Source organism: Providencia heimbachae ATCC 35613 (assembly GCF_001655055.1).
GTDB classification, from domain to species: domain Bacteria; phylum Pseudomonadota; class Gammaproteobacteria; order Enterobacterales; family Enterobacteriaceae; genus Providencia; species Providencia heimbachae.
Genome location: NZ_LXEW01000011.1, coordinates 1 through 57671, shown reverse-complemented (window position 1 = coordinate 57671; position 57671 = coordinate 1). Strand labels below are relative to the sequence as shown.

Annotated in this window: 54 protein-coding genes, 3 tRNA genes and 1 other annotated feature (1 of these 58 running past the window's edge); of the genes, 37 read left to right on the top strand and 20 right to left on the bottom strand. The window is 40.0% G+C overall.

Annotated elements, in window-relative coordinates; all coding sequences use genetic code 11:
• From M998_RS02775 to ihfA, 10 genes are all read left to right on the top strand, one after another.
• Positions 1-239, top strand: the 3' portion of a protein-coding gene (locus M998_RS02775) for a methyltransferase family protein (protein WP_068443063.1). The gene continues 211 nt to the left of window position 1, outside the view; only the last 239 of its 450 coding nucleotides appear in the window; its start codon lies beyond the left edge, outside the window; its stop codon occupies positions 237-239.
• Between the two features lie 556 nt (positions 240-795).
• A complete protein-coding gene (thrS, locus tag M998_RS02770) occupies positions 796-2724 on the top strand; it encodes a threonine--tRNA ligase (RefSeq protein WP_068443066.1) in 1929 nt (642 codons plus the stop codon).
• A gap of 4 nt (positions 2725-2728) precedes the next feature.
• Complete coding sequence (infC, locus tag M998_RS02765; RefSeq protein ID WP_068446465.1) at positions 2729-3271, top strand: translation initiation factor IF-3; 543 nt, start codon at positions 2729-2731, stop codon at positions 3269-3271.
• 360 nt (positions 3272-3631) lie between these two features.
• Positions 3632-4171 carry a translation initiation factor IF-3 gene (gene infC, locus M998_RS02760; protein ID WP_073890158.1) on the top strand — a complete coding sequence of 180 codons (540 nt, stop codon included), beginning with the start codon at positions 3632-3634 and terminating at the stop codon, positions 4169-4171.
• A 94-nt stretch (positions 4172-4265) separates the two neighbouring features.
• Positions 4266-4463, top strand: coding sequence for a 50S ribosomal protein L35 (rpmI, locus tag M998_RS02755; RefSeq protein WP_005968897.1), 198 nt, complete (start codon positions 4266-4268; stop codon positions 4461-4463).
• 43 nt (positions 4464-4506) lie between these two features.
• A complete protein-coding gene (gene rplT / locus M998_RS02750) occupies positions 4507-4863 on the top strand; it encodes a 50S ribosomal protein L20 (protein ID WP_067398290.1) in 357 nt (118 codons plus the stop codon).
• Between the two features lie 88 nt (positions 4864-4951).
• Positions 4952-5076 (top strand) — a sequence feature (Phe leader region).
• On the top strand, positions 4958-5002 hold the full coding sequence (gene pheM, locus M998_RS20150) for a pheST operon leader peptide PheM (RefSeq protein ID WP_137022425.1): 45 nt from the start codon (positions 4958-4960) through the stop codon (positions 5000-5002). Its footprint overlaps the feature before it by 45 nt.
• 124 nt (positions 5077-5200) lie before the next feature.
• Entirely contained in the window at positions 5201-6184 is a 984-nt protein-coding gene (pheS, locus tag M998_RS02745) for a phenylalanine--tRNA ligase subunit alpha (RefSeq protein ID WP_068443074.1), read from the top strand.
• Positions 6185-6198: 14 nt separating this feature from the next.
• Positions 6199-8586 carry a phenylalanine--tRNA ligase subunit beta gene (gene pheT / locus M998_RS02740; RefSeq protein ID WP_068443077.1) on the top strand — a complete coding sequence of 796 codons (2388 nt, stop codon included), beginning with the start codon at positions 6199-6201 and terminating at the stop codon, positions 8584-8586.
• 4 nt (positions 8587-8590) lie between these two features.
• Positions 8591-8887 carry an integration host factor subunit alpha gene (ihfA, locus tag M998_RS02735; RefSeq protein ID WP_004263721.1) on the top strand — a complete coding sequence of 99 codons (297 nt, stop codon included), beginning with the start codon at positions 8591-8593 and terminating at the stop codon, positions 8885-8887.
• A 62-nt stretch (positions 8888-8949) separates the two neighbouring features.
• Here the strand turns inward: ihfA and M998_RS02730 are convergent, their stop codons facing one another.
• Positions 8950-10218, bottom strand: coding sequence for a RhoGAP domain-containing protein (locus M998_RS02730; protein WP_068907406.1), 1269 nt, complete (start codon positions 10216-10218; stop codon positions 8950-8952).
• 119 nt (positions 10219-10337) lie between these two features.
• Here M998_RS02730 and btuC point away from each other — a divergent pair, with 119 nt between their 5' ends.
• The 11 genes from btuC (at position 10338) to lplA (ending at position 21476) form a co-directional block, all read left to right on the top strand.
• Positions 10338-11339, top strand: coding sequence for a vitamin B12 ABC transporter permease BtuC (gene btuC, locus M998_RS02725; protein ID WP_068907404.1), 1002 nt, complete (start codon positions 10338-10340; stop codon positions 11337-11339).
• Between the two features lie 5 nt (positions 11340-11344).
• A complete protein-coding gene (btuD, locus tag M998_RS02720) occupies positions 11345-12112 on the top strand; it encodes a vitamin B12 ABC transporter ATP-binding protein BtuD (protein WP_068907403.1) in 768 nt (255 codons plus the stop codon).
• A gap of 129 nt (positions 12113-12241) precedes the next feature.
• On the top strand, positions 12242-13387 hold the full coding sequence (arnB, locus tag M998_RS02715; protein ID WP_068907401.1) for a UDP-4-amino-4-deoxy-L-arabinose aminotransferase: 1146 nt from the start codon (positions 12242-12244) through the stop codon (positions 13385-13387).
• Positions 13387-14379, top strand: a complete 993-nt coding sequence (gene arnC / locus M998_RS02710) for an undecaprenyl-phosphate 4-deoxy-4-formamido-L-arabinose transferase (protein ID WP_068443092.1) — start codon at positions 13387-13389, stop codon at positions 14377-14379. Before arnB ends, arnC begins: the two co-directional genes overlap by 1 nt.
• Positions 14379-16364, top strand: a complete 1986-nt coding sequence (arnA, locus tag M998_RS02705; protein WP_068907399.1) for a bifunctional UDP-4-amino-4-deoxy-L-arabinose formyltransferase/UDP-glucuronic acid oxidase ArnA — start codon at positions 14379-14381, stop codon at positions 16362-16364. The genes arnC and arnA overlap by 1 nt, the downstream gene beginning before the upstream one ends.
• Complete coding sequence (gene arnD / locus M998_RS02700; protein WP_068443100.1) at positions 16364-17257, top strand: 4-deoxy-4-formamido-L-arabinose-phosphoundecaprenol deformylase; 894 nt, start codon at positions 16364-16366, stop codon at positions 17255-17257. Before arnA ends, arnD begins: the two co-directional genes overlap by 1 nt.
• Positions 17258-17264: 7 nt before the next feature.
• Positions 17265-18923 carry a lipid IV(A) 4-amino-4-deoxy-L-arabinosyltransferase gene (gene arnT, locus M998_RS02695; RefSeq protein ID WP_068907398.1) on the top strand — a complete coding sequence of 553 codons (1659 nt, stop codon included), beginning with the start codon at positions 17265-17267 and terminating at the stop codon, positions 18921-18923.
• Positions 18920-19267 (top strand): 4-amino-4-deoxy-L-arabinose-phosphoundecaprenol flippase subunit ArnE, encoded by a 348-nt coding sequence (arnE, locus tag M998_RS02690; protein WP_068443106.1) that lies wholly within the window; start codon positions 18920-18922, stop codon positions 19265-19267. The genes arnT and arnE overlap by 4 nt, the downstream gene beginning before the upstream one ends.
• Positions 19264-19665 carry a 4-amino-4-deoxy-L-arabinose-phosphoundecaprenol flippase subunit ArnF gene (gene arnF / locus M998_RS02685; protein ID WP_068907396.1) on the top strand — a complete coding sequence of 134 codons (402 nt, stop codon included), beginning with the start codon at positions 19264-19266 and terminating at the stop codon, positions 19663-19665. The genes arnE and arnF overlap by 4 nt, the downstream gene beginning before the upstream one ends.
• 231 nt (positions 19666-19896) lie before the next feature.
• Positions 19897-20385 (top strand): C40 family peptidase, encoded by a 489-nt coding sequence (locus M998_RS02680; protein ID WP_068443112.1) that lies wholly within the window; start codon positions 19897-19899, stop codon positions 20383-20385.
• Between the two features lie 74 nt (positions 20386-20459).
• Positions 20460-21476, top strand: a complete 1017-nt coding sequence (gene lplA / locus M998_RS02675; RefSeq protein WP_068907394.1) for a lipoate--protein ligase — start codon at positions 20460-20462, stop codon at positions 21474-21476.
• A 167-nt stretch (positions 21477-21643) separates the two neighbouring features.
• On the opposite strand, the gene M998_RS02670 is transcribed toward lplA, so the two are convergent.
• From M998_RS02670 to ppsR, 5 genes are all read right to left on the bottom strand, one after another.
• Entirely contained in the window at positions 21644-22012 is a 369-nt protein-coding gene (locus M998_RS02670) for a helix-turn-helix domain-containing protein (RefSeq protein ID WP_068443117.1), read from the bottom strand.
• Positions 22013-22589: 577 nt separating this feature from the next.
• Entirely contained in the window at positions 22590-24740 is a 2151-nt protein-coding gene (locus tag M998_RS02665; protein ID WP_068907393.1) for a TonB-dependent receptor domain-containing protein, read from the bottom strand.
• 97 nt (positions 24741-24837) lie between these two features.
• The gene (hemP, locus tag M998_RS02660; RefSeq protein WP_068907391.1) at positions 24838-25050 is read right to left on the bottom strand and encodes a hemin uptake protein HemP; all 213 of its coding nucleotides are present in this window, start codon (positions 25048-25050) and stop codon (positions 24838-24840) included.
• Positions 25051-25264: 214 nt separating this feature from the next.
• Entirely contained in the window at positions 25265-26314 is a 1050-nt protein-coding gene (locus tag M998_RS02655) for a 3-deoxy-7-phosphoheptulonate synthase (RefSeq protein ID WP_068907389.1), read from the bottom strand.
• A 122-nt stretch (positions 26315-26436) separates the two neighbouring features.
• Complete coding sequence (gene ppsR, locus M998_RS02650) at positions 26437-27297, bottom strand: posphoenolpyruvate synthetase regulatory kinase/phosphorylase PpsR (protein ID WP_068443130.1); 861 nt, start codon at positions 27295-27297, stop codon at positions 26437-26439.
• A 299-nt stretch (positions 27298-27596) separates the two neighbouring features.
• Here ppsR and ppsA point away from each other — a divergent pair, with 299 nt between their 5' ends.
• Positions 27597-29975, top strand: a complete 2379-nt coding sequence (ppsA, locus tag M998_RS02645; RefSeq protein ID WP_068907387.1) for a phosphoenolpyruvate synthase — start codon at positions 27597-27599, stop codon at positions 29973-29975.
• Between the two features lie 759 nt (positions 29976-30734).
• Here ppsA and ydiK read toward each other — a convergent pair.
• Positions 30735-31850, bottom strand: a complete 1116-nt coding sequence (gene ydiK / locus M998_RS02640; protein WP_068443134.1) for an AI-2E family transporter YdiK — start codon at positions 31848-31850, stop codon at positions 30735-30737.
• A 210-nt stretch (positions 31851-32060) separates the two neighbouring features.
• Between ydiK and ydiJ the strand changes: the two genes are divergently transcribed.
• The 9 genes from ydiJ (at position 32061) to M998_RS02595 (ending at position 42938) form a co-directional block, all read left to right on the top strand.
• Positions 32061-35114 (top strand): D-2-hydroxyglutarate dehydrogenase YdiJ, encoded by a 3054-nt coding sequence (ydiJ, locus tag M998_RS02635; RefSeq protein WP_068907385.1) that lies wholly within the window; start codon positions 32061-32063, stop codon positions 35112-35114.
• Positions 35114-35530, top strand: a complete 417-nt coding sequence (locus tag M998_RS02630) for a hotdog fold thioesterase (RefSeq protein WP_068443140.1) — start codon at positions 35114-35116, stop codon at positions 35528-35530. The genes ydiJ and M998_RS02630 overlap by 1 nt, the downstream gene beginning before the upstream one ends.
• 412 nt (positions 35531-35942) lie before the next feature.
• Positions 35943-36311, top strand: coding sequence for a Fe-S cluster assembly scaffold SufA (sufA, locus tag M998_RS02625; RefSeq protein WP_068443143.1), 369 nt, complete (start codon positions 35943-35945; stop codon positions 36309-36311).
• Positions 36312-36327: 16 nt separating this feature from the next.
• The gene (sufB, locus tag M998_RS02620) at positions 36328-37827 is read left to right on the top strand and encodes a Fe-S cluster assembly protein SufB (RefSeq protein WP_068443145.1); all 1500 of its coding nucleotides are present in this window, start codon (positions 36328-36330) and stop codon (positions 37825-37827) included.
• Positions 37828-37872: 45 nt separating this feature from the next.
• Complete coding sequence (sufC, locus tag M998_RS02615; RefSeq protein ID WP_068907383.1) at positions 37873-38619, top strand: Fe-S cluster assembly ATPase SufC; 747 nt, start codon at positions 37873-37875, stop codon at positions 38617-38619.
• Positions 38594-39901 (top strand): Fe-S cluster assembly protein SufD, encoded by a 1308-nt coding sequence (gene sufD, locus M998_RS02610; RefSeq protein WP_068907381.1) that lies wholly within the window; start codon positions 38594-38596, stop codon positions 39899-39901. Before sufC ends, sufD begins: the two co-directional genes overlap by 26 nt.
• Positions 39902-39907: 6 nt before the next feature.
• Entirely contained in the window at positions 39908-41146 is a 1239-nt protein-coding gene (gene sufS, locus M998_RS02605; RefSeq protein WP_068907379.1) for a cysteine desulfurase SufS, read from the top strand.
• Positions 41147-41180: 34 nt separating this feature from the next.
• On the top strand, positions 41181-41597 hold the full coding sequence (gene sufE / locus M998_RS02600) for a cysteine desulfuration protein SufE (RefSeq protein ID WP_068443158.1): 417 nt from the start codon (positions 41181-41183) through the stop codon (positions 41595-41597).
• A 279-nt stretch (positions 41598-41876) separates the two neighbouring features.
• A complete protein-coding gene (locus tag M998_RS02595) occupies positions 41877-42938 on the top strand; it encodes a L,D-transpeptidase family protein (RefSeq protein ID WP_068907377.1) in 1062 nt (353 codons plus the stop codon).
• A 158-nt stretch (positions 42939-43096) separates the two neighbouring features.
• On the opposite strand, the gene M998_RS02590 is transcribed toward M998_RS02595, so the two are convergent.
• The 6 genes from M998_RS02590 to M998_RS02565 all read right to left on the bottom strand — a co-directional run bounded on the left by M998_RS02590 (position 43097) and on the right by M998_RS02565 (position 47442).
• Positions 43097-43333 (bottom strand): major outer membrane lipoprotein, encoded by a 237-nt coding sequence (locus tag M998_RS02590; protein ID WP_004263789.1) that lies wholly within the window; start codon positions 43331-43333, stop codon positions 43097-43099.
• 415 nt (positions 43334-43748) lie between these two features.
• The gene (gene pykF, locus M998_RS02585; protein WP_068443163.1) at positions 43749-45161 is read right to left on the bottom strand and encodes a pyruvate kinase PykF; all 1413 of its coding nucleotides are present in this window, start codon (positions 45159-45161) and stop codon (positions 43749-43751) included.
• A 403-nt stretch (positions 45162-45564) separates the two neighbouring features.
• Positions 45565-45641: transfer RNA gene (locus M998_RS02580), tRNA-Val, on the bottom strand.
• A 57-nt stretch (positions 45642-45698) separates the two neighbouring features.
• Positions 45699-45775 (bottom strand) — tRNA-Val (locus M998_RS02575).
• Positions 45776-45832: 57 nt separating this feature from the next.
• Positions 45833-45909: transfer RNA gene (locus M998_RS02570), tRNA-Val, on the bottom strand.
• A 159-nt stretch (positions 45910-46068) separates the two neighbouring features.
• On the bottom strand, positions 46069-47442 hold the full coding sequence (locus M998_RS02565; RefSeq protein WP_068443166.1) for an MATE family efflux transporter: 1374 nt from the start codon (positions 47440-47442) through the stop codon (positions 46069-46071).
• Positions 47443-47725: 283 nt separating this feature from the next.
• Here M998_RS02565 and M998_RS02560 point away from each other — a divergent pair, with 283 nt between their 5' ends.
• Entirely contained in the window at positions 47726-48394 is a 669-nt protein-coding gene (locus M998_RS02560; protein WP_068443169.1) for a riboflavin synthase, read from the top strand.
• Positions 48395-48652: 258 nt separating this feature from the next.
• On the opposite strand, the gene M998_RS02555 is transcribed toward M998_RS02560, so the two are convergent.
• From M998_RS02555 to punC, 3 genes are all read right to left on the bottom strand, one after another.
• The gene (locus M998_RS02555; protein ID WP_068443172.1) at positions 48653-48928 is read right to left on the bottom strand and encodes a putative quinol monooxygenase; all 276 of its coding nucleotides are present in this window, start codon (positions 48926-48928) and stop codon (positions 48653-48655) included.
• Positions 48929-48952: 24 nt separating this feature from the next.
• Positions 48953-49708, bottom strand: coding sequence for a helix-turn-helix domain-containing protein (locus M998_RS02550; RefSeq protein WP_068907375.1), 756 nt, complete (start codon positions 49706-49708; stop codon positions 48953-48955).
• 404 nt (positions 49709-50112) lie between these two features.
• Positions 50113-51339: a purine nucleoside transporter PunC gene (gene punC / locus M998_RS02545; protein WP_068907373.1), complete on the bottom strand. Its 1227-nt coding sequence runs from the start codon at positions 51337-51339 to the stop codon at positions 50113-50115.
• Between the two features lie 123 nt (positions 51340-51462).
• Between punC and punR the strand changes: the two genes are divergently transcribed.
• Positions 51463-52368, top strand: a complete 906-nt coding sequence (gene punR, locus M998_RS02540; protein ID WP_068443180.1) for a DNA-binding transcriptional activator PunR — start codon at positions 51463-51465, stop codon at positions 52366-52368.
• 1 nt (position 52369) lies between these two features.
• Here the strand turns inward: punR and purR are convergent, their stop codons facing one another.
• Positions 52370-53395 carry an HTH-type transcriptional repressor PurR gene (purR, locus tag M998_RS02535; RefSeq protein WP_068443183.1) on the bottom strand — a complete coding sequence of 342 codons (1026 nt, stop codon included), beginning with the start codon at positions 53393-53395 and terminating at the stop codon, positions 52370-52372.
• 269 nt (positions 53396-53664) lie between these two features.
• Here purR and cydH point away from each other — a divergent pair, with 269 nt between their 5' ends.
• Positions 53665-53748, top strand: coding sequence for a cytochrome bd-I oxidase subunit CydH (gene cydH, locus M998_RS20145; protein WP_111750954.1), 84 nt, complete (start codon positions 53665-53667; stop codon positions 53746-53748).
• A 91-nt stretch (positions 53749-53839) separates the two neighbouring features.
• On the opposite strand, the gene sodB is transcribed toward cydH, so the two are convergent.
• The gene (gene sodB / locus M998_RS02530) at positions 53840-54418 is read right to left on the bottom strand and encodes a superoxide dismutase [Fe] (RefSeq protein WP_068907371.1); all 579 of its coding nucleotides are present in this window, start codon (positions 54416-54418) and stop codon (positions 53840-53842) included.
• 275 nt (positions 54419-54693) lie between these two features.
• Here sodB and M998_RS20005 point away from each other — a divergent pair, with 275 nt between their 5' ends.
• Complete coding sequence (locus M998_RS20005; protein ID WP_068443188.1) at positions 54694-54957, top strand: hypothetical protein; 264 nt, start codon at positions 54694-54696, stop codon at positions 54955-54957.
• A gap of 533 nt (positions 54958-55490) precedes the next feature.
• Positions 55491-55838 (top strand): Grx4 family monothiol glutaredoxin, encoded by a 348-nt coding sequence (locus M998_RS02520; RefSeq protein WP_068443191.1) that lies wholly within the window; start codon positions 55491-55493, stop codon positions 55836-55838.
• 88 nt (positions 55839-55926) lie between these two features.
• On the opposite strand, the gene rnt is transcribed toward M998_RS02520, so the two are convergent.
• A complete protein-coding gene (rnt, locus tag M998_RS02515) occupies positions 55927-56571 on the bottom strand; it encodes a ribonuclease T (protein WP_068443195.1) in 645 nt (214 codons plus the stop codon).
• Positions 56572-56697: 126 nt separating this feature from the next.
• Positions 56698-57105, bottom strand: coding sequence for a lactoylglutathione lyase (gene gloA / locus M998_RS02510; RefSeq protein WP_068443198.1), 408 nt, complete (start codon positions 57103-57105; stop codon positions 56698-56700).
• Between the two features lie 168 nt (positions 57106-57273).
• Between gloA and M998_RS02505 the strand changes: the two genes are divergently transcribed.
• Complete coding sequence (locus M998_RS02505) at positions 57274-57513, top strand: DUF1289 domain-containing protein (RefSeq protein WP_068443200.1); 240 nt, start codon at positions 57274-57276, stop codon at positions 57511-57513.
• The last annotated feature ends 158 nt before the right edge of the window (positions 57514-57671 follow it).

The window sequence follows — 57671 nt, the reverse complement described above, 5'->3', positions numbered from 1 at the left end:
CTTCCCATCTAATCACTCACGGGCCATATCGCTTTTCTCGTAATCCCATGTATCTTGCCTTTACCTCGATGAGTTTAAGCTTTGCTTTGTTTGCTCACTCCCCCTATTTTTTAGTATCGGGTCTTGTTTTTTGGTTAATTACTGACCTTTATACTATTCCTCAAGAAGAAAGTTTTTTAGCAGCGCATTTTAAAGATGAGTGGGATGCTTATAGCAAAAATACGAGGCGCTGGTTATAAGCAGAGGTCGGATTAAGTGCAGATTAAGTCGATTACATAGTAGCGAAACTACTGTGAACTCAAGAACAGGACATAATAATAATTAATGCTGATATACCGTTATGTGCTTATTATTGGTACTAGGATTAAATATGAAGTCTCTTATTTTAATCGCTTCTCTCATCGGGAGCTGTTTATTTAGCCTATTTAATCTAATTGCGGTTTTGTATATTTAAGGTACGTTTTTAACCTGATAGAAACACGACAATATTTATTGTTCTTTAAGCCACAAACCTCGTTACGATCATTTTGTAAGATTATGCTTATAATCACCTAAGTTATGGAGAATGGGGGACTAATAACCTATTCTCGCTATCGCCTTAAAACATGACTGTGTTATTATTACTAACGAGTTATCTCCGATGTACATAGTAGTTTAGCTTTTTGTGTATATACCGGTGTACATAACTTGCAAGGTGATGCAAGTAATCGGTTATAACGTATTGATTTATAAACTTTGGATTAATCAAGCAAGTGATCTGGCGTGTGGGTCACCACTGCTGATAAGGATTTTTTAATGCCTGTTATTACTCTTCCTGATGGAAGTCAACGTCAATTTGACCATGCCGTTTCAGTTATGGATGTTGCTCGCGATATTGGTGCGGGTTTGGCGAAAGCGTGTATCGCTGGTCGTGTTAATGGTGAGCGAGTTGATGCTTGCGAAATGATTGAACATGATGCGAATTTGGCCATTATAACCAGTAAAGATGATGATGGACTCGAAATTATCCGTCACTCTTGCGCTCACTTGCTAGGTCATGCTATTAAACAGCTATGGCCAAACACCAAAATGGCAATTGGTCCGACTATCGATAATGGTTTTTATTATGATATTGACCTTGACTATGCATTAACGCAGGAAGACTTGGATAAGCTTGAAAAGCGGATGCTTGAGCTTGCCAAAACAGATTATGAGGTGATCAAAAAACGTGTTTCATGGGCTGAAGCTCGAGAAACATTTGTAGCGCGTGGTGAAGACTATAAAGTTGAAATCTTGGATCAAAATATTAGCCAAGATGACCACCCAGCACTGTATCATCACGAAGAATATATTGATATGTGTCGCGGTCCACACGTACCTAATATGCGTTTTTGTCACAACTTTAAACTACAGAAAGTGGCAGGGGCATACTGGCGTGGTGATAGCGATAATAAAATGCTGCAACGTATTTACGGAACGGCATGGGCAGATAAAAAACAGTTAGCTGCTTATTTATTGCGTTTGGAAGAAGCTGCAAAACGTGATCACCGTAAAATCGGTAAGCAATTAGATTTATATCATATGCAAGAAGAAGCGCCAGGTATGGCATTCTGGCATAATGATGGCTGGACTATTTTCCGTGAACTGGAAACATTCGTACGTACAAAACTGAAAGAGTATCAATATCAGGAAGTTAAAGGGCCATTTATGATGGACCGTGTACTGTGGGAAAAAACAGGTCACTGGGAAAACTACAAAGATGCAATGTTCACAACCTCATCGGAAAATCGTGAATATTGTGTTAAACCAATGAACTGCCCAGGTCACGTTCAGATCTTTAATCAAGGTTTGAAATCATACCGTGATCTACCATTACGTATGGCGGAGTTTGGTAGCTGTCACCGCAACGAACCATCAGGTGCTTTGCATGGTTTAATGCGTGTGCGTGGCTTTACACAGGATGATGCGCATATCTTCTGTACTGAAGAGCAGATCCTAAGTGAAGTAAACAGCTGTATCCAGATGATTTATGATGTTTATGCAACGTTTGGTTTTGAGAAAATCGTTGTGAAATTATCGACTCGTCCTGAAAAACGTATCGGTACTGATGATATGTGGGACAGAGCAGAAGCTGATTTAGCGAATGCATTGAAAGGCAAAGGTATTGAATTTGAATATCAGCCTGGTGAAGGTGCATTCTATGGTCCAAAAATAGAATTTACATTGTATGACTGCCTTGACCGTGCATGGCAATGCGGTACTGTACAGTTAGACTTCTTCTTGCCGGGGCGTTTAACCGCTTCATATGTTGGTGAAAATAACGAGCGTATTACCCCTGTTATGATCCACCGTGCAGTGCTTGGTTCTCTTGAGCGCTTTATTGGGATCCTAACCGAAGAATATGCAGGCTTTTTCCCAACATGGTTAGCACCACAGCAAGTTGTTGTAATGAACATCACTGACAATCAAGCAGATTATGTTCAAGAATTAGTTAGCAAGCTACAAAGTGTTGGCATTCGTGCAAAAGCGGACTTACGTAACGAGAAAATCGGCTTTAAGATCCGTGAGCACACACTGCGTCGTGTTCCTTACATGTTGGTTTGTGGTGATAAAGAAGTTGAATCAGGTAAAGTGTCTGTCCGTACCCGTCGTGGTAAAGATTTAGGCAGTCTTGATGTTAACGAATTCACAACTAAACTGTTGGAAGAAATTCGCGGTCGTCAACTCAATCAGATGGAGGAATAAGGTTATTAAAGGCGGAAAAAAACTCCCAACGGCGCGTCCTAATCGTATTAACGATGAGATCCGTGCCACTGAAATCCGTGTCACTGGTTTAGACGGTGAAGCGCTTGGTATTATGAGTGTACGTGAAGCACTGACAAAGGCTGAAGAAGCTGGTGTTGATCTCGTTGAGATCAGCCCTAATGCTGAACCACCTGTTTGTCGTATCATGGATTACGGTAAGCATCTTTATGAGAAAAGTAAATCTCAAAAAGAGCAGAAAAAGAAACAAAAAGTTGTTCAAGTGAAGGAAATTAAATTCCGTCCAGGAACAGATGAAGGCGACTACCAGGTTAAGCTGCGTAGTTTAATTCGCTTTTTGGAAGATGGTGATAAAGCGAAAGTTACACTGCGTTTTCGTGGTCGTGAAATGGCTCACCAACAGATTGGTATGGAAGTGCTTAACCGAATCAAAGTTGATCTGGAAGAGCTAGTTACTGTTGAATCATTTCCTTCAAGAATTGAAGGGCGCCAAATGGTCATGGTACTGGCACCAAAGAAAAATAAATAAGTTCTAGTCAGTAATAGATAATGTTAGCGCTCAATTCAGGTTGAGCGCTACTTTTCCTATGAGAGCAAAGCATAATTTACCCAATATATTTGGTTTAGTGATGACAGCCAATAACCGAATAGTGTCGATATCAAGCGGTTCTCTACGAAAAAAATTTAATATCTGCTTGAGTAATCTGGCAATAAGCATTAAAATCCGCGGTCGAATCGCTATGTTAAGATTTAAATCGAGACCAATAGCAAACAAAATGAATATTGCGTTTTGACGAGTAGCCGTTTTTACATATTAAACTAAGTTACTGTCAGTTCGTTGTTTTTAGAGAATGTAGCAAATCTCTTTATCCAGTTGGAGGAATGAAGTATTAAAGGCGGAAAAAGAATCCCAACAACACGTCCGAATCGTATTAATGATGAAATTCGTGTTACTGAAGTCCGTTTAACCGGTTTAGACGGCGAACAGCTAGGCATTATGAGCATTCGCGAAGCGATTGAAAAAGCTGAAGAAGCAGGTGTAGATCTGGTAGAAATCAGTCCAAATGCCGAACCGCCAGTTTGTCGTATCATGGATTACGGCAAATTCCTTTATGAGAAGAGCAAGTCTCAGAAAGAACAGAAAAAGAAACAAAAAGTTGTTCAGGTGAAGGAAATTAAATTCCGCCCTGGTACAGATGAAGGTGATTATCAGGTCAAACTACGCAACCTGATACGCTTCATAGAAGATGGTGATAAAGTGAAAGTAACACTGCGTTTTCGTGGTCGTGAAATGGCTCACCAACAGATCGGTATGGAAGTGCTTAACCGCATCAAAGCTGATCTGGAAGAGTTAGTTACCGTTGAATCATTTCCTTCAAGAATTGAAGGGCGTCAAATGGTCATGGTACTAGCACCGAAGAAGAAATAATTAGGCCACCAAGTAGTAACTTTTGTAGTAATGCGGAAGGTATTCGCCTAGTTAGTTCGTAGTTAATCACAATGCGAAGTTGGAAATTAAAGAAATGCCAAAGATTAAAACGGTACGTGGCGCAGCAAAGCGCTTTAAAAAAACTGCAGGCGGTGGCTTTAAGCGCAAGCATGCAAACCTTCGTCATATTTTGACCAAGAAATCAACTAAGCGTAAACGCCATTTACGTCCGAAAGGAATGGTATCTAAGGGCGATCTGGGTCTGGTAATTGCTTGCCTGCCATACGCATAAGTAAACATTGGTTAATTAATATAAAAGACGATAGGAGATAGCTATGGCTCGCGTAAAACGTGGTGTAGTGGCACGTGCACGTCACAAAAAAATTCTGAAACAGGCGAAAGGTTACTATGGTGCACGTTCTCGTGTTTACCGCGTAGCGTTTCAGGCGGTAATCAAAGCAGGTCAATATGCTTACCGTGACCGCCGTCAACGTAAACGTCAGTTCCGTCAACTGTGGATCGCGCGTATCAACGCTGCGGCTCGTCAGAATGGCCTGTCTTACAGCCGTTTCATTAATGGCTTGAAAAAAGCTTCAATTGAAATCGACCGTAAGATTTTAGCAGACATCGCAGTTTTCGATAAAGTCGCATTCGCTGCTTTAGTTGAAAAAGCGAAGGGCGCTTTAGCTTAATAGTTTGCATGACAAGAGGAGGGCAACTTCCTCTTTTCATTTATATTTTTTTGTGTTAATACTTTAATAAAATGATTTATAGAGAATTTATCGTATGTATAACGTTGTTTTTCGTTTCTTCTTTTACTTTAGCACCTGAATCTCGGGGGCTCTTGTGCGTAAGAAAAGAAACGAAAAGTTACGCTAAAGCCTCCATCTGGAGGCTTTTTTGTTTTTGGTTTTAAAGAAAATGCAGTAAAATCAGTTAAGTGCTTATCTATCGGATGGATGGTGAGTAAAACTTAATATATTGAATGAATAACTAGCAAAAAGACCGAGTGGTCATAAAGGGGAAACAATGCCACATCTCGCTGAATTGGTTGCACAGGCAAAAGCAGCCATTGAACAGGCCCAAGATGTTGCTACGTTGGAGTCAGTGCGTGTTGAATTTTTAGGCAAGAGTGGCCACTTCACACTACAGATGAAAACGTTGCGTGATCTGCCTGCTGATGAACGACCAGCAGCAGGGGCTGTCATAAATGATGCCAAAGTACAGGTTCAAGATGCATTGAACGCCCGTAAAGACATAATGCAAGCTGAAATACTGAATGCGCGTTTAGCTTCAGAAAAAGTGGATGTCTCGTTACCAGGGCGTCGCATGGAAAATGGTGGTTTACACCCAGTCACCCGTACAATTCAGCGAATTGAAGAGTTTTTTGGCGAGTTAGGTTTTTCTGTTGAAGTAGGGCCTGAAATTGAAGATGACTATCATAACTTTGATGCGTTGAATATTCCTGCTCATCACCCAGCCCGTGCTGATCACGATACTTTCTGGTTTGATGCAAAGCGTTTATTGCGTACTCAAACATCAGGCGTACAAATTCGTACGATGAATGGCCAGCAACCACCTATTCGCATTATTGCACCCGGTCGAGTTTATCGTAATGATTATGACCAAACACATACTCCGATGTTCCATCAAACGGAAGGCTTGATCGTTGATAAAGATATCAGCTTTACCAATTTGAAAGGTACATTGCATGATTTCTTGAACAACTTCTTTGAAGAAGAAGTACAGGTACGCTTCCGTCCATCTTATTTTCCATTCACAGAACCTTCTGCAGAAGTTGATGTAATGGGCAAAAATGGTAAATGGTTAGAAGTATTAGGTTGTGGAATGGTACACCCAAATGTATTACGTAATGTAGGTATTGATCCTGAGGTTTATTCAGGATTCGCATTTGGTATGGGAATGGAGCGTTTAACAATGCTGCGCTATGGTGTTTCAGACCTACGTTCATTCTTCGAAAATGATCTTCGTTTCCTCAAACAGTTTAAATAAGGCGGGTCTATCTCATGAAATTCAGTGAACTATGGTTACGCGAATGGGTGAACCCGGCGATAAGTAGTGAAGCGCTATCTGATCAAATCACGATGGCAGGATTAGAAGTTGATGGTATTGAAGGTGTAGCGGGTCAATTTAATGGCGTAGTTGTTGGTGAAGTTGTTGAATGTGAACAACATCCTAATGCAGACAAGCTGAGAGTCACAAAAGTTAACGTAGGTGGTGATCGCTTACTTGATATTGTTTGTGGAGCACCTAATTGTCGTCAAGGTTTGAAAGTTGCAGTCGCAACTGTAGGTGCGGTATTGCCCGGCGATTTTAAAATTAAAGCAGCTAAACTGCGTGGAGAACCATCAGAAGGTATGCTGTGCTCTTATTCTGAGCTCGGAGTTTCTGATGATCACAGTGGTATTATTGAATTACCGCTCGATGCCACAATAGGTACAGATATTCGTGAATATCTCAAGCTTGATGATAATGCGATTGAAATCAGCATTACACCAAACCGTGCAGATTGCTTGAGTATTTTGGGTGTGGCCCGAGATGTGGCGGTGATTAATAAGCTTGATCTTAATGAGCCAGTTATTAACCCAACTCCTGCAACAACGAAAGAGACGTTCCCTATTCGGGTTGAAGCACCAAAAGCATGCCCACGTTTTTTAGGCCGCGTGATTAAAAATATTGACGTTTCAGCACCAACACCAATGTGGATGAAAGAAAAACTTCGTCGTGGTGGTGTTCGTTCGATTGATGCGGTTGTGGATATCACAAACTATGTTCTACTCGAACTGGGGCAGCCGCAACATGCCTATGATTTAGACCGTTTGAACGGTGCAATCGTGGTGCGTATGGCTAAAGATCAAGAAAAATTAGTGCTGTTAGACGGTACGGAAGCAACTCTGAAATCTGATACGCTTGTCATTGCTGATGAAAAACAAACATTGGGCATCGCGGGTATTTTCGGTGGTGACCATTCAGGCGTTAACGAGGAAACAAAGAATATTCTTTTAGAATGTGCTTATTTCGACCCGTTATCGATTACCGGTCGTGCACGTAATTATGGTTTGCATACCGATGCATCACACCGTTTTGAGCGTGGTGTGGATCCCCAATTGCAGTTTAAAGCGATTGAGCGTGCAACAGCACTGATTGTTGAGATCTGTGGTGGTGATGTTGGTGAAATTATTGATGCAACAAGTGTTGAGTATTTACCTAAACCTGCAAATATTAAGCTGACGCGCCATAAATTAGATCGTTTAATTGGTCATTTTATTGCTGATGATTTGGTGACAGATATACTGACCCGCTTAGGCTGTGAAGTAAAAACAACAGCAGGTTGCTGGGATGTTGTGGCACCAAGCTGGCGTTTTGATATGCAAATCGAAGAAGATTTGATTGAAGAAGTTGCGCGTATATATGGATACAACAGCATTCCTGATGTACCACTGCGTGCTGATCTCATTATGACGAAGCATAAAGAAGCTAATTTACCGTTAAAACGTATCAAGGCAACATTAGTTGATAGAGGGTATCAAGAAGCAATTACCTATAGCTTTGTTGACCCTAAAGTACAATCTTTATTGCATCCAGGTGAGGAAGCTTTGCTGCTACCTAATCCTATTTCTGCCGATATGTCAGCCATGCGTTTGTCTTTATTAACAGGCTTGTTAAGCTCGGTTGTCTATAATCAAAATCGTCAGCAAAATAGAATTCGTTTGTTTGAGACAGGTCTGCGCTTTATTCCTGATAATCAAGCAGAATATGGAATTCGTCAAGAACCTATGTTAGCAGGTGTGATAACAGGTAATAGATTTGAAGAACATTGGTCATTAGATAAACAAGTTGTTGACTTCTTTGATTTAAAAGGTGATCTTGAAGCTGTTTTCGAATTGACTGGGAAACTAAATCAAATTACATTTAAATCTGAGGCACACCCATCTCTCCATCCTGGGCAAAGTGCTGGGATTTATCTGGAAAATGAACACATTGGTTTTATTGGTGTTGTTCACCCAGAATTAGAACGTAAACTCGATTTAAATGGTCGTGCGGTGGTGTTTGAGGTTCGTAGTGATGCGATAATACAACGTGTAATCCCTGAAGCTAAGGCGATTTCACGCTATCCATCGAACCGCCGTGACATTGCTGTTGTTGTGCCAGAAAATGTTGCTGCTGCAGAAGTTTTAGCAGAGTGTAAAAAAGTTGGCATAAATCATATAGTTGGCATAAACTTGTTTGATGTGTATTGTGGTGAGGGAATAGCAGACGGTTATAAGAGCCTTGCTATCAGTCTGGTCTTCCAAGATACCCAGCGTACGATGGAAGAAGAAGAGATTACCGCGACCGTTGATCTGTGTGTTGCTGCGTTAAAACAGCGATTCCAAGCCTCCTTGAGGGACTAAACCTATGGCGCTTACTAAAGCTGAAATGTCAGAAAATTTGTTTGAAAAATTGGGTGTTAGCAAACGTGATGCTAAAGACCTTGTAGAGACTTTCTTTGAAGAGGTTCGCCTTTCCTTAGAAAACGGTGAGCAAGTAAAATTATCTGGATTCGGTAACTTTGATTTACGTGATAAAAATCAACGTCCCGGACGTAACCCAAAAACTGGGGAAGATATTCCAATTACTGCTCGCCGTGTTGTTACTTTCCGCCCAGGCCAAAAATTAAAAAGCCGTGTCGAAAAAGCAACACCGAAAGAGTAATCGTATCTATTGATCTTGATAGGTATCGAAAAAGACCGCTTAGGCGGTCTTTTGTTGTTATATTAATAGGTTGCATAAGCGGGATTGTTTAGCTGGCTTCTTTCTTGATAAATTAACGCTAAAATATAACTTTCAGCTAGTTGATTTATTTCTTTTGCTTTTTGGGCTTCTTGAAATGCGACTTTCAAGTCATGATTGGCCTGAATATCAAGTTTGTTTTGACTCTTCATATTGACTATCTGCGGTGCAAACATAGTCGCTAGATTTTTGACAGACATTCGGTGAGAATCTTCATCAATCGCAATTACGGCACAGAGGCGAGTAATTAGTTTTAATGCTAATGGTGGAGCCGCTAATTGAATTAGCGCATTGGTTATTCTATTATCGCAATTTTTTAAAATAGCAGGTTCTTTGCCTTTTAATTGCTCATAGCTTTGAATTTGCTGAATAATATTTTCTTTGTTTTTTACTGCATTATCGCATGCTTGCAAATCATCAGATACATCGGGTGATTGGAAATCTATATTGCTTGTTTTTTTTAGCAACTCACTCGCTAGCCTTTTATATACATTACTTATTCTTGATACCGGGAATTTATGGGTCTGTTGAAAAATTTGAGTGGCAGTGCCAGGGGTATTAAGCATTTCGATTATCTTGTTTAGTTCACTTTTTGAACCTTCGACACGAAATATACCACCGCTGCTTAAATAAGCGTCGTGCCTTAAAATAGAAACGCCTAACTTACTAATTTGATGATATTTATCTTTATCAGCATCAGAGAGGGATTTATCATTATTGATAAGTAACATGTTACCTTTCTCAAGTTTTATCGTTGCGATTTTTCTCGTGATTTCTCTGGCAATTTTGTCGTTGACAATTTTTTTATCGATTTTTTCTTTAGCGATTTCGGCAATTTTTTTCTTTGCTTTAGTTTCTTTGCGGGTTTGTATTTTTTGTTTTAATAACAGATGCTTATTATTTAAAACTGATAATTTATCTAAATTGTTATTGGGGTCTGAGTCAATGAGAGCAATTGGGGTGGGGGATAAATTATTATTGAAAGCGGATTCGATACAAGGTGCTGGTTCATTAACTGGTTGATTATTATGAATGGTGTTATGATTTTCGCGATGAGTAATCTCTGGTCTATTTTTTGAAGAGGTACTTTGCTGTTTAAAAAGAAAAGCAAAAAAATTTGCTAGTGTATGTGTGATTTTTTTTATTGATGCCATAAAATCACTATTAGCCTTATTTTCAGTTAATTTCGTGTCATTGATTTTATGTGTTGTGGCGTGGCGCTTTTGCTGAGTGTTAATTAGAGTATTTTCCATTTATTAACCTTTAATGACGAGCGTTAAAATTGAGAAAATAGTTTAAGTTTATCATTATAATTTTACTTGTATAAAAAGCGTTGACTTATTAACCAACTATTAAATATGACAAATACATCATGGCTCTCTCTCTACAAAAGCTACGAAATCAACAAAAAAAATTAGATATTCGTTTGATTACCCTATTAGCGATTAGCGTATTTATTGTGGCTATATTGTCACTTAGCGCAGGGGAAACTTGGTATTGGCCTAATCAATGGATGGAGGACACGGCTGAACTCTTTGTTTGGCAAATCCGGCTTCCTAGAGTCTTGGCTGTTATAACGATTGGCGCAGCCCTCGCAGTCACGGGAGCCATTATGCAGGCTTTATTTGAAAATCCATTGGCAGAACCTGGTTTATTGGGCGTAAGTAATGGCGCAGGTGTTGCTGTGGTTTTCACTGTATTGCTGTCATCAGGTGTCATGCATTATTGGGTCTTAAGCTTAAGTGCGATTATCGGTGCGTTAATTTTCACCTCAGTTTTACTCTATTTTGCTCATCAAAAACATCTCAATAATTCGAGTTTGCTATTAGTGGGTGTTGCATTAGGTGTTATTAGCGGTGCCTGCATGACATGGATGGTTTATATGAGCAGTAACTTAGATTTACGCCAGTTATTGTATTGGATGATGGGCAGTTTTAGTGGTATAGATTGGCGTCAAATGGGGTTAATTGTAGTTAGTTTGCCTTTTTTAATATGGGCTATTAGCCAAGGACGAACATTAAATTATCTTTCACTGGGTACTTTGCAAGCGTATCAACTTGGTTTTTCAACACAAAAATGGCGTGTAATATTAATCGTTATTTGTGGGGTGCTGATAGGTTTGAGTGTTGCTATTGCAGGTGCAATTAGTTTTATTGGTCTGGTGATCCCCCATATTTTACGTTTAAGCGGTTTGACGGATAATCGCCGATTATTGATTGGTTGCGCATTTGCAGGCGCACTAGGGTTATTAATTGCAGATCTACTCTCGCGGTTATTAATTGTAAATGCAGAAGTACCGATAGGCGTTATAACGGCTACTTTAGGTGCACCTATATTTATTGTATTACTCATTCGTAATCAGCAGTGGCGTTAACATTTATGAATATAAAAAAAATCATTGATATAAAAAATTTGTTCGTCGATGATCGGCTTATTAACATAACTGAACAGGTATTTGCAGGTGAGCAAATACACTTATTAGGCGCTAATGGAGCAGGAAAAAGTACACTTTTAGCCGCACTGAGTGGTTTTTTAAATATTAAAGGGCTAATACAGGTTAATGGCTATAATATTAAAGATTATACTTCTCATGATCTTGGCCAACAGCGCGCATATTTGACCCAAAAAATAGATAGCACGCCGATTTTAAAAGTGTTCCAGTATTTAGAATTATTTATGCTATCAAAAAGTCATCTTACTGACTTATTTAATTCATTATGTGCAGATTTTCAACTCGAGCAATTACTTCATAAGTCGGTTAATCAACTTTCTGGTGGGGAATGGCAGCGAGTACGGATCGTTGCGATATTTTTACAAGTCTGGAATAGCCCTTTATTATGCGGAAAATTTATCCTATTTGATGAGCCAACAAATAATTTAGATATTATTCAGCAAGCCACGTTAGATAAATGGATTAAATATTTTTGTCATTGCTCAGGAACAGTTATAATGAGTGGGCATAATCTTAGTCATTCTTATAAAAACGCCAGTCGTATATGGATGATTAAAAAAGGCCAATTAATTGCATCAGGAAAACCTGAAGAAGTAATGACCGAAAATAATCTATCTGAAATGTTTATGTCAGAAGTCAGATTAAGTCAGAATGCGACGAATAAGATGTGGCAGGTTATTAATTTTGACGATTAACTCAAAAATTGTTTTAATCACACGCTTTTAGACGATTTTTCATCGCAAATCATGGCGGGTGTTGAAGTTCGGTTAAAGTATCATTAACTAGAATATCCTATTCCCAATGAAAACTAGGCTATAGACAATATGAGCAATTTTCTTCCGTTTTCAAAACCGGCAATCGGTGATGAAGAGGTAAAGGCAGTAGAAAACGTTCTACGTTCAGGCTGGATAACAACCGGTCCGCAGAATCATCAATTAGAAGAGGATTTTTGCCAGCGTTACGGTTGTAAACACGCGATAGCATTAGCCTCAGCGACTGCGGGTATGCATGTTGTTTTAATGGCTTTGGGCGTAGGCCCGGGCGACGAAGTCATTACACCATCACAAACGTGGGTATCGACACTCAATATGATTGAGTTACTTGGTGCAACTCCGGTGATGATTGACGTTGACCGTGACACTTTGATGATCCAACCTGATGCGGTTAAGCAAGCATTGACAGCAAACACCAAGGCAATTATTCCTGTTCATTATGCAGGAGCCCCTTGTGATTTAGACGCGTTACGTGCTATTGCTCAAGATGCCGGAGTGGCTTTAATTGAAGATGCAGCTCATGCGGTAGGGACTCGTTATAAAGATGAGTGGATTGGCGAGAAAGGCACTTCAATATTTTCATTTCATGCAATCAAGAATGTCACTTGCGCAGAAGGTGGCTTAGTCGCAACAGATAACGATGAGCTTGCCCTGCGTGTTCGCGCATTGAAATTCCATGGCTTAAGTGTTGATGCATTTGATAGACAAGTGCAAGGGCGTAAACCGCAAGCTGAAGTTGTTGAGCCTGGTTTCAAATATAATTTATCCGATATTCATGCGGCTATTGCCGTTGTTCAACTATCCCGTGTAGAGCAATTAAATCAACGCAGAGCAGAGTTAACCGCACGTTATCGTGAATTACTGAAAGATTCACCATTGCAAATGCTTTCAATCCCTGATTACCCTCATTTACATGCGAACCACTTGTTTATGGTTCGTGTTGATAAATCAGTGTGTGGTATTGACCGTGATACATTCATGGAAAAATTGAAAGCGCATAATATTGGTACTGGTTTACACTTTCGTGCAGCACATACACAAAAATATTATCGTGAAAAATACCCAGAACTTTCATTGCCAGAATCAACATGGAATAGTGCAACTTTATGCTCGTTGCCTTTATTCCCTGATATGACTGACGCTGATGTTGAACGGGTCGTTAATGCGATTACTGAAGTTCTTTTGGAGTCAAAATAGTGTCACAAGCAGACGAATTTGAAGAGATTAAAAAAGTCTCAGTTGTCATCCCTGTTTATAATGAAGAGCAAAGTTTGCCTCAATTATTAGAGCGCACAATTAAATCATGTAAACAGCTTACTCAACAATATGAATTAATTTTAGTTGATGATGGAAGTAGTGACCGTTCAGCCAAAATGTTGACGGAAGCGGCTGAAAACCCAGATAATCATGTGATTGCGATCATTCTTAATCGTAATTATGGGCAGCACTCAGCGATTATGGCAGGTTTTAATCAAGCCGACGGAGATCTCGTGATCACCCTTGATGCGGATCTACAAAACCCACCAGAAGAAATCCCTCGTTTAGTGCAAACTGCATCGCAAGGTTATGATGTAGTCGGTACTCGCCGCGCTAATCGCCAAGATTCATGGTTCCGTAAAACGGCATCTAAAATGATCAATGCGATGATAACGAAAGCAACAGGGCGTTCTATGGGGGATTATGGCTGTATGCTACGCGCCTATCGCCGCCATATTATTCAAGCCATGTTGCAGTGCCATGAAAGAAGTACGTTTATTCCAATTTTAGCGAACACATTTGCTCGTAGAACGATTGAAATTGATGTAGCTCATGCAGAGCGTGAGTTTGGCGATTCTAAGTACAGCTTTATGAAGCTGATTAATTTAATGTATGACTTACTAACTTGTTTAACGACAGCACCATTACGTTTGTTAAGTGTTGTGGGAAGTATCATTGCAATTGGTGGCTTCCTACTTGCCGTATTATTGATTATTTTACGTCTACTGCTCGGTGCTGAATGGGCTGCGGACGGCGTATTTACACTGTTTGCGGTACTCTTTATGTTTATCGGCGCGCAGTTCGTTGCCATGGGTTTATTAGGCGAATACATCGGTAGGATCTACAATGATGTGCGCGCGAGACCTCGTTATTTTATTCAAAAAGTCGTCGGCGCAGACCTTAAGTCCGACAAAAATCAGGAAGAAAACTAATGAAAGCTATTGTCTTTGCCTATCATGATATTGGCTGTGTAGGGTTAAAAGCGCTTAAAAAAGCCGGTTTTGATATTCAAGCGGTATTTACACATACCGATTCCCCTAACGAAAACCACTTTTACTCTTCAGTAGCACGTGTAAGCGCAGATATGGAACTTCCTGTTTATGCGCCAGAAGACGTTAACCACCCATTGTGGGTTGAACGTATTCGTGAGTTGAAACCTGATGTGATTTTCTCATTCTATTATCGTGACATGTTAAGTGAAGAGTTGTTGGCTATCGCGCCAAAAGGTGCATTTAACTTGCACGGCTCTTTACTGCCAAAATACCGCGGCCGTGCACCTATCAACTGGGCACTATTAAACGGTGAAAGTGAAACGGGTGTCACACTGCATAAAATGGTTGCAAAAGCAGACGCGGGTGACATTGTCGCACAAGAAAAAGTGGCGATTACCGAGACAGATACTGCATTAACGTTGCACGCTAAAGTACGTGAAGCGGCCGAAGAATTGCTAAATAAAACGCTGCCATTAATTGAAGCTGGTAGCTATAAGTCTGTCGCACAAGACGAAAGCCAAGCGAGCTATTTTGGTCGTCGTAATGCTGAAGATGGTCTGATTGACTGGAACCGTAGTGCAAAAGATGTTGATTGCTTGATCCGTGCTGTTACAGACCCATACCCAGGTGCATTCACTTATTTGGGTGCACGTAAAATGATTATTTGGCGAGCGCGTGTTTTAGACGACAATCAAGGTAAGCCTGCGGGAACTGTTTTGTCGAATGACCCACTACGAATTGCATGTAAAAATGGTGCGATTGAAGTTGTTAGCGGTCAAAGCGAAGCAGGCTTGTATATGCAAGGTAACCGCCTAGCTAACGAAATGGGCATTGTGACAGATGTTCGTGTTGGAGCAAAACCAACGGCACAAATCAATCGTCGTAAACGTGTTTTAATCCTAGGTGTTAATGGCTTTATTGGTAACCATTTGACTGAGCGCCTACTCAAAGATGGTAACTATGATATCTATGGTATGGATATTGGCTCATCTGCGATTGAACGCTTTATTGGCAACCCTCGTTTTCATTTCATCGAAGGTGACGTTAGCATTCATACTGAGTGGATTGAATATCACATTAAAAAATGTGACGTTATCCTGCCATTAGTGGCTATCGCGACACCAATCGAATACACCCGTAATCCACTACGTGTTTTCGAACTCGACTTTGAAGAAAACCTGAAAGTTGTTCGCTATTGTGTGAAATACAACAAACGTATCATCTTCCCATCGACATCTGAAGTTTATGGTATGTGTGATGATAAAGAATTTGATGAAGATGAATCACGCTTAATTGTTGGTCCAATCAATAAACAGCGTTGGATTTATTCTGTTTCTAAACAGTTACTTGACCGAGTTATTTGGGCGTATGGTGCTAAAGAAGGTCTGAAATTTACCTTATTCCGTCCATTTAACTGGATGGGACCACGTTTAGACAGCCTGAATTCTGCACGTATCGGTAGTTCACGTGCCATCACTCAGCTAATTTTGAACTTAGTCGAAGGTTCGCCAATTAAATTGGTTGATGGTGGCGCACAAAAACGCTGCTTTACCGATATTAAAGATGGTATTGAAGCCTTATTCCGTATCATTGAGAACAAAGACGGTAAGTGTGATGGTCAAATCATCAATATTGGTAATCCAACTAACGAAGCCAGTATTCGTGAATTAGCAGAAATGCTACTGGAAAGCTTTGAAAATCATCCAGAGAGATCGAAGTTTCCTCCGTTTGCCGGTTTCCGTGAAATTGAAAGCAGCAGTTACTATGGTCAAGGTTATCAAGATGTTGAACACCGTAAACCAAGTATTGAGAATGCACGCCGCCTTCTTGACTGGGTGCCAACTATCGATATGAAAGATACCATTGAAGAAACATTAGACTTCTTCTTACAGGGTGCTGTTGAAGAACTGAGCGATAAAGACTAATGAAAAAAGTTGGCTTGAGAATTGATGTGGATACCTATCAAGGTACGTTAAAAGGTGTACCACAGCTACTCAAAGTGCTCAAAGAGCATGATATTCAAGCCAGCTTTTTCTTCAGTGTAGGACCCGATAATATGGGGCGCCATTTATGGCGCCTTTTGCGTCCTAAATTTCTGTGGAAAATGCTGAGGTCGAATGCCGCTTCACTTTATGGGTTAGATATTCTATTAGCAGGCACGGCATGGCCGGGCAAAAAAATAGCTAAAGACTTGGGATATTTGATGAAGCAAACTCTAGATGCAGGCCATGAAGTCGGGCTGCATGCATGGGATCATCAAGGCTGGCAAGCTAAAGTCGCGAAATGGAATAAAGATCAACTGACCGAACAAGTTCAATTGGGCGTCGATGCTTTAGAGCAAGTTATTGGTCAGAGAGTGAGGTGTTCGGCGGTTGCAGGTTGGCGTGGCGATGAACGTGTTCTTGAAGTTAAGCAACAGTTTAATTTTGACTACAACAGTGATTGTCGCGGAAAATATCCATTTAGGCCCATCATGGCAGATGGCTCCATTGGTACGGTGCAAATTCCGGTCACATTACCCACTTATGATGAAGTGGTTGGTACAGTTATTAATGATGACGCATTTAATGATTTTATCCTTCAAGCAATTAAAGATGATAAAGGCGTTCCAGTTTATACTATCCACACCGAAGTGGAGGGAATGTCTAAGTCAGAACAATTTTCACAATTATTGGAACGAATTACACAAGAAGAAATCCAATTCTGTACATTAAGTGATTTGTTGCCAGAAGACATCAATACACTTCCAAAAGGCAAAGTGGTGAGAGCGCCATTCCCTGGACGAGAAGGCTGGCTGGGCTGTCAAGAAGAGGAATAACAGACGTATGTTGAATAACCGAGCGAGCAAAGTAGGGGCCTCTCTGCTGGCTCTTTTTTTTATCCTGACTTATTTCTTGCCGTTGAACAGTCGTTTACTTTGGCAGCCAGATGAAACTCGCTATGCGGAAATCAGCCGGGAAATGCTTCAACGTGGTGACTGGATTGTCCCATACATGTTAGATGTCCGTTATTTTGAAAAACCGGTCGCAGGTTATTGGATTAATAATATAAGCCAAATGTTATTTGGTGAAACTAACTTTGCGGTTCGTTTTGGTTCTGTATTTTGTATTTTTCTCAGTGCGTTACTGGTCTATCGCATGGCAAAAATGATGTGGCGCAACAGCCATGTCGCTTATGTTGCAAGCTTTATTTATATCTCAATGTTTTTAGTCTTTGCCGTCGGAACCTACAGTGTTCTTGACCCGATGCTATCGCTTTGGATAGCGGCAAGTATGTTTTGTTGCTTATGGGCAATGAAAGCGAGAGAGGTTAAAACGAAGTTAGCTGCATGGCTCTGTTTAGGTTTAGCTTGTGGTATGGCCTTTATGACAAAAGGCTTTTTGGCTTTAGCCATCCCCGTTATTGTGATGATACCTGTCACGCTATATCAAAAACGATTTTTAGAAATGGTGAAATATGGTCCCTTAGCCATTATTTCGGCAGTGCTAATTAGTTTGCCTTGGGCACTTGCGATTGCTAAACAAGAACCTGATTATTGGAATTATTTTTTCTGGGTAGAGCATATTAAGCGTTTTACTGCTGATGATGCGCAGCATATTGCCCCATTTTGGTATTACATTCCCATTATCTTACTTGGCGCAATTCCTTGGGCTGGACTACTTCCCGGCGCGTTGGTAAAGGGTTGGAAAGAACGAAAATCGAGCCCTGATATGTTCTTCCTACTCTGTTGGTTCGTTGTTCCTGTAGTCTTCTTTAGTATTTCCCGGGGAAAATTACCAACCTATATGTTGCCATTTATGGCACCACTTGCGTTATTGATGGCTAAGTATGGCGTTGATTGCGTTCGTAACAACAAAATGAATGCCTTGAAAGCGAATGGGATCATCAATGTGGTGATTGGTATTGCTGCGGTTATTGCCGTGATAGTGGTCAGTACGGTGATAAAGAAACCTTTATATGAGCCAGATGAGTGGTCGAAAATGGTTCTCGGGGTTGTCGCATTCTCTATTTGGGCGATTATTGGTTATCTATGTACCGTATTAAATGCAAAATATTGGTTATGGGCCGCATCTTGTTCACTGGCGGTGAGTTTGTGTATTGGTAGCGCATTACCAAATAACACGATAGATTCAAAGCTTCCACAAAACTTTATCCATCAAAATCATGATTTGTTAATGAATAGTGATTACTTAATGGCGAGTAATGTCGGGGTTGCTGCGGGGCTAGCGTGGGAAACACAAAACTCAAATATATATCTTTATAATAGCCGTGGTGAATTGAGTTATGGGCTTGAATACCCAGATAGTCAACACCGGTTGGTCAAACCGGAGAACTTTGCGGCTTGGTTAGATAAAGTTCGCAAAGAAGGGCAAGTTACGGTTGTGTTCTTACTTGGACGGAATGAGGATTTGCCTGATATACCAAAACCGGACGAAGTGATTAAAAATTCACGTATGGCAATCGTGGTGTATCATAAACAATGACCGGGCAATTATTACTTTTGTTACTTGTCAGCGTGTTAACGTGTACTGGGCAAATTGCGCAAAAGCAAGCTGTCGTCAGCTGGCAAGGTGACCGAGTTAATAAAACAGCATTAGCCATTCGTTGGCTAGTGCTGGCTGTGTTTATGCTAGGCCTTGGCATGTTGTTCTGGCTAAAGTTATTAGAAAGTATGCCGTTAAGTATTGCTTACCCTATGCTAAGTATTAATTTTGTATTAGTGACATTAATTGGCCAGTTTGTTTATCATGAACAAACTGGGCTTAGCCATTGGCTAGGTGTAGCCGCCATTATGTTTGGTATTTTACTGATGAGTATTAGCATATGAATAAAGGCTATTTATGGGTACTCGGCAGTGCGATATTAGTAACGGTTGCTCAATTGAGTCTTAAAATAGGGGTTGTTGAGCTACCTTCATTTACGTTGGGATGGCATTGGCTACAACTTGATTGGTTGCTTGAAAATACTATTAGCTTGAGTATTATTTTTATTGGTTTGGTCTGTTATGCCTTGTCGATGTTGTGCTGGCTATTTGCGCTTAAATTTATTGCCTTGAATAAAGCTTATCCGTTAATTAGTCTAAGTTATGTTTTTGTTTATATCTTAGCAGTGGTATTACCTTGGTTTAATGAGCCTGCAACAGGGTTAAAAGCCGCTGGTATTGCATTTATTCTATTAGGTGTGTGGTTAATTAGCCGGCCTGTAAAGGTTCGAACAAGAGAGTAGCCATGAGTAATAGTTAAGTTTGCTAACTGTTCGATTGTTTGTTTTTTATACGAAACGCACGACTATACCCAAAATAATTCGAGTAGCTTGTAGGCGCAGAGCAAAGAGAATCGATGAACATAGATAAACTATGAGATTCGGGTAGCTGAGCGAATGCAACACCCAAACAACTTGAAGTATGACGGGTATATATGCAGAGTATTAAGACAACTTAAAGTGTGACGGGTATATATGATAATAAATTATAAACATCTGCCATTATTATTTTGCTTGGTATTAATTGGTTGCTCATCGACATCGGTTAAGCGGACGCCTGCACCGCCGCTGAAAACGCAATTATCTGACCCGATAATGACGATAGCGCAGTTAAAAGACCAGTTAGAACAATGGTATGGAACTCCTTATCATTATGGTGGCATGAATCAAAGTGGTGTGGATTGTTCTGGATTTGTTTACCGCACTTTTAATGACCGTTTTGCTATTCAGTTACCGAGAACGACAAGAGATCAAACACAACTCGGTACACGTATTGATAAAACTGATTTGATGCCAGGGGATTTAGTTTTCTTTAAAACGGGGTCTGGTGAAAATGGTTTACATGTCGGTATTTATGATACGGATAATACCTTTATCCATGCTTCAACCAGTAAAGGGGTCATTCGCTCATCACTGGATAATGTCTACTGGCGAAAAGTATTCTGGCAGGCAAGGCGTATCTAAAGTAGGTATTTGGTCAATTCTTTCCTCAATGATTATGCTATCTTAAGGCAAAATTTTGCTTTTAGGATAGCCTAATGTCAACGCTGCGTTTACTTATCTCTGAATCATTTGATCCTTGGTTTAACCTCGCTGTTGAAGAGACGATTTTTCGTCAGATGTCTGCTGATCAGCGAGTAATGTTCTTGTGGCGTAATGCCGATACCGTGGTTATTGGCCGTGCTCAAAACCCCTGGAAAGAATGTAATACTCGCCGAATGGAAGAGGACAATGTCCGCCTAGCTCGCCGTAGTAGTGGTGGTGGTGCGGTATTTCAAGATTTAGGGAATACGTGTTTTACCTTTATGGCCGGCAAGCCTGAGTACGATAAAACGATTTCGACTCAAATTATTGTTGATGGCTTGTCACTCGCCGGTATTGATGCCGAAATTTCAGGACGAAATGATTTAGTGCTCAATACAGAGAATGGCCCAAGAAAAATTTCAGGTTCAGCTTATCGTGAAACGAAAGATAGAGGTTTTCATCATGGTACCCTATTGATAAATACTGATTTAAATCGGCTAGCTAATTACCTCAACCCCGATCCTAAAAAATTGCAGGCTAAGGGAATAACCTCAGTTCGTTCAAGAGTTGCCAATCTGAGTGAACTGGTTCCTGATATTTCTCATGAAAAAGTGTGCGATGGTATTATTCATAGCTTCTTTAGTTACTACAATGAAACGGTTGATGCAGAATATATTTCCCCTGAAAAATTACCTGACTTGCCGAATTTCACTGAAACGTTTGCCAAACAAAGTAGCTGGGAATGGAATTTCGGCCAAGCGCCGGCATTTTCTCATTATTTAGATACGCGTTTTCCGTGGGGAGGCATCGAGTTTCACTTTGATATTGAAAAGGGAGCTTTCAATCGCTGCCAATTCTTTACGGATAGCTTGGATCCGTCGCCGTTAGAATGGATGAGTCAACAATTAGTCGGGAAGGCATATCAGCCAGAGACCATGCGAATATTGATTCAACAAATGACGGATGAATGGCCTATGCTTACAGAACAATTTAAAGATTTAGAAGCTTGGCTGATCCATGAGCTGAGCTAAAAAAAGAGCCGATTTAATCGGCTCAGACATAGACTAGCTAATTGAAAACAAGAATAATGAATTGGAATGGATCTACTGCTATATACTCGGAATTATTCAAGGCCAACGAAATAATTACTGCTTAAATTAGGATATCCTTGAAATATACCGAGTATAAATTTATTGGCTTAATGACAATGACAGGTCATAAAAGCTTTACAGTCAGGTAGCTCTCCCGCTTGACGGAATTTTGCGGGTGTCGTATCAAAATGTTTTTTAAAGATACGCGTAAATGTAGCTTGAGAGCTAAAACCGTACTGCAGGGCGATATCTAGAATAGGTAAGTTACCGTCGCGTAATGATTTAGCAGCCTCTAATAGACGGCGCTTACGAACATATTCACCTAGCGTGCAACCTTTCATTTCTTTGAAAACACGCTGCAAATGCCATTTAGAATAGCCACTCTTATCGGCGATTGTATCGATTTTGATGCCTTCATTGCGCTGCAACTGACTTTCCAGCCATCTAATAATATCGTTGACGACACTTTCTGACATATTTACCTCCTACTATTGTAGGTTATTGTTCATTAATAACTAATAATAACTTACGAAATTAGGGTCTATTCTTCCTGTTTTTCCGATATATCGATAGGCTAAACGTGCGGTTTATTTATGATAATAACTATCGTTACGATAGTTATTTGAAAGTGATGGATTTTAAACATACAGTCATGAATGTTTAAAATTATTTAATATCAGTTGGTTAGGGGTGTTTCCTGTTGATAATTTCTCTCTTTGTGAGTAATAAATAATTATATTCAAATTAATTGTTTAAGCTATTCGAATTTATTAACCAAGTAAACTATTGATAAATTAATTTGACTTAGTGGCAGTCTAAAAGAGCGTTATTATCGAACAACTGACAGGAAATACCGAGGTAAGCATTTTTGATGGAAATTACTGGTAGATTGGCTAAGTACCGCTAAATAGTTCTTTTTTTGTTCATTTTATAGAGTTATTGACTATTCGTATTTTAGGCCTAATACAGACTAATAATGTAAACACCGTAAACTGGCAGTGAGATTTCAATTTACGGTGTTTATCAATGGTCATGAGGGGCTCTATAAATAAACTACCATTTGTAGTTCACATTGAAATAGAAGTTTCTACCTTCTTGAGGGACCCCCATAGATGAAACATATTGTTTATCAAATGCATTTTTCATCGTTAGGGTAGAGCTTAAGCCTTTTACAAACTGATCAGCTTGATAATTGACATAAAAATCATGGAGGCTGTAACCGGCATACTGCACAACTTCTTTATGATAACGGTCTAAGCCTTTTACGGATGTGTGTTTTGGTAATTGGTAAGTCGAATTCCCTTCAAATTTAGTTTTAGCGGCAAATTCGCCAGTCCAACCCACACTGATGCCTGTTGTTGTAATCGGTGCATTAACTCTTACTAACAAAGTTTCTGGTCGAACAGAAGAAAGAGAATAATGGGTATCGTCTTCCTCTCCAACCGTTTGGTTGTGGCTGATATTTAAGCTAAACCAATGGGTTTTATAGTTGATGAAGCTATCAAGCCCATGGATAGATGCGGATGGAATGTTGACGTAGTAAAGCTTTGCGGGGAACCATCCTTTTGACCCAAAGTCGCGATAGTCTCCTTCTAGCACAATATGATTTTGAGCTTTTGTATTGAAGTAGGTTGTCCCAAATTGAAGGGAATCACCCGCAAGAGCGATATCATCGAAACTTATTTTCACACCCGTTTCGATTGTTTTATTGGTTTCGGGTTGTAAATCAGGGGATGGGCGGAAATCAGATATAAGAAAGCCTCCCATTGCACTAAAGTGGTTGGAGTCATTATACAGTTCTGACATCCGAGGAGTTCGGTAACCTTCTGAATAAGAAGAATATATATTTAGCCAATGGGTTGGTGTGGCACTCACTGCAAAGCGTGAAGACCAATTGATATATTTATCCTTGGCAAGGTCTTTACGTGAAGTTTGGTAGCGAGTAAAGCGTGTTCCCGCTGAAAAAGTGATGGGTAAATGATGCAACGTCATATCGTTAGTTAACCAACCGGATGTATTAGATAACTCTGCTGGCGGATAACTGGTGGTATGTTGGTTTGGCTTTTGTTCCTGCTGGTAATACTCAAGCCCACTTTGAATATGGTGATTAACCCAACCGTGCATTGGGATCATAAAGCTATTTGAAAATTTAGTGCCATAAGTGTATTGATTACGTTTTTCAATACCGTAATCTCTATCTGCTTTTTTTGTCGATGTCACTTTAACTAAATCAAGTTGGCTTAAAGACAGGTTTGTGTAGTAGATGTCCCAATCGGCTTGCCAATTTAGATTATTTGACGGCGAAAAATGTTGGCTTAATAGAAAATCTTGTTGGTGGCTATACCTTTCATGTGGGGTATTTTTAAATTTGGGTTGTCTTGTATCAAATACAGTAGGTTGTTTTAAGCTAATGCTATCATTACGGTATTCCCTTAATTGAAATGCAAGGCGATACGAAGGATGTGCAAACCAAGAGGTTTTTAACATCCAATTATTAATTTTTTCATGGTTATCTAAGCTGCTGGATTCAGGTGTAGCAACAAGTTGTTTCTTACGTTGGCTATAACTTAGTAATGCATCAAAAGATCCAGAGCGGGCGAGTAGCGTCGCGCCAGCATGGTAACTGTGGTCATTACGATTTATACCGCTAAAAAGGTGCCCTCCCAAATTTTGGTCAGTGACTAGAAGGTCAGAAGCATTAAGTGTTTTGAAGGAGACGACCCCAGCAAGCGCGCCACCACCGTGGTTTACCGATACGCTTCCTTTGTGGATATACACTTTCTTAATTAAACTCGGGTCGATAAATGTCGCATTATACAGGCCGGAATTAAAATCTTGAGTCACGTTATCAATGGTGATTTTCACGCCACGTGAATCGTATCCTCTCATTTGAATACCTTGCCCGTAAGTGCTACCTGAACCAGAAACAAAAACGCCGGGTTGGCCCTTTAATAAGTCTAAAGCAGAAGTTGCAGACTGTTGTTCTGGTGTTTGGGCATCAATAACATCAACTTGTTCAGCAACCGCAATCACTTCAGTATTTAACGGAGTGGCTATTACATGGAGCGTATCAGTTGCACTGTTTTGAGCTAGCGCATAAGAGCTAAAGCCTGCGACGGCAAGGGCTGCTGTGAGTGCTGAGATAGTAAATTTTTTCGCTTGGAAAGAAAGATAAGTTGATGAAGGCACCAATTTAAACGCCATAGGAAATCCGTTCCTTGTGTCATAGTATGAAGCTGGCTGCCTAGATGGTTATCTGAGTGGCTTGCAGAGTGTTGTATTTCTATGAGTGATAACAATATTATTTGGTTAAGATTAATTTACCGGCTCGTGTTTGCTTCAGCCGGTATATCTCCCCATTATGTAAAATGGCAACCTTGCCATCCATATCTAACAATTTATGGCTATCAATTACAGATATTTCTATCAATTTTAAAGTGGTATCAACCTGATCTTTAATGGAATAACTAACTGAGTTGTCATTTAATGAGCTTGAGGAGATATGACTTTTCATGGCCACCTTAACGAATTACTTTATTGATAGTGAGAATTATTATCGTTAAGTTTTTAATCAGATCAAGCGTTATTTAAATTAATTTGGGGATTAATCATAAATTATCAGTTAATAATAATGTATATTGCATTATTGTTAAGGTGTTATTCTGTTAATTAATGGTATGCAGACTCTTTGACCAATAAATTGGCCAAAGAGTTATTTGGTATGCGGGTTATTTGAAGCGGTGTTCGACAGCTTGCGCTAAAATTTCAATCAGTTGTTCAGTATCATCCCAACCAAGGCAAGGGTCTGTGATGGATTGCCCATAAACAAGAGGCTGATTTGGCGTAATTTTTTGTGTACCTTCAATTAAAAAGCTTTCCGCCATGACGCCGCTAATGGCGGTTGAGCCATCTTTTATCTGTTCTGCAATATCTCGAGCAACTTCAAGTTGGCGGCGATGGATTTTTTGGCAGTTGCCATGGCTAAAATCAACCACAAGGTGTTCTGCCAGTTCAAATTTACGCAATTTATCACAGGCAGCAGCAAGGTCACCTGCGAAGTAATTGGGTTGTTTCCCCCCGCGCATAATAATGTGCCCATGTGGGTTGCCTTGCGTTTGATAAATCGTCATTTGGCCATTTTTATCTGGGGATAAGAACATGTGCTGAGCTTTAGCCGCACGGATAGCATCAATCGCAATATTGATATTGCCGTCAGTCCCATTTTTAAAACCAACCGGACACGATAGGGCAGATGCCATTTCACGGTGAATTTGGCTTTCGGTTGTCCGTGCGCCAATGGCACCCCAGCTAATCAAATCGGCTATGTATTGACCTGTAACCATATCAAGAAATTCGGTGGCTGTAGCGAGCCCGAGTTGGTTGACTTCAATGAGAAGTTTGCGCGCTAGCCGGATACCGGTATTGACTTGGCAAGAGTTATCCAAGTTAGGGTCGGATATTAACCCCTTCCAGCCAACGACAGTGCGCGGTTTTTCAAAATAGGTCCGCATCACAATTTCCAAACGGTCTTGGTATTGTTCGCGTAATACATTGAGTTTATTTGCATATTCAATGGCAGCATCAATGTCATGGATTGAGCAAGGGCCAACAATAACCAGTAAACGCGGATCTTGGCCGGATAAAATTTGTTCAATTCTTTTTCGTGACGCTGTCACGTTTTCGGCAACTTCTTGGGAAATAGGAAATTCCTCTGCGAGCACATGGGGTGTAATTAAGCTACCCACTCGCTGAGTTCGTAGTTCATCTGTTTTTTGCATTTTCTTTCTCAAAAGCTTTAATAGGCTGAGCCATATCAGTGATTAAGATCACAATAAACGAAAGTGGCTCAATTTCAACCTTCAAGTGAGATTGAATGAAATATTTTTTTATTTTGCTTTAACTAAAAAATTCGTCGTTGCAATCCCATGGTGTCTATCACTTTCGCTGAAATTTCCTCTACAGAATAGTTTGTTGTATTGAGATAGTTAATTTTGTTTTGTCTAAATAAGGCTTCAACTTCAGCAATTTCAATGCGGCACTGACGTATTGATGCATATCGACTGTTTTCTCGGCGCTCTTCACGAATTGCGGCAAGGCGCTCAGGGCTGATGGTCAAGCCAAATAATTTATGTGTATAAGAACGTAGCGCCACGGGCAATTTTAAGTTATCCATATCATCAGCGGTAAATGGGTAGTTTGCTGCTTGAATACCAAATTGCATCGCTAAATATAAGCTTGTTGGTGTTTTACCACAGCGCGAAACACCAATTAAGATAATTTGAGCTTGGTCGAGGTTACGTAATGAAATTCCATCATCATGGGCAAGGGTATATTCGATAGCTGCTATACGCGCATCATATTGATTCATGTTTTGCATGGATAAGCCATGAGTGCGGTTAAGTTTTGGCTCAGGCTCTAAACCAACTTCTTGTTGTATTGGTGCCACAAGACTTTGCACGATATCCTGACAAAACCCAGCGCTTTGCGTGATGATAGCTTTTACAGTAGGCGAAATAATGGAGTAAAACACCAGTGGGCGTAGTTGAGTTTCTTCATAGATAACATTAATTTTTTGTTTTATCTCTTCAGCACGCGCTTCGGAGGTCACAAAAGGTAGGGTATATGACATAAATGCTAATGGAAATTGTGATAATACCGCATGACCTATCGTTTCTGCGGTAATTGCTGTTCCATCAGAAATAAAAAAAACGGTTCGCTGCACTGTGGGTATTATCTTTTTTATTGGGGTCAATTCACTCATTGTTTCTATCTCTTATTGTCGTCATCGCGGATCTTGTGTTTATCTCTAATAAAGTACTTTTGCGGGTTCTCGAGAAATATTATCTTTGTTTAAAGTTTAAAAATTAGTTTATCGGGGAAAGTATAGCCGTATTTTGAATGATTTTTAGAACAAAAAAGTTTTCTTGTTAGATGGAACGATTCACCTGTCCATCTTCTTATAGCGTATGTGCTAGTCTATTTTACGAGGCGAATTTTCGCCAACGAGATTTTTTACGATTTGTACTCCGCCACTAAATTGCTATAAAAGGATCGCTTTCAATGTCCACAAATGGCCTCACTCCGTGTAATGTACTTTGGTATAACCAATTAGGGATGAATGATGTTGACCGTGTTGGTGGCAAAAATGCCTCACTCGGTGAAATGATTACCAACCTGTCCGATCTTGGTGTATCCGTACCAAACGGTTTTGCGACAACCGCACAGGCGTTTAATCATTTTCTTGAGCAGAGCGGTGTGAATCAGCGCATATATAACCTGCTGGATGAAACGGATATTGATGATGTGAATCAACTGGCTGTAGCAGGTGCTCAGATCCGTCAATGGGTAATTGAAACGCCACTGACAAAAGAATTGGAACAAGATATTCACCAAGCGTATCAGCAGCTTTCCGAAGGTGAAGCGGATGCATCATTTGCCGTTCGTTCATCAGCAACGGCAGAGGATATGCCAGATGCTTCATTTGCGGGACAGCAAGAGACATTCCTCAATGTTCAGGGAATCGATGCGGTTTTGATCGCGATCAAACATGTATTTGCCTCTTTATTTAATGACCGCGCTATCTCTTATCGCGTTCACCAAGGTTATGACCACCGTGGTGTTGCCCTTTCTGCGGGCGTGCAAAGAATGGTTCGCTCGGACTTAGCCTCAGCGGGCGTTATGTTCACTATTGATACTGAATCAGGCTTTGATCAAGTGGTTTTCATCACATCAGCTTATGGTTTAGGTGAAATGGTGGTGCAAGGCGCGGTTAATCCTGATGAGTTTTATGTTCATAAACCCACCTTACAAAATAATCGTCCTGCGATTGTGCGCCGTACTTTAGGCTCGAAAAAATTGCAGATGGTTTACGCTGATAGTAAAGAGCATGGTAAGCAAGTACAGATTGAAGATGTGCCAGAGGCGCTACGCAATCGTTTCTCTTTGACGGATAAAGAAGTCGAAGAGTTGTCACGCCAAGCACTGCAAATTGAAAAGCACTATGGTCGCCCAATGGATATCGAATGGGCGAAAGATGGTCATAACGGTCGCCTTTACATTGTACAAGCAAGGCCTGAAACAGTGCGTTCAAATCAACAAGTCATGGAACGTTATCAGCTTAAAGGACAAGGGCAAGTTTTAGTTGAAGGTCGTGCTATTGGCCACCGTATTGGCGCAGGTAGTGTGAAGGTAATTCATAACCTCAATGAGATGGATAGAATTCAACCGGGTGATGTATTAGTAACAGACATGACGGATCCTGATTGGGAGCCTATCATGAAAAAAGCGGCAGCTATCGTAACAAACCGTGGTGGACGTACTTGCCACGCCGCTATCATTGCTCGTGAGTTAGGCATTCCGGCTGTTGTGGGTTGTGGTGATGCGACTGAGCGTCTAAAAGAAGGTCAGGAAGTCACGATTTCATGTTCAGAAGGCGATACTGGATTTGTGTATGACGGTAAGCTTGATTTTGAAATACATAGCTCAGAAGTGAGCGAGATGCCAAATGTCGATGTTAAAATCATGATGAACGTGGGTAATCCTGACCGCGCATTCGACTTTGCTTGTTTACCAAATGAAGGTGTCGGTTTAGCAAGACTTGAATTTATTATCAACCGCATGATTGGTGTTCACCCAAGAGCTTTATTAGAATTTGATAAACAGTCACCTGAATTGCAAAGTGAAATTCGCACCATGATGGCGGGTTATGATGATCCGATTGAGTTTTATATCGGTAAGCTCACGGAAGGGATTTCAACATTAGCAGCGGCATTCTGGCCAAAACGCGTCATTGTTCGTTTGTCTGATTTTAAATCAAATGAATATGCTAACTTAGTTGGCGGTGAAGCTTATGAACCAGAAGAAGAAAACCCAATGTTAGGCTTCCGAGGCGCAGGTCGTTATGTTTCGGATAGCTTCCGCGCCTGTTTTGCATTGGAATGTGAAGCGGTTAAGCGTGTACGTAATGTTATGGGGTTGACTAACGTTGAAGTGATGATCCCATTCGTGCGTACGGTTGCACAAGCTGAGTCAGTGATTGCAGAACTGGCTAAGCATGATTTAAAGCGTGGCGAGAACGGATTAAAAATCATTATGATGTGTGAAATACCCTCAAATGCATTACTCGCCGACCAGTTCCTTGAGCACTTTGATGGTTTCTCGATTGGCTCTAATGATATGACACAGTTAACGCTAGGGCTAGATAGGGACTCAGGCGTAGTATCAGAACTATTTGATGAGCGTAATGATGCAGTAAAAGCCATGCTATCAATGGCGATTAAAGCTGCGAAGCGTCAAAACAAATATGTTGGGATTTGTGGGCAAGGGCCTTCAGATCATCAAGATTTTGCTCAGTGGCTGGTGGATGAAGGGATTGATAGCTTGTCTTTGAATCCTGACACAGTTGTGCAAACATGGTTAATGATTGCTGAAAACCAGTAGGTTTATTGGTTAATTAGTATCAAAACCATTTAAGGTCGATGAGCTAATCACTTATCGACCTTTTTATTTATTGATTTAGAATGACGATTGATTTGAAATACCGATGGAATCAATAGGTGGTTCAAATCAATAATCTCTATTCAGGATAAATCTATTTGATATATATCTAACGGATTTATTTGTAATATAAACGTATTTGAACTCAATTATATGAAAATACACCTAATGAGCGTTTTAAAGGTTATGAAAACACTTATCATATATAGATTAATTAATTGTAGTTAAGTAGACGTATTCTTACAAATAAGAAATACTCACTATAGGGGTAATAATATGAAGAGGGGTTAATCGGTATTAATTGAATAATTATTTAGTTTAAACATGAATATTATTCATATTAATATAATAGATAAAAAAAAGCCTATCATGGGCTGACAGGCAAAGACTACACACAGCAATTCGATTGATAAAACTATGCGTCCATAAGGAAAGACATAGCTTCCAAGTTCATTTGTATTCAAAGTAAATTCAATAACATGATAATAAACTAATCATATAATGTAATCACTAAGAACACTCTTAATGTAAATATTAGTCGTTGTTACTAAAGGGGAATTGATTCCACGCATTAGATATTATCATAAATGAGAATAAAAACTAACGTTAGAATGTTAAATATTGTTTCTAAATATTAATGATTAGAAAAATAATAGAAAAGCATGTTCAATATCAAACATGCTTTTTATAATGAATTGAGAATTACTTCTTAATCAAGAATTCTTCTTCGAGGAATTTCTCTGTTTCTTCGAGGCTTTCATTTGGGACGGAAACTTCATTCATCCAAGCTTTTAACAAGCTATAGGAAACTGCTAAAACGACAGGACCAATAAATAGACCAATCATTCCAAATGAAAGTATGCCACCGATAACGCCTACAAGGATCAGTACCATTGGTAAGTCAGCGCCCATTTTAATCAACCAAGGGCGTAGAACACCATCCATTGTTGCGACGGTAGCTGCCCAAATAGCTAGGATAATTCCCCATGTTGTATCCCCTGTCCAAAAAAGCCAAATAACCGATGGGATCATAATAAGAAGTGGGCCTAATTGTGCAACACAACAAATAAACAACAAGACGGTTAAAATCGCGGCGTAACCAATACCTGATAAGGCAAGACCAACACCACCCACAATGGCTTGAATTAATGCGGTGACAACGACACCAAGCGCTACTGCTCTAATTGATTGCGCTGCAAGCACAACGGCTGCATCACCGCGGATCCCAGCTAAGCGAACTGCAAAATGACGGATGCCTAACATGACGAGTTCACCTTTGTAGTACAGCAAACCACTGAATAACAGCATCAGCATGAGATGAAATATAAAGCGGCCCGCATTAATCGCTTGAGTCGCAAACCAGCCGGCAGCTTGTCCAAAATAAGGTTGAACTTTTGCAAGTAAAGCATTACCACCACTCGCAACTAAGCTATGCCATGCATAGTATAACTTTTCACCTACCATCGGAATATCGTTCAACCATTGTAATTCGGGTAAAGTTAAACTCGCTGGAGATTTGGCTAAATCAATTAACGGTGCGCTATTTTGGATAATACTGCCAATTAAGATCCCTAAAGGGATTACAAATAGCAATAAGATAAGTAAAACCATCACTAATGAAGCGAGCCAGCGTTTATGCCACAAACGCGCCTCTAATTTTAGAAGCAAAGGCCAGGTCGCAATGACCATCATGCCCGCCCATACGAAACCAAGAATAAAAGGGTTTAGAACCCAAAAACAGGCCACTATCAATAAAATAATAGAGAGTAGACCGAAGACAAGTTTGGGAAGGTCCAAACGCTTTTGCGATTTTTCCATTAATGATTGATCCTTAACAAATGAAAATTCTGCATTTATTGAGCTTTTTTAGGTGAAAATAACGAAATTATTTTTCACGATTAAAAAAAAGAATATTGTGATATGGTCTTTACTGACAATGTCGTGTCTTAGGCACTATTGTGCTACTTAAAATAAAGATAGTACATAACGAGTAATGCGAACACTAAACAATAAGAGTTATCATTAAAAATGATCCCGCGTATATCAGAAGCACCTCATCTCAATAAATTAGTCATTGAATTCATACACGAGCTGCAAGAGCAAGGCTTTACGGGTGATAATGGCACAAGCTATGCTGAGCGCTTATCAATGGCGACAGATAATAGTATTTATCAATTATTACCTCAAGCCATTGTTTTTCCTCGTTCTAGTGCAGACGTACAAATTCTTACCCGCGTTGCAGGGCAAAAAAAGTACCGTACACTAAGCTTTACTCCGAGAGGGGGCGGGACGGGAACTAACGGACAATCCTTAACGGAAGGGATTGTGGTTGATATGTCTCGTTATATGAACCGTATTCTAGAGATAAACCCAGAACAAGGGTGGGTAAAAGTTGAAGCGGGCGTGATTAAAGATCAGCTTAATCAGTTCTTAAAACCGTATGGCTATTTTTTCTCACCTGAATTATCCACCAGTAATCGCGCGACTTTGGGTGGAATGATTAATACGGATGCTTCTGGACAAGGTTCCTTAGTGTATGGAAAAACCTCGGATCATGTACTGGGTGTCAAAGCGATGGTACTTGGAGGGGAATGCATTGATACCCGATCAATGCCTGTTGAACTTGCCCAAACGATTGCGTCAGAAGATTCGGTGGTAGGAAGGATCTACAAAACAGTATTAGAACGCTGCCTTGAACAGCGCCCCTTGATTGAAGAAAAATTTCCTAAATTAAACCGTTTTCTTACGGGTTATGATTTACGCCATGTATTTAATGACGCTTTGACAGAGTTTGACTTAACGCGGATCTTGACCGGTTCTGAAGGGTCGCTGGCTTTTATTACCGAAGCGACGCTTGATATCACACCATTACCCAAAGCACGTCGACTGGTGAATGTGAAGTATGATTCATTCGAATCTGCGTTACGTAATGCGCCTTTTATGGTGAATGCGAAAGCATTATCGGTTGAGACCGTCGACTCAAAAGTATTAAATTTAGCACGGGAAGATATTGTCTGGCATTCAGTAAAATCATTGATTACCGATGTCCCTAATAAAGAAATGTTAGGGCTGAATATTGTTGAATTTAGTGGTGATGATGTCGTTGAAATTGACCGTTTAATGGATAATTTGTGCCAGCAGCTTGATGAGCTTATGGCAAATAATTACGCCGGTATAATCGGTTACCAAACGTGTAATGACCTCGATGATATTACGCGTATTTATAATATGCGCAAAAAAGCGGTGGGATTATTAGGTAACAGTAAAGGTGCGGCAAAACCGATCCCATTTGTAGAAGATACTTGTGTGCCTCCGGAACATCTGGCGGATTATATTGTAGAATTTAGGGCGTTACTTGATAGCCATCAGCTGAATTATGGCATGTTTGGACATGTGGATGCGGGGGTATTACATGTTCGACCCGCTCTCGATATGTGCGATCCACAACAAGAAATTTTAATGAAACAAATTTCGGATGAAATTGTTGCATTAACAGCTAAATATGGCGGACTTTTGTGGGGAGAGCACGGGAAAGGTTTTAGAGCGCAATACAGTCCAGAATTTTTTGGTGAAGTGCTTTATGGTGAACTTCGTAATATTAAAGCTGCCTTTGACCCAGATAACCGTTTAAATCCCGGCAAAATTTGCCCTCCGGCAGGTATTGATGCACCAATGAAGCAGGTTGATGACATCAAACGAGGCACTTTTGATAGGCAAATTCCTATCCAAATGCGCCAAGAATTTCGTGGTGCGATGGACTGTAACGGCAATGGCCTATGTTTTAACTTTGATGTTAAAAGCCCAATGTGCCCATCAATGAAAATAAGCGGGCAGCGTATCCATTCACCGAAAGGGCGTGCAACGCTTGTACGTGAGTGGTTAAGGTTATTAGCGGAACAAGGTGTTACCCCTGAAAATATTGAAAAGGGAATAAGAGATAACAAACCATCTTTACGTGGATTGATTGATAAAACACGTAATTCCTGGAAAGCCAAACAAGGGGATTACGACTTTTCTCATGAAGTTAAAGCCTCAATGGCAGGTTGTTTAGCCTGTAAGGCTTGCTCCACACAATGCCCGATTAAAATCGATGTACCTTCCTTCAGAGCCAAATTCTTAGCGTTATATCATGGACGCTATTTAAGACCGATTCGAGACCATATTGTGGCCAATGTAGAGGCAAGTGCGCCGTTACTTTCTAAAGTACCTAGCGTATTTAACTTCTTTTTACGCCAGCCGTTAGTGCAAAAACTCAGTGAGCGAACCATTGGCATGGTCGATTTACCTTTATTTTCCGAGCCAACGTTAAAACAAGAACTTTTAGGTCATTCAGCCACAGAAGTCACACTTGAACAGCTCGAAGGAATGAGTCCATCCCTGCGGGAAAATTATGTTTTAGTTGTTCAAGACCCTTTCACCAGTTATTACGATGCTAAAGTCGTGGCTGACTTCATTCGATTAATCGAAAAACTAGGCTATAAACCCGTTTTATTACCTTTTTCGCCAAATGGAAAAGCGCAACATATTAAAGGGTTCCTGGCTCGATTTGCAAAAACAGCCAGTAAAACGGCCGATTTTTTAAATCGTGTGGCAAAATTGCAGTTACCAATGGTTGGTGTTGACCCTGCATTAGTGCTCTGTTATCGCGATGAATATCATGAGATTTTAGGCGAAGATCAATGTAAGTTTACCGTTATGCTAGCTCATGAATGGTTAATTACGCTACCGGATCCACAGAAATTAAATGAGATAAGCCAACAACCTTGGTATTTCTTCGGCCATTGCACTGAATCTACCGCACTGCCAAATAGCGGCAACCAATGGTCAGCACTATTTGCGCGCTATGGACAAAAATTAACCAATGTGAGTGTGGGATGTTGTGGCATGGCAGGCACTTATGGTCATGAAGTGGTGAATATCGAAAATTCAAAAGGCATCTATAATCTATCGTGGCAACCCGCGATGAGCGCGCTACCGAAAGAGCGTTGTCTTAGTTCTGGTTATTCGTGTCGTAGCCAAGTGAAACGCATGGAAAACACAATAATAAAACACCCAATTCAAGCATTGCTGGAGATCGTTTAATGATTTGGAAACGTCAATTTAATCTGCAACAATTGGCTGAGATGTCAAAAACTTGCATGTTAGGACATCTCGGTATTGAGATTACCGCATTTGGTGATGATTATTTAGAAGGCACTATGCCAGTCGATGAACGCACTAAACAACCCTTTGGTTTACTTCATGGTGGCGCTTCTGTTGTATTAGCCGAATCTTTAGGTTCGATAGCGGGCTACCTTTGCAGTGAAGGTGAACAGCGTGTGGTTGGTTTGGAAATTAATGCAAATCATGTGCGAGCTGCCCGCTCGGGGGTGGTGAAAGGGGTTTGTAAGCCAATATTTTTAGGCCGCCGCCAACAAGTATGGAATATTGAAATTTTTAATGAACAAGGAAAGTTATGCTGCACTTCCCGTCTAACAACAGCCGTTCTATTTGATTAATACCTTCTTGTTGATAAATAATTCTCAGTGCTGTCTGTACTGAGCGTTATTTATCTTCCTTATGTGAAACTTGACCGTTTTTTAGTCATTTTGATATTTTTTCAATTTTTATCGAATTAATTAAGTTGTATAATTAATGCATCTTTATTAATTTGTGTCATTTTTGTGTATCGGCAAGTACAAAATTAAATAAAAAATGTAACTTTATTTATCTGTTGATTTTCAATAGATTATATGGCTTGTAATGTGTTTTTGGTGAGCGAATAAGCTCAAAATGGATAAAAAAAGAGCGATAATAGCTATAACCTCTTAAAACAAATGGTTGAAGTAGCATAGGTAATCATTACCATAGGCTAGACAGAGTTAATCTTCTGATAACAGGCTGAAAAGCCATAAGAAATGTGGGGTCAATATGACTGACGGTGTAGAGACATTTTCATTTGATGAAAATAATTGGCAGGGAGTCAACCTGACAGAAAGCGCTGCAAAACAAATTAAAAAATTGATGGTGCAAAACCCAAATACAAAAGGGCTTTCACTCGGCGTTAAACAGTCAGGCTGCGCAGGTTTCGGCTATGTGTTTGAGATGATAGAAAACCCAACAGACAAGCACCTGTTATTTGAACTCGATGGCGCACACCTTTATGTGCCAAAAGAAGCAATGCCATTTATCGATGGCACAGTCGTTGATTTCGTCCAAGAAGGGCTGAATCAAATTTTCAAATTTAATAACCCGAAAGCACAACATGCCTGTGGGTGTGGTGAAAGTTTCGGCGTTTAACATGTGAAGTCAGATTATGTCACAGAGCAATGTAGAAGTTGGCGATGATGTCCAAAGCTGGCTTGATGACCAGCGTTACAAAGAAGGCTTTTTTACTCAAGTTGCGACAGATGAAATGGAAAAAGGCATCAACGAAGATGTTGTGCGCGCTATTTCTGCAAAACGCAATGAACCTGAGTGGATGCTTAAATTCCGCCTTGATGCTTTTCATCATTGGAAAGGGATGGAAGAACCACATTGGTTAAAAGCCAATTATCCTAATTTAGATTATCAAGATTATAGTTACTACTCAGCACCTTCGTGTGGTGCGTGTGATGATACCTGTGGCTCCCAGTCAGGAGCAACTCAAGCGACAGGCGTAACGGAAACCAATAACTACCTAACGGCTGAGGTCGAAGAGGCATTTAACCAACTTGGGGTGCCTGTTCGTGAAGGTAAAGCCGTTGCAGTGGATGCTATTTTTGACTCGGTATCGGTATCGACAACGTATCGTGAAGATCTTGCCAAGCATGGCATTATTTTCTGTTCGTTTGGTGAAGCTATCCATGAATACCCAGAATTAGTTCAAAAATATCTGGGTAGTGTAGTTTCGAGTAACGACAACTTTTTTGCTGCACTCAATGCTGCGGTAGCGTCAGATGGCACTTTTGTTTATATCCCCAAAGGGGTTCACTGCCCGATGGAGCTATCGACTTACTTCAGAATCAATGCGGCAAAAACAGGTCAATTTGAGCGAACAATTCTTATCGCAGATGAAGGCAGCTATGTGAGCTATATCGAAGGGTGTTCTGCGCCTGTTCGAGATAGCTATCAGTTACATGCTGCCGTGGTTGAAGTTATCATCCATAAAGATGCAGAAGTTAAATATTCAACAGTACAAAACTGGTTCTCTGGTGGTGATAGCGAAACGGGCGGGATCCTTAACTTTGTGACTAAGCGTGCACTTTGTGAAGGTGAAAACTCGAAAATGTCGTGGACACAGTCAGAAACGGGTTCAGCGATTACATGGAAATACCCAAGCGTTATTTTAAAAGGTGATAATTCGGTAGGCGAATTTTTCTCTGTCGCACTCACTAATGGTAACCAGCAAGCAGATACGGGCACGAAAATGATACACATCGGGAAAAATACCCGTTCAACGATCATTTCGAAAGGGATCTCGGCGGGTAAAAGTCAAAATACCTACCGTGGTTTAGTCAAAATACTGCCCAGTGCACATAATGCTCGTAATTTTACCCAATGTGATTCCATGTTGATTGGAACACAGTGTGGCGCTCATACATTCCCATATGTAGAAGTGAAAAATAATACGGCTCATCTCGAACATGAAGCGACAACCTCGCGTATAGGAGAAGACCAGCTATTTTACTGCTTGCAGCGTGGGATTAGCGAAGATAATGCTATTTCCATGATTGTTAATGGTTTCTGTAAAGATGTGTTCTCAGAACTACCATTAGAATTTGCAGTAGAAGCACAAAAATTGCTGGCTATCAGCTTAGAACACAGTGTGGGCTGATCCTAATCGAGTTTATATGCGCTAAAGCGCTAAAGGCATATTGATATGTTAAGTGTTAAAAATTTACACGTTAGTGTTGAAGGTAATGAAATATTAAAAGGGTTATCTCTGGAGGTTAAGCCAGGGGAAGTCCATGCCATCATGGGACCAAATGGTTCAGGTAAAAGTACATTATCAGCAACGCTCGCGGGTCGTGAAGAATATGAAGTTGACAGCGGCGAAGTCCGTTTTAAAGGGAAAGACCTCTTTGAGTTAGATCCTGAAGAACGAGCGGGTGAAGGGATCTTCTTAGCGTTCCAATACCCAGTAGAAATTCCGGGTGTAAGTAATCAATTTTTCTTACAAACGGCAGTGAATGCGGTAAGAGAATACCGTCAAGAAGACGCATTAGATCGCTTTGATTTCCAAGATTTTATCGAAGATAAAATTAAATTGTTGGATATGCCCCAAGATCTGCTCACGCGTTCTGTCAACGTCGGTTTCTCTGGCGGTGAAAAAAAACGTAATGATATCTTGCAGATGGCAGCATTGGAGCCTCAGTTATGTATCCTAGATGAAACAGACTCTGGTTTAGATATTGATGCGTTAAAAATAGTGGCAAATGGTGTTAATTCACTACGTACTCCAGAGCGTTCATTTATTATTGTGACTCACTATCAGCGCATCCTAGACTATGTAAAACCTGATTTTGTTCACGTACTGTATCAAGGGAAAATCATCAAGTCGGGTGATTTCAGTTTAGCGAAAAAACTGGAGGAGCAAGGCTATGGCTGGCTTATTGACCAACAGTGAAAGAGCTGAAAAACGTGCCCAAGTTGTTGCGCTCAATGAGCAAGCAATGGCCCGTTTTGCTGCACTTTTCGAAAAACGCTTAGGTGAAAATTCACTGCATGCGAAAACCCATTGGGAAATAGCTCAAAAAGTGGGTTTACCGGCTTTTCGTCATGAAGATTGGCATTACACACCTTTAGATAACGTACTTAAAACGGAATATCGTTTTGGCGAACAAGATGTGGCTGACCAAGCGTGTGAAGCGCTAGCATTACCCATTGATGCATATCGTATTGTCTTGATCAATGGACGTTATAGTTCGGCGCTGAGTTCAATTGATATGGGGCCATTTAAAGTTGCCCTATTAGATAACCAAGACTTATTGCCTGATGCTATCAATAGCGAAATATTTTTGCATCTGACTGAAAGTCTTGCTGGGCAACCATTAGTGATCCATCTTGCGGCGAACCAAATTGCAGAAAAACCACTTTATTTATTAAATATATCAAGTGGTAGTAGTAACGATCAAAATGTGAATACCAGCCAGTACCGTTACCATATTACTCTTGATGCTAATAGCAAAGCGCAAGTGATTGAGCATTTTGTGAGTCTCAATGATTATGGTCACATGACAGGAAGTAGGCTGACAGTCGAAGTGGGTGATAACGCACAGTTTAGTCATTTCAAACTCAATACTGAAAATAACCAAGCACAGCACTTTGCACATAATGACATTGTTGTAGGCCGTGATAGTCAGGTGAAAAGCACCAGTTTTCTATTAGGCTCACTGCTGTCCCGTAATCATACAAGTGCTCGTCTTGATGGTGAAAACACAGAGCTTGAATTGAATAGCTTATTGTTGCCTAAAGGAAATGAAATTGCGGATACGCGTTCATATCTTGAACACAATGCAGGTCATTGCAACAGTCGCCAGCTACATAAAGTCATTGCAATGGACAACAGTAAAGCCGTGTTCAATGGCATGATCAAAGTGGCACCAAATGCATTGAAAACTGATGGGCAAATGAGCAATAACACCTTATTACTGGGTGAAAAAGCCGAAATCGATACTAAACCTCAGCTCGAAATCTATGCCGATGATGTGAAATGTGGGCATGGTGCGACGGTGGGTCGTATTGATGATGAGCAATTGTTTTATTTACGTTCAAGGGGCATTGACGGTAAAGCGGCAAAACATATGATTATCATTGCATTTGCTGCCGAATTAACCGAATCCATTGATTCCGAAGAGCTAAAAAACGCTGTGATGGCAAATATCCGCCAGCGCTTAGCAGAGGTTTAATCGACTATGCTATTTAACGTAGCCGCTGTGAGGCAGGATTTTCCTGCCTTATCTCAATCCGTGAATAATCACCCATTAGTTTATCTCGATAGCGCTGCAAGCGCACAAAAACCATTACAGGTGATTGAACGAGAAAGTGAATTTACGTTGCATCAATATGCAGCGGTTCACCGTGGAATTCATACGCTGAGTGCGAATGCAACAACGATGATGGAAGACGTTCGCCAGAAAGCGGCAGATTTTATTCATGCATCGTCGAATGAAGAAATTATTTTTGTTAAAGGAACGACAGAAGCCATTAACCTCGTTGCTAACAGTTTTGGCCGTAAATATTTGCGTGAAGGGGATAACATCGTCATCACGGAAATGGAACATCACGCTAATATTGTGCCTTGGTTTATGTTGGCAGAAGAAATTGATTTTGAAATCAGAGTATTACCGATTACGGATGATGGGAGGCTCGAATTAAGTCAATTAGAACAATTGATTGATTCTAACACCCGTTTACTGAGCTTTACGCATATTTCAAATGTTCTAGGTACGGTTAACCCAGTTAAAGATATCATCAAGCAAGCTCGTCAGATTGCCGCCACGAAAAATAGCCAGCTGTGTGTGCTGGTGGATGGTGCTCAAGGAGCAATGCATCAACAAATTGATGTGCAATCCCTCGATTGTGACTTTTATACTTTTTCAGGCCATAAATTATACGGGCCTACTGGTATTGGTATTCTCTATGGTAAGAAAGCCTTGCTTGATGAGATGCCACCGTGGGAAGGCGGCGGGGCGATGATCCGCAAAGTCAGCTTAACAAAAGGCATTACGTTTGCAGATGCGCCATGGCGCTTTGAAGCTGGAACGCCAAACGTTAGTGCGATCATTGGCTTAGGTGCTGCATTTGATTACTTAAATGTGTTAGGGCTAAAAGAAGCGTTTGCTCATGAAGCTGAAGTGATGGCTTATGCCTCACAAAAACTTCAAGAGATCCCATCCCTCATTTTATATGGTAATGAAAATCGTGAAGGGGTTTTAGCGTTTAATTTGGGTCATCATCATGCTTATGATGTTGGTTCATTTTTAGATCAATATGGTATTGCCATTCGTACTGGTCACCACTGTGCGCTGCCACTGATGGAGCGTTATAATGTGCCTGCGATGTGTCGTGCATCTGTGGGGATTTACACCACAAAAGAAGACATCGATTCTTTATTCAATGCATTACAGCGCATCAAAAAATTGTTAGGCTAGGCCATTAATTTAGACCTTGGTAAAGGAACGAAGTATGCCCGCATTACCCGATGAAAATAAACTGTTACGTAATTTTGCTCGTTGTCAGGATGGGGAAGAACGTTATCTCTATATGATAGAACTTGGCGGGCGTTTACCTGCACTAGAAGAAGCACAAAGAAACGATAACAATCTTATTTCTGGTTGCCAAAGCCAAGTGTGGATCGATATGCAAAAACAGGGCGATGGCACGATTTTGTTTGCGGGTGATAGTGACGCTGTGATTGTGAAGGGGCTAGTTGCTATTGTGATTATCCTATTTCAAGGTAAAACTGCGCAGCAGATTTTAGCCCTTGATGTGAAGTCATTTTTTCAGCAATTAGCGCTAGAACAGCACTTAACGCCATCTCGCACTCAGGGTCTTAATGCGATGATCCGCACCATCCTTGCCCGAGCTAATGAATTAGTTTAATCCATTCAGGGGAAGCTATCCTGTTTCCCCAGTTTATTTTTTCTTGCTAATCTTTTGTATTTTGAAGATAAATCGCTATGTTTTGATATGAAAATGCGCTATTAAATATGATTAGCTAACTAAAATATTCATTAAGTATTAAAGATATCAAAGATAGTTGCTATTATGAGCAATATTCATTGAATTATTGTAATAATGCATCCACAAAATAATTTGAGATGTTCGTGGTTTATTACCGCACAACTTGATGTATGACGGTCTATTTTCCTTGGAGTAGGTATGAAAAAAGTTTTGACGATGACAAGTTTGCTTGTCATGAGTGCATTAATTGCTCCCGCACAGGCAAAAGAATATCCATTACCAGATAGCAATACACGTCTAATCGGGGAAAATCTATCTTATGTTGTACCAAATGATGGCCGCCCGTTAGAGGCGATAGCCAGCGAACATGAAATTGGTTTGCTAGGCATGCTTGAGGCGAATCCAGGTACGGACCCTTACCTTCCTGAAGCCGGTAAGGAACTGATTATACCTGCACAAATGCTATTACCTGCAACACCAAGAACTGGTATCGTGATTAACTTAGCTGAGCTTAGACTGTATTACTATCCAGCAAACAGTGAAGAAGTGATTGTTTATCCTATTGGGATAGGTCAATTAGGGCGCGATACTCCGGAGATGGTCACATCAGTTAGCCAATCAATTAAAGATCCAACCTGGACACCAACAGCGAATATTCGCAAAAATTATGCAAAAGAAGGTATTACATTACCTGCAGTGATCCCTGCCGGGCCGGAAAATCCAATGGGGCTTTATGCATTACGCCTTTCTCATGGTCGAGGTGAATACCTTATTCATGGTACCAATGCGGATTTTGGTATCGGTATGCGAGTGAGCTCAGGTTGTATTCGTTTACGTCCAGGAGATATTGAAGCGCTATTTAAAACAGTACCAAAAGGGACGCGAGTACAAATTATCGATCAGCCGGTTAAATATTCAAAAGAAGCTGATGGCAGTTATTATATCGAGGTTCACCAACCACTCTCTAGAAAAGAAAGTGATAACCCACAAACGATGCCAATCAAAATAACTGACGATTTTAAGCGTTTTCTCGAGAATGAAGGGATAGACAAGGAATTAGTTAAAAAAGAGCTTACTCGACGTTCTGGGATGCCTGTGAGGGTGAATAATGACCAAGGCGTAACTGAACCTGTAAGTGATGGCGAAAATAATACGCAAGAGTTAACCCCAATTGAGCCGTTTAATATTTCGCAGCCAGAGCCAACCTATGAAGGAAAAATTGGCGCGTTATTACCTGCGAAGTACCAATCCTACCATTAACAGCTTCACACCGAGGGTAGGGTTTTAACTGTACCGTCTAGTGAATCTCATCAAATAAAATATTCTGACATAAATAATAAGGGCCTATTTAAAATAGGCCCTCTGAAATACTATCTAACTTCAAAGAAGTTTTTATCTAGATAACAACTAGTTCGAACTTATTTTTTGTAAGTACGGACTTGGTTGTCCAGACGTTGGTTAGCACGTGCTGCTTCTTCTTGAGCTGTTTGAACGTCAGAACGCAGTGACTGAACATCGTTGCTCAGCTGATCAACTTTACCATTCAGCGTTTGTACGTCTGAAGAGAGTTTTTGCACTTCAGTGCTGTTAGAACAACCCGCTAGTAATGCTGAAGCTAATACGATAGAGCCCAGTACAATTTTAGTACGAATCATTATTTTACCCTCTAGATTGATTTATCTTGAAAATATAAAAAGTAAGTTACCAAATGATAGCATTAAGATTCGTTATCTTAATGCTAACTATATCCCTTTAAAACAACCTAATGAAAATTAGGGTATGGCACTCACTTAGTCTTATGCTAGTACTTAATTTAAAATTTTGCTAGAAATACTTTATATTTAGGGCTAGGAAAAAGTTGAAAAATTTAAATTAGGAATAATGATGGTTGTTATTTGACCAATGTGAATTCGTTTTGTGATATTGAACTTAAATAACAGATAGAAAATGAATGTTTAAATGACAATAAAGGGAATAGTTTATAAAAGGTAGCATTAAATGTTAAATGAAAATAAGAAGCCCTATTACTCAATCTACAGTAATAGGGCTTTAAATATTCGTTTTGGTTAATTATAGAACATGTACAGACGAGGTATTCGTTGTGCCACTTTGTACTAATGCACCAGAAACCATGACGACTGCATCACCTTGAGTGGCAAGACCGCTCTCAAGTGCAGCGCGTTTACCTTCACGGTAAAAATCATCAGTCGAAGTGAAACCACCAACAATCATTGGGATAACACCTTTAACTAATAGCAGCTGACGTGCAGTTTCTTCGTTAGTGGTTAATGCAAGGATAGGTGCAGTCGGGAAGTATTTACGGATAGACTTTGCTGATTTGCCCCCAAAAGTTGCAACAACGATAAGTGGAACGTCTAATTTTTCAGACATTTCAACGGCACCGCGACATACGGCTTCGGTTACGCGTAAACGTTGGCTTGGTTTTTGGTTATCAATACGAATTGGCATCACACGGTCAGTGCGCTCACAGATTGTTGCCATGATAGTCACAGCTTCAACAGGGTATTTACCCTTGGCGCTTTCACCTGACAACATAACTGCATCAGTACCGTCTAAAATTGCGTTAGCTACATCACCGGCTTCAGCACGAGTAGGACGTGGATTTTTAATCATTGAATCAAGCATTTGTGTTGCAGTAATAACAACCTTACGTGCTTTAACACATTTTTCGATCATCATTTTTTGAGCGAAAATAACTTCTTCGACTGGGATCTCAACGCCTAAATCACCACGAGCAACCATGATGCCATCAGAGGCTTCAAGGATTTCATCGAAATTATTTAAACCTTCTTGGTTCTCAATTTTAGAAATGATTTGAATGTTCTCGCCACCATGTTTTTTCAGATGGGTACGAATTTCTTCAACATCGGAACGTTTACGGATAAAAGATGCAGCAACAAAGTCAACACCTTGCTGGCAACCAAAGACTAAATCTTCTTTGTCTTTTTCTGCTAGAGCGGGTAAACCTATGGAGACGCCCGGTAAGTTAACCCCTTTTTTCTCACCTAAATCGCCATTATTTAATACTTCACAGATGACTTCAGTTGCAGTGACATTGGTCACTTTCATACCAATTAAGCCGTCATCGACTAATACAGTATCACCTGCTTTTAGGTCAGCGGTTAAACCTGGATAAGTCACTGCGACTTTATCTTTATTTCCAATAACAGAAGTATCGGTTGTAAAGGCAAAGGTTTGTCCTGCAACGAGGGAGACATCATTTCCACCCTCTAATTTCATGGTGCGGATTTCTGGACCTTTAGTATCCAGCAAAATAGCAGCTTGTTTACCTGTTTTTGCACAGACAGCGCGAAGGTTTTTGATACGTTGACCATGTTCTTCATAGTCACCGTGGGAGAAGTTTAGACGCATGACATTCATGCCTGCATCAAGGAGTTGGGTCAATTTTTCTTCTGATTCGGTTTTTGGGCCGATGGTACAAACAATTTTAGTTTTTTTCATGGCAGTCTATCTAAAGGTTATAAAGGAAATCGGTATTGCCGCCGACACTTAAATGCGCATGATAAATTTTGTTGCGCAACTCATTTATAAGAATAGGCGACAGGCTGGTGTTTAATACAATTTAATTATAAAAATGTCTCAATTTGATTCTAATTATAGTGTAGACGACATTTTTATTAAAGCTAACATACTGATTTATTACTGATGAAACCTTTCAGCAACTGCGCCCATTATAGACAACAAAAAACTGTGAGACAAATCAAATTTTATTAAATTGATTGAACAAATATTTTAGATCAAATAAATGAGTGATTTTCAACGCAAATTTGTTGCGCAACAAAATAGCATTGGGAATTAAAAGCAATGAAAGTGAGGATAATAAATGGAGAGGGAGAAAAGCGAATGGTGCGTCCGAGTAGACTCGAACTACCGACCCCCACCATGTCAAGGTGGTGCTCTAACCAACTGAGCTACGGACGCACTGAAGTTACTGTTTATTTTGTATAAACGTTATCTGGTAAAAAGTAAGACTCGAAATGGTGCGTCCGAGTAGACTCGAACTACCGACCCCCACCATGTCAAGGTGGTGCTCTAACCAACTGAGCTACGGACGCACTGAAGATACCGCTTATTTTGTATAAATGTTGTCTGATAAAAAGTAAGATTTGAAATGGTGCGTCCGAGTAGACTCGAACTACCGACCCCCACCATGTCAAGGTGGTGCTCTAACCAACTGAGCTACGGACGCATATCAATAAAAATCTAGGTGACAACGGGGACGAATATTAACGTTCCGTCGCCAATCTGGCAAGGGGAAAATGTATTTTCATGATAGTTTGCTCGTATTTAAAACTATCTGATGAAAAATACACACTCCCTTGCAATAAAACGCTTAATTAACCGTCAATTAACGTGTCGATTTTAAAAGAATGGCACTCTCTGGTTGTTTATGGATCCATAAAATACGTGCTGCCATACCAATAGCGGCTGCACTTAATCCTATAATAAAGCCAATCCAAAAACCTTGAGGTCCCATTGCAGGCACAACAATATCGGTTAGTGCTAAGATATAACCTGCTGGGAGACCTAATACCCAATATGCGGTAAAGGTGATAAAGAAGATAGATCGGGTGTCTTTATAACCACGTAAAATTCCCGCACCAATAACTTGCACTGAATCCGAAAGTTGATAAATAGCTGCATACAGCATTAAGCTAGAGGCAAGAACAACCACTTCAGGATTTTTGTTATACATCATGGCAATCGGTTCACGGAATGCCGCAGTTAAAATTGCGGTCATACAGGCCACCATTAAACCCACCGCGAGACCAGCATAAGATGAAACCTTCGCTGCTTCGGTCGATTGTTTACCGAGGTTATAACCCACACGAATAGTTGCCGCGATCCCTAAAGATAGCGGGAACATAAACATGACAGAGCTAAAGTTTAGTGCGACTTGATGTCCAGCTACAGCGACAACGCCAAGAGGCGCAACCAGTAAAGCAACAACCGCAAATAAAGTCACTTCAAAAAATAGAGCGAGACCAATAGGGGTACCAAGAACAACGATCCGTTTTAAGATTATCGGGTTTGGTGAGGCAAAAGATTGGGTTGCTCTAATATCACGTTGTGCAGGTGCTCGTTTAACATACCAACGCATCAGCATACACATGACCCAATAAACAGAGGCGGTTGCAACACCACAACCTACACCACCAAGAGCAGGAGCACCAAAGTGGCCATAGATAAAAATATAGTTAATTGGAATATTGACCATTAGACCCAGAAAACCAATGACCATCCCCGGTTTGGTTTTTGAAAGTCCTTCACACTGACTACGATAAACTTGATAGAACAGATAACCCGGAGCCCCCCACATGATCGCATGAAGGAAACGCACTGATTTATCCGCTAGCTCAGGGTCAATATGGGGCATATTACCAATGATAATCTTGCTATTATACAGCAAGAACATAACGCCTAATGATAGCAGGAACGCTAGCCATAAGCCTTGCTGAACTTGATCACCAATTAAATTCCGACGGCCTGAACCATTCATTTGAGCAATAATTGGAGTCAGTGCCATTAATAGCCCCTGGCCAAAAAGTATAGCTGGCAACCAGATTGAAAATCCGACTGCAACTGCTGACATCTCAGTTTCGCTAACACTTCCAGCCATAATCGTATCGACAAACCCCATTGCGGTTTGAGAAAATTGGGCGAGAAAGATAGGAATACCAAGAGCCAACAAGCTACGCGCTTCTGTAAAGTATTTCTGCACGCATACACCTTCACAATAAATTAAAAATAAGTAAGAGAAAAAAGTAGAAGGAAAACAAATGATTTACGATAAATCAGTTAGTTATTATCAACCGTGCATTCTATCTCTTTTATTAATTTAATCCAATAAGGATATTTAGCCGAATGATAAAAGAGTATTTCCATATGTGTTTTCATTTTAATCAATTTAGATAAAAACCACGCGGTTAACCGCTCAAATAAGATAGACCTCTGAAAATTCTTAGGTAAACTTAGAGCATAAATTCACTACACTGAGATCCATTATGTTTACAGGTATTGTTCAAGGCATAGCCCCAATTATCGATATCACCGAAAGAGCCAATTTTCGCACTCATGTAATGAAATTTACACCAGAAATGCTCGTTGGTTTAGAAACGGGTGCATCCGTCGCCCACAATGGTTGTTGTTTGACTGTGACGAAAATAGACGGTGAAAAAGTGAGTTTTGATTTAATTAAAGAAACACTCAGATTGACCAACCTTGGTGCTTTGAAAGAAGGCGATGTCGTTAATATTGAAAGAGCTGCAAAATATGGCGATGAAATTGGTGGACATATTGTTTCTGGCCATATTGTGACAACCGCTGAAATCAGTAAAATTTTCACATCAGAAGATAACCATCAAATATGGTTATCTATTTATGATAAATCGCTGATGAAATATATTTTACATAAAGGTTTTGTCGCTATTGATGGGATTAGCCTAACCGTTGGTGATGTGATTAATAACCGTTTTTGTGTTCACTTAATACCGGAAACACTGGCGAGAACAACGCTAGGCAAAAAACGTTTAGGTGATAAGATCAATATTGAAATCGATCCACAAACGCAAGCTATTGTGGATACTGTTGAACGTGTATTGCAGCAAAAAGAACAAGCGAAAATTTCACAACAAGGAAATGCATCCGCTGATATGCCAGAGCATGAAGAATAATGGCGACAGTTATTTTGATGTAACGCTATTTTTAAAATTAATCAGGCTATGGCATGTTTATCATTTAGCAATAGCCTGATTTTATATTGGCTTGTTAGTGAAAATCAAGGCGAGTGATTTTTTATACACTAAAGAGGAAGGACACATCCTTTGATTACTCTTTTAGTTGGAGACATGGATCACGACAAAGCTTAATAACGAAAATCGTTGATAAATTTTGTATATAAAAAATAAGCAGCAAAAAATAACAGTACCTAGCTACACCTTTTCACTAAAATTGACCGAAAAACTCGCATTATCTAACGCAATGGCTTCAACAAGTCGTTTGAAGTGCTCTGTATTCTTGTGCATTTCTAGCGCGTTTGTACTTTCCCACTCTTCAAAAACAATGTAGCCATTTTCTCTCGCCATAAGGTCATACCTGATGCATCCTTTCTCGCGTCGGCTAAGCTTAGCTAAATCGCGAATGATTTTTTTCGTTAAATACCCGTCCGTTTTTTCAGTTGTAATTTGGGCATACACAACAATACTCATTCCGTTCTCCTTATGTATTAAGAACTATCTTAATGGGTACTTGGTTTTTGTATTGTAAAAAAACGAATAGTTTGATTTTAAAAACGCCGACGGTGTCATTGTGAAGTATCTTTTAAAATCACGATAAAAGTGGGATTGATCATAATAACCCGTTTCAAACCAACGATAAGTATCTTGTTCTTTTACCATTGTTTTTAAAACATGCTCTAAGCGACAATTGATCTGGTAACGTTTTGGCGTAATTCCATATTCTTTTAAAAATTCCTTTTGAATAAAACGGGCGCTGTAACCCGTTTCATCGGCAATATCGGAGATTTTTTTGGTGGGATTGCGATATAGGATATCGAGAATACTATCAATGATATGCGGTTTTTTGCTTGCTTTCGTGGTTACATAGCAGTCACGTAGCTCTTTAAATGAAGAGTTTACCAGTGCCTCAAACCAATTATTATTCCAAATATGGCTTAATGCTGTCGGAATATCCGTATAGTTTAACGTACGTTGTGGTAGTAAAAAGCGTAAAGCATCATGTCTGACACGTAGCACCATTACTTTTTCATTATTTGGTGTAACAGTAAATGTGTGTATTCTTGGAATGACCAGCTGAAATTGATTCGTTATCGTTTGAGTACTCGTAGACATGATAATGTCTTTTGATGAGATCCAGATTTCCGCACCAGTACCAGGAAAAATTTTAATTGGGTCGGCAAATTTCTTGATGATAAGAATTGAGCTAATAAAAGCGCTTAATTCTTCAGGTGGGTAATACTGTTTCAGCATAGTTCTTATACACTCATTATTAAGTGTTCATATAATAGCTCTTTTTGACAAAGAAATTAACTAAAGAAAATATGGCTTGTTATAGATGAAAAAGTAAAACAGTAGCTTGTTTACCGAATAAGCTTTCGAATCATCACTTAAGCATCATAGGTGTATCTTTTAATATGTGGAATATTAAAAGGAATATGGAGGAAGTGAGGAACGTCAGAGATTAGCAATAAAAATGACTAAGTAAATACAACTATAAAAAATTTGTTCTACGCTTAATGCTAATGATCGAAGTTTAATTGAAAATCAACGGTAATAAATAATAGGTGGGAACAAGTTTGAAATTTTTTAGATAAACTAAGCCACTGGTCATTATTTGATGCAGTGGCTTAAGGTTAAAAGTGAATTGCGTTAATTTATTGCTCGGTTTGGTATTCTGAGGGTTTAACTGTGTTTTCAGTATTCTCAGCGCAACGTTGCATAAAATAACCAATAATCATTGGAATAATGGTAACGGCCATCACTCCCGTCGTTGCGAGCAATGGATCGAAAGTCAGTGTTGAAACCAGTAAGCTGGCGAGGAAACATAAGCCTAATTGTAATGCATTTTGTAATGCTGCGGCTTTACCACTTGCACTTGGGAATGTATTGAGTGCTTTGGAAACGGCAATTGGGTATGAAGCCCCATTCATGGCTGCCATAAAGCAGAATGGGATCAGGATCATCGTTAAAGTTGGTGTGGTATAAATTGCCATGATAAATAAGATAGACATACTAACGGCATAGCCAACAAGTAATAGTGGGAATAGTGTTTCCGCGCGCACTTTTGCTAAGATAAAGCGACATCCATAGCCACCAATGATAAATGCAAGTGTTTGAGGTATGTAGCTTAAACCAATATCTGCAGGGTTAAAGCCCATGTTGCGAAGGATAAAGGGTGAACCTGTCAGCCATGCAAAAAAACCGGCGCTACAGGATGCATAAATCAACACGTTACCACTAAAAACTCGCGAGCTTAGTAGATTCAGAAATGAAACCTTAGCTTGAGGTTGAGTTTCATTGGTTATTACTTTAGGCGTGATTTTTTTAAGGAGCAATGTCGGCATTAATAATAGGACCCCGACAATCATTAGGACAACAAAAATAAATTCCCATGTTTGATGTTCAAGTACCCATGCGCCAAGTAAAGGGGCGAGTGCAGGAGATAACGCGACAAGGGGCATAATAGAAGCAAAAACTTTTTGTGTGCTGGCAGCATCATAGCGGTCAATAACTAACGCTTGCCAAAGTACTGCAGCAGAGCAGACACCAACAGCTTGCAAGAAACGTAAGATTAATAATTGAGTTGCATCGGTAACCCAAAGCATGCCTAAACAGCTGACGATGAAAAGGGATAGGCCGACAATCAGTATTGGTTTACGCCCAAGTTTGTCAGAGAGAGGACCCCATAAAAGCTGAGCGAAAGCGAAACCGGCTAAGAATATACTCAATGAGGCGCTGATCGCACCCTCAGATGTATTTAGTGAAGTTTGCATTGCACCAAATGCAGGTAAGTACATATCAATAGCCAAAAACCCCAGCATGCTGAGTCCAGCAAGGTAAATCATAAACCCCGGGGAGTTTTTTGTTGCAGTATTCGTCATAATTATTTACTTATTCTAAATTTAAAAAAATGTTAACAGTTCCCTTATTGTATAGGCTATTTTTTTACATTGTGAAACGGTAATATTTGGATCGTGCTATCAAAATATTTGAAAGGAGAAATTATGTGGTCAGCCCATGCACTTGAAGTTATCGATGCCGTCGCACGAACAGGAAGCTTTAGCGGTGCGGCAGAAGAGCTGCACCGCGTACCATCAGCCATTAGCTATACCGTTAAACAAGTTGAAGAATGGCTTGCTGTACCGTTATTCGAAAGGCGTCATCGCGATGTGGTTTTGACGGAGGCGGGTGTCATTTTCATCAAGCAAAGTCGTTCGGTCATCAAAAAAATGACAGATACACGCCATCAGTGTCAGCAAGTGGCGAATGGCTGGCGTGGCCAGTTTAGTATTGCGGTGGATTGTATTGTCAAACCTCAGCGAACAGAACAGCTTATTCTTGATTTTTATCGCCACTTTCCTGACATTGAGCTTTATATTCATCCTGAAGTATTTAATGGTGTTTGGGATGCATTGGCCGATGGTCGAGTCGATGTCGCTATTGGGGCGACTCGTGCGTCACCTATTGGTGAGCGTTATAGCTTTCGGGATATGGGATTTATGTCTTGGATGTGTGTGGCGGATCCTGAGCATCCGCTAGCGCAAATTAAAAATTATCTCACTGATGATGAAATGCGGCAATATCCAAGCTTGTGCCTTGAGGATACTTCACGAAATTTACCAAAACGTGATACATGGGCATTGGATAACCAGCGGCGTTTAGTTGTGCCCTATTGGGAAAACGGTGTGGCCTGTCTGGTGAACGGGCTATGTGTGGGGATGGTTCCTGAACATCGGGCCGCTCCCTTGTGTGCAGAGAACAAATTAGTCGAGTTAGCTTTGGCACAACCGTTTCCACCGAGCCCATGCTGCTTAACATGGGTAGAAAAAAACACCTCTCCAGCGTTGAGTTGGTTGCTCGACTATTTAGGTGATAGTGAAACGCTCAACGCAGAGTGGTTAGCCCCTTAATTTAACGGCGATAGTCGATATAGGGGCCATCTGCTACGGAACGTCGCTCAACTAAGCGAGGGTGAACTTCAATTGTTTGAGCATCTTCGCGCTTGTTGACAATACGATCGAGCAGCATGGTGAAGGCCATTTGCCCTAAACGCTCTTTCGGTTGGTGAATGGTGGTCAATGCTGGCGTAAAATAGCGTGCATTGCGAACATTGTCGTAACCAATAATTGAAATATCTTGTGGAACGCGTAAACCCATCTCATCCGCAGCACAAATTGCGCCCATTGCCATAATATCACCACCGCAAAAAACGGCGGTTGGGCGCTGTTTGTGGCTAAGAATTTGCATCATTGCCTTATAACCAGATTCTGGTTCAAAATCCCCCTGAACAATCCATTCATCTTTAAGGGTAATTTTGGCTTCTTCCATCGCTTTTTGGAAGCCCGTTAAGCGTCCTATACCCGTATTTCTTTCGAGTGAACCGGGGATCACGCCAATATCACGATGACCTCTGTCGATTAAATAACGACCGGCAAGATAGCCGCCATGGAAAGAGTTATCGATAATACTATCAGTAAAATCGCCTCGAGAAGTTCCCCAGTCCATCACCATCATTGGGATATTGCGATAATCCTCCAGCATACTGATGAGTGTATCTGGATATTCCGAACACATGACTAATAGCCCATCAACACGTTTTTGAGCAAGCATCTGTAAATAGGCTTTTTGTTTGCCTAAATTATTATGAGAGTTACATAGGATTAAGGTATAACCTTTTTCATAACAGCTATTCTCAACCGATTCGATAACTTCAGCAAAATAGGGCGCTTCACTAGACGTTGCCAATAAACCGATAGATTTCGTGTGATTAACTTTTAAGCTACGGGCAACTGCGCTTGGTGAATAATTGAGCTCTTTTATGGCAGCCCAAACGGCCGCTTTTGTATCATCAGCTACAAAGCGTGTTTTATTAATAACATGGGATACGGTTGTGGTGGAGACGCCAGCGCGCTTAGCCACATCTTTAATCGTTGCCATGGGGGAAAAAAACTCCTGACCAAATATTAGGTCTCGTTAAGAATTCTTGTTAAAAAATTACCTGCATATTGATGCATAGATCCTTTGCTGGCAATAATTTAGCGATTTGTTATCGATTTTGTCTGATCTAGCGCAAAAACGAAAGAAATAATTGGTGTTATAACATGTGATATAGAGACTGGTTTTACAATTTTTGACGTGTATACTGAATTAACCTTGTGGTTTTTATGGTTACTTGCGTACTTAAATGCTTTAAATGAGAGGGATACATGGATACAGATCTTAAATTTGGATTATTAGCGGCATTCGGTTCATTAGCGGTAATTATTGTTTTTGTAGTACATATTTTCTAATTTTATTCTCATCCACTTTTGGGTGAAAATATTAAGGGCGAGTTATTAACTCGCCCTTAATTGTATAGAACGCTATGCGTTCTTGCCTAATTTAGGCTAGATTTTCTTCAACAAACTTCCAGTTAACTAATGCCCAGAAGTTTTCTAAATATTTAGGACGCGCATTACGGTAGTCAATGTAATAAGCGTGTTCCCAAATATCAACGGTCAACACCGGCTTGTCATCACCAGAAATCGGTGTTGCTGCATTTGAAGTATTCACGATAGCTAGGCTACCATCTGCTTTTTTAACCAGCCAAGTCCAGCCAGCACCAAAATTTTTGATTGCTGCATCGGTAAATTGCTCTTTGAATTGTGCAAACGACCCAAAGGCTTTGTTAATGGCATCAGCAATTTTACCTGTTGGTTCACCGCCTGCATTTGGTGCGAGACAATTCCAATAGAATGTGTGGTTCCATACTTGCGCGGCGTTATTGAATACACCTGCATCAGAGGTCTTAATAATTTCTTCTAAGGACTTACCTTCGAAGTGAGTTCCCTTGACGAGATTATTAAGGTTAACAACATAAGTATTGTGGTGTTTACCGTAGTGGTATTCCAGGGTTTCAGCGGAAATATAAGGTTCTAAAGCATCTTTAGCATACGGTAGAGCGGGTAGTTCGAATGACATTGCTTACTCCTTGGTTGCTTTGTATCAACATACTTGGGTGTTTGCTCGTAAATGAGCGAAAAATAGAGCTAATTTTCTGATGGTTATCAATATCTCTATTACATTGAACCCTCAGATATTTAATATGTTAATGATAGCATGATAAACCTTATAAAAGGTAAGTGTTAATGTTTTGCTAATGGGCAACTTATAAATCAAATTGATATTCAACAACATGAGACAGCCATTTTATGTTAAATTAGTAAAGGATTAATGGATATACAGAAGGAGAAGTGATGAATTCATTCTTTAGAAATTTGATATTTAAACATTTAACAGTAAAGCGGGAGATAAACGATTTAGACACACAAGAGAGAGCATTATTAATTTATTTTCTTCATACAAAATATAAAAAAAGAAAAATAAGAATTTATAAGCGCGCATCTAAAAGATTGATCGATAGGGGGATACTTAAAGTCGTGGATTCTGAAGTGAAACCCGGCAGTAAACTCGTCAAAGTATCAGATAAATATTACCTTTCATTGAAAAAATTCTTATAACACGCAGCTTGAATGAAAGAGTTGATTTTATCGACTCGGCTATATTACCAATAACCCAAAGCCGAAAAATATCGTCATAAATGGATATTGCCCTGTCACAAGTTTTTTAACCATCGTCATATATCAAATCAAGCCAATTTATTTTAGACGATTAAAAATTTAGTTGAGGATATTTTTAACAACGAAAACGAGTGATAGCATCACTGTATCGCGCAACATAAAAATGTAGGCCAAAGTTTAACGCATATTTGTACTAATTTAATTATACGACTTAATTGTTGTGATAAAACTGCATTGAATTTGGGCTAAGGGAAAAGGCACAGATTTATTTGACTTGAATCATAAATTAGTCACAATAGTAGCAAATCAGAGGAGGGGTTTATCCCCTCTTTTTTCATTCGAGAGTATGGTCTAACTTGTTGATGTATTTAGAGTGAAATGGTGTATTGCGTAGTGTATTTTTGGGCTAAACTATATCAATCTTATTGATATATAAGAAATATGCTAATCATGTTAATGTTAAGGAAGTAAAAATGACAACTATTGAAAGAATTGAGCGCCAAGTTAAAGAAAATCCAATCCTATTATATATGAAAGGCTCTCCTAAACTTCCGAGCTGTGGTTTTTCTGCTCAAGCGGTACAAGCATTATCGTCTTGTGGTGAGCGCTTTGCTTACGTTGATATTCTGCAAAATCCGGATATCCGTGCAGAATTGCCAAAATATGCAAATTGGCCAACTTTTCCTCAGTTATGGGTTGATGGCGAATTGGTCGGTGGCTGCGATATCATTATGGAAATGGCTCAACGCGGTGAGCTACAAACCTTAATTAAAGAAACAGCGGATAAATATCGTTCTGAAGATGATGTCGCTGCCGAATAATTAAACTTTAGTTGAAGTAATTTATTTCGACAAATCACACTCGTTGAAACCGTATCAGTCATAAAAGGCTAATACGGTTTTTACGTAATTATTCAGCACCTTCAGCGAGTGGCCAGCCACCTAGCTTTTTCCATTTATTGACTATTTCACAAAATAATAATGCAGTGCGATTCGTATCATATAATGCGCCATGAGCTTGCTTACCATCGAAGGGAATACCTGCGGTCACACATGCTTTTGCCAGGATGGTCTGACCAAATACTAAGCCACTCAGCGCAGCGGTATCAAAAGTCGCAAAAGGATGAAAAGGATTACGTTTTAAACCTGCTCGTTCCGCAGCATTCATCACAAAATTGTGGTCGAAATTAGCATTGTGTGCCACGATAATTGCACGGTTACAATCGGTATTCTTCATACCTTTACGAACCACTTTAAAAATAGCATGAAGAGCGTCATATTCGCTGACTGCACCACGCAGTGGATTTTTTGGGTCAATTCCCGTAAATGCAAGAGCAGAAGGCTCTAGATTAGCGCCTTCAAACGGCTCAACATGGAAGTGCAGAGTTTCATCAATAGACAGCCAGCCGTCTTTATCCATCTTCAATGTAATTGCTGCTATTTCTAACAACCCATCAGTTTTTGCGTTAAAACCCCCTGTTTCTACATCAATAACAACAGGGTAATACCCCCTGAAACGGTTAACTAGGGCATTAATATTATTTTTTTCAGACATTATTTTTTCATTTTAGGGTTTCTGGTTGGGCATTATTATGCCAAAGCCAGTAAAATTTTGTAGGTAAACTCAGAATAAAATTTAGGTGACCAAGTAAGCCACCTAAATTTAAAAATAGAAGGTCGATTAATCACCTAACCCTTTACTTGCACTTTTGTTTTCGATGAGCTCAATTTTATAGCCATCGGGATCTTCAACAAATGCAATCACGGTAGTGCCACCTTTTACAGGGCCAGCTTCACGGGTGACATTTCCCCCTGCTTGGCGAATGGCATCACATGTTTTAGCGACATCATCAACACCTAAAGCGATGTGACCATAGGCATTACCCATATCATAGCTGTCAACACCCCAATTATAAGTGAGTTCGATAACAGCGCCTTCACTTTCATCACTATAGCCAACAAAAGCTAAAGAATATTTATATTCTGTGTTTTCGCTTGTTCTCAAAAGACGCATACCTAAAACTTTAGTATAAAAATCAATTGAGCGTTGCATATCCGTTACACGTAGCATGGTATGAAGTAAACGCATAAAAAACCCCTTAAATTTACTTGGTAAGCCTGAATCGATTTATCTATTAATATAACGCGGCTATCGCCTTAAACACAATGATAGCAGTTTACTTTTTAATCAAACGATGTATATATTCATTTTTATAGAGTATATCATAGAATTAAGATTCAAATTGAGGGGATTCGAATGGCGGAACAGCTTGAGTTTTTTGAAATTCCAAGTCCTTGCCGTGGCATTTGTCAAACAAATGATCAGGGATACTGTCGAGGTTGCTACCGGACTCGTGATGAACGTTTTAGTTGGTTGAAATTTTCAGATGCAGAAAAACGTAATATTATACGCCTATGTCACCAACGTTACTTAAGAGCGATAAGCAAAAAGCAACCTCAAGAAGAGGAAGTGACAACGCAGCAACAACTTTTTTAATATATACTATTAAGTAATTATTTATTCGCTTAAGTTCTTAATAATAATTAATATCTGCAATTAATGTTATATTCAATTATATCATGTTAACTAATGCCTAATGTTACATTTCAATAAAATTTTATTTATTCAAAATAGTTATGAGAGTAAATTAACCG

What these genes read in the sequence shown, in the direction of transcription:
- hemP (WP_068907391.1), bottom strand. Translation starts at nt 25,050, where the DNA reads ATGAAAAGTCATATCTCCTCAAGCTCATTAAATGACAACTCAGTTAGT.
- arnE (WP_068443106.1), top strand. Translation starts at nt 18,920, where the DNA reads ATGACCGGGCAATTATTACTTTTGTTACTTGTCAGCGTGTTAACGTGT.
- arnB (WP_068907401.1), top strand. Translation starts at nt 12,242, where the DNA reads ATGAGCAATTTTCTTCCGTTTTCAAAACCGGCAATCGGTGATGAAGAG.
- ppsA (WP_068907387.1), top strand. Translation starts at nt 27,597, where the DNA reads ATGTCCACAAATGGCCTCACTCCGTGTAATGTACTTTGGTATAACCAA.
- M998_RS02730 (WP_068907406.1), bottom strand. Translation starts at nt 10,218, where the DNA reads ATGGAAAATACTCTAATTAACACTCAGCAAAAGCGCCACGCCACAACA.
- ydiJ (WP_068907385.1), top strand. Translation starts at nt 32,061, where the DNA reads ATGATCCCGCGTATATCAGAAGCACCTCATCTCAATAAATTAGTCATT.
- gloA (WP_068443198.1), bottom strand. Translation starts at nt 57,105, where the DNA reads ATGCGTTTACTTCATACCATGCTACGTGTAACGGATATGCAACGCTCA.
- rnt (WP_068443195.1), bottom strand. Translation starts at nt 56,571, where the DNA reads ATGTCTGAAAAAAATAATATTAATGCCCTAGTTAACCGTTTCAGGGGG.
- sufD (WP_068907381.1), top strand. Translation starts at nt 38,594, where the DNA reads ATGGCTGGCTTATTGACCAACAGTGAAAGAGCTGAAAAACGTGCCCAA.
- arnA (WP_068907399.1), top strand. Translation starts at nt 14,379, where the DNA reads ATGAAAGCTATTGTCTTTGCCTATCATGATATTGGCTGTGTAGGGTTA.
- M998_RS02665 (WP_068907393.1), bottom strand. Translation starts at nt 24,740, where the DNA reads ATGGCGTTTAAATTGGTGCCTTCATCAACTTATCTTTCTTTCCAAGCG.
- sufC (WP_068907383.1), top strand. Translation starts at nt 37,873, where the DNA reads ATGTTAAGTGTTAAAAATTTACACGTTAGTGTTGAAGGTAATGAAATA.
- punC (WP_068907373.1), bottom strand. Translation starts at nt 51,339, where the DNA reads ATGACGAATACTGCAACAAAAAACTCCCCGGGGTTTATGATTTACCTT.
- M998_RS02560 (WP_068443169.1), top strand. Translation starts at nt 47,726, where the DNA reads ATGTTTACAGGTATTGTTCAAGGCATAGCCCCAATTATCGATATCACC.
- btuC (WP_068907404.1), top strand. Translation starts at nt 10,338, where the DNA reads ATGGCTCTCTCTCTACAAAAGCTACGAAATCAACAAAAAAAATTAGAT.
- ppsR (WP_068443130.1), bottom strand. Translation starts at nt 27,297, where the DNA reads ATGAGTGAATTGACCCCAATAAAAAAGATAATACCCACAGTGCAGCGA.
- arnT (WP_068907398.1), top strand. Translation starts at nt 17,265, where the DNA reads ATGTTGAATAACCGAGCGAGCAAAGTAGGGGCCTCTCTGCTGGCTCTT.
- thrS (WP_068443066.1), top strand. Translation starts at nt 796, where the DNA reads ATGCCTGTTATTACTCTTCCTGATGGAAGTCAACGTCAATTTGACCAT.
- arnD (WP_068443100.1), top strand. Translation starts at nt 16,364, where the DNA reads ATGAAAAAAGTTGGCTTGAGAATTGATGTGGATACCTATCAAGGTACG.
- M998_RS02630 (WP_068443140.1), top strand. Translation starts at nt 35,114, where the DNA reads ATGATTTGGAAACGTCAATTTAATCTGCAACAATTGGCTGAGATGTCA.
- sufB (WP_068443145.1), top strand. Translation starts at nt 36,328, where the DNA reads ATGTCACAGAGCAATGTAGAAGTTGGCGATGATGTCCAAAGCTGGCTT.
- ihfA (WP_004263721.1), top strand. Translation starts at nt 8,591, where the DNA reads ATGGCGCTTACTAAAGCTGAAATGTCAGAAAATTTGTTTGAAAAATTG.
- sufA (WP_068443143.1), top strand. Translation starts at nt 35,943, where the DNA reads ATGACTGACGGTGTAGAGACATTTTCATTTGATGAAAATAATTGGCAG.
- lplA (WP_068907394.1), top strand. Translation starts at nt 20,460, where the DNA reads ATGTCAACGCTGCGTTTACTTATCTCTGAATCATTTGATCCTTGGTTT.
- ydiK (WP_068443134.1), bottom strand. Translation starts at nt 31,850, where the DNA reads ATGGAAAAATCGCAAAAGCGTTTGGACCTTCCCAAACTTGTCTTCGGT.
- M998_RS02520 (WP_068443191.1), top strand. Translation starts at nt 55,491, where the DNA reads ATGACAACTATTGAAAGAATTGAGCGCCAAGTTAAAGAAAATCCAATC.
- punR (WP_068443180.1), top strand. Translation starts at nt 51,463, where the DNA reads ATGTGGTCAGCCCATGCACTTGAAGTTATCGATGCCGTCGCACGAACA.
- rpmI (WP_005968897.1), top strand. Translation starts at nt 4,266, where the DNA reads ATGCCAAAGATTAAAACGGTACGTGGCGCAGCAAAGCGCTTTAAAAAA.
- M998_RS02655 (WP_068907389.1), bottom strand. Translation starts at nt 26,314, where the DNA reads ATGCAAAAAACAGATGAACTACGAACTCAGCGAGTGGGTAGCTTAATT.
- M998_RS02670 (WP_068443117.1), bottom strand. Translation starts at nt 22,012, where the DNA reads ATGTCAGAAAGTGTCGTCAACGATATTATTAGATGGCTGGAAAGTCAG.
- M998_RS02590 (WP_004263789.1), bottom strand. Translation starts at nt 43,333, where the DNA reads ATGATTCGTACTAAAATTGTACTGGGCTCTATCGTATTAGCTTCAGCA.
- M998_RS02550 (WP_068907375.1), bottom strand. Translation starts at nt 49,708, where the DNA reads ATGCTGAAACAGTATTACCCACCTGAAGAATTAAGCGCTTTTATTAGC.
- btuD (WP_068907403.1), top strand. Translation starts at nt 11,345, where the DNA reads ATGAATATAAAAAAAATCATTGATATAAAAAATTTGTTCGTCGATGAT.
- sufE (WP_068443158.1), top strand. Translation starts at nt 41,181, where the DNA reads ATGCCCGCATTACCCGATGAAAATAAACTGTTACGTAATTTTGCTCGT.
- M998_RS02680 (WP_068443112.1), top strand. Translation starts at nt 19,897, where the DNA reads ATGATAATAAATTATAAACATCTGCCATTATTATTTTGCTTGGTATTA.
- purR (WP_068443183.1), bottom strand. Translation starts at nt 53,395, where the DNA reads ATGGCAACGATTAAAGATGTGGCTAAGCGCGCTGGCGTCTCCACCACA.
- M998_RS02595 (WP_068907377.1), top strand. Translation starts at nt 41,877, where the DNA reads ATGAAAAAAGTTTTGACGATGACAAGTTTGCTTGTCATGAGTGCATTA.
- cydH (WP_111750954.1), top strand. Translation starts at nt 53,665, where the DNA reads ATGGATACAGATCTTAAATTTGGATTATTAGCGGCATTCGGTTCATTA.
- M998_RS02555 (WP_068443172.1), bottom strand. Translation starts at nt 48,928, where the DNA reads ATGAGTATTGTTGTGTATGCCCAAATTACAACTGAAAAAACGGACGGG.
- sodB (WP_068907371.1), bottom strand. Translation starts at nt 54,418, where the DNA reads ATGTCATTCGAACTACCCGCTCTACCGTATGCTAAAGATGCTTTAGAA.
- pykF (WP_068443163.1), bottom strand. Translation starts at nt 45,161, where the DNA reads ATGAAAAAAACTAAAATTGTTTGTACCATCGGCCCAAAAACCGAATCA.
- M998_RS02505 (WP_068443200.1), top strand. Translation starts at nt 57,274, where the DNA reads ATGGCGGAACAGCTTGAGTTTTTTGAAATTCCAAGTCCTTGCCGTGGC.
- M998_RS20005 (WP_068443188.1), top strand. Translation starts at nt 54,694, where the DNA reads ATGAATTCATTCTTTAGAAATTTGATATTTAAACATTTAACAGTAAAG.
- arnF (WP_068907396.1), top strand. Translation starts at nt 19,264, where the DNA reads ATGAATAAAGGCTATTTATGGGTACTCGGCAGTGCGATATTAGTAACG.
- sufS (WP_068907379.1), top strand. Translation starts at nt 39,908, where the DNA reads ATGCTATTTAACGTAGCCGCTGTGAGGCAGGATTTTCCTGCCTTATCT.
- pheS (WP_068443074.1), top strand. Translation starts at nt 5,201, where the DNA reads ATGCCACATCTCGCTGAATTGGTTGCACAGGCAAAAGCAGCCATTGAA.
- rplT (WP_067398290.1), top strand. Translation starts at nt 4,507, where the DNA reads ATGGCTCGCGTAAAACGTGGTGTAGTGGCACGTGCACGTCACAAAAAA.
- pheT (WP_068443077.1), top strand. Translation starts at nt 6,199, where the DNA reads ATGAAATTCAGTGAACTATGGTTACGCGAATGGGTGAACCCGGCGATA.